This is a genomic window from Streptomyces sp. NPDC054765, assembly GCF_053612065.1.
Map to the genome: position 1 here is coordinate 1 of NZ_JBSHBP010000062.1, position 46,911 is coordinate 46,911.

Sequence of the window (46,911 nt, forward strand, 5' to 3'; positions counted from 1 at the left end):
CCCGACGATCACGCCACCTGCCAGAGTGAGGACCTCACCGACGCATCACACCAGCCCCACTGAACTGCGGAAACGAGCTTGGCGGAGCCTCACTGTTCGTCCCACTCGCCATGCGGTTTGCTCGTTGAGGGCTCCGGCCGGCCGCCTCCCCGGACGCCCGGCCGGGGCCGCCGCCGTCACCCCGCCGACCGATTCCGAGAGGCTGCAGCCGTGAATCCGAACCAACCCACCACCCCGCCCTACCTCACCGGACACATGGCCCCGGTTCCCGACGAGACGGAGGCCCGGGATCTGCCCGTGACCGGCACACTGCCACCCGAACTGACCGGGCGCTATATCCGCAACGGACCCAACCCACGGCCCGGCGAGGACCCCGGTCACTGGTTCGGTGGGCACGGCATGCTGCACGGCATCCGGCTAAGCGGCGGCCGTGCCGAGTGGTACCGCAACAGATGGGTGCGCACCAGCCTGCTCGCGGGCACGCCGCCGCTCGGGGGCGGGAGCGGCCGGCCCGATCGTCGCGCGGTCACCGCCAACACGCATGTGATGGAGCACCACGGCAAGCTTCTCGCGCTGGTGGAGAACGGCTTTCCCCATGAGGTCACCCGGGACTTGTCCACCGTCGGGCCGTGCGACTTCGGAGGCCGGCTCACGACGGCGATGACCGCTCACCCCAAGTCCGACCCGGCCACCGGCGAACTCCACTTCTTCGGCTACGGACTCCGGCCCCCCTACCTCACCTATCACCGCCTCTCGGCGGACGGGCGGCTCGTCATCAGCGCGGAGATCGCGGTGCGAGCGCCGACGATGATGCACGACTTCGCGCTGACCGAGCACCACGCCGTCTTCCTCGACCTGCCCATGGTCCACCGGCCGGGCGCACGGCTGCCGTTCGCCTGGGACGAGAGCCACGGCGCCAAGCTCGGTGTCATGTCCTTGCGCGATCCCTGCGAGGTGCGGTGGTTCGCGATCGACCCCTGCTACGTGTTCCACGTGGGCAACGCCCACGAGGACGCCCAGGGCCGCATCGTCATCGACGTCTGCCGGTACGGGGCGGAGCACGCGGACGCCATGTGGGGCCGCATCGGCCCACGCGGCGCGAAGCCGGGAGCCGACACGGAAGCCGCCTTCGCGCGCCTGCACCGGTGGACCGTCGACCCGGCCGTGGGACGAGTCACCGAGAGCCCCCTGATGGACCGGGGCGCGGAGTTCCCGACGATCGACGACGACAGGACAGGACGCCCCAACCGCCACCTGTACGCGGTGGCTTCACCGGTGACGTCCGGCGCACGCGCGGGCATCCTGCGCTACGACACCCGTACCGGCGCCACGGCCGTCCATGAACTGCCGGCCGGCGTACATCCGGGCGAGGCCGTCTTCGTGCCGAGCGCCGCGCCGGGCCGCGACGAGGCCGACGGCTGGCTGCTGACCATCACGACCACACACGACGGGAAGGCGTCGCAACTCCTCGTGCTGGACGCGACGGACGTGGCCGGCGCGCCCGTCGCCGCCGTCACGCTGCCGCGCGGTGTGCCCGCCGGGTTCCACGGCTCGTGGTTCCCCGATCAGCCGGAAGCGGCCTGAACTGCCCTGCTCGGCAGCGGCAATGCGCGCGCACCGCATCCGTGACGCTCCGCGCGGACACACCGCGCCCTCGCCCCTGTGCCCCCGCGACACCACGAGATCCCGGACCTGTCGCCGCGGAACAGCGCACGGCCAACAGGCCGCCCTTAGTGTGAAACACACCGTCGGCCCGCGCACACCGCCGGGCCCCACCACCCCGCCCCGAAGGAGACCCATGCAGTCTCGACGTCTGCTCGCCGGAGCCGCTGTCGCCCTCGCCCTCGTCGGAACCGGGGTCGCCACGGCCACCACGGCCCAGGCGAGCCCCCAGCAGTCCCAGAGCGTCTGTGACGACCTCCGGGCGAGGTACGAGCAGGCACACGACGCGGCCATGGCGGCCCAGCAGCAGGGCGCGCCCGCGGACCAGGTCCGTGCCCTCATGGAGCAGGCCGAGGCGGCCGACGCCGCCTACAAGAACGCAGGCTGCGCCTGAGCGCACCCGTTCTCCGAGGCCGAGGTCCGGCTGCCCGGCCCGTGGGGGCGCCGGGTGGCCGGACCTCTGTGTCAGGGCCGTGCACGGGGACGTGACGCCGTGCACGGGGACGTGACGCCGTGCACGGCCGCGGTCCGCGCGGTCCCTGCGGACCGGAACCTCAGTCCGCCGGCGAAGCCGGGCCCGGACACACCATGCGAAGGAAGACACCGAGGACATGAGCAGTGACCCGGCCAACTACACCACCGCGGTACTGGAGCGACTGCGGGCGAAGGGCGACCGCGACTCGATCGTGTTCGGAGCCCGGCGGCTCAGTGGCGACGAAGCCTCCGAGAAGGTCCTGGAGTTCGCCGCGGCACTGCGCGCCGCGGGACTGGAACCGGGAGACGGGGTGGCACTGTTCACGCACAACTCCCCGGAAGCGGTGCTGCTCGAACTCGCCGTGCACTTCGTGGGCTGCCGACTGGTCTTCGTGCCGCTCGCACTCGGCGGGAGCGAACTCGAAGGCCTGATCAGGCGCGCCGACGTCAAGGCGTTGCTGTTCGATCCCGCTCTCGCCGACCGGGCCCTGCCGGTCACCACGCGAGTGGGTGTTCCCCACGTCTTCAGCATCGGAACGTGCCCCGGGGCATCCGACTTCCCGGCCGCGGCGTCCGGCCGGGAAGGCCTCACACCGGGCGAGGCCGCCGGCGCCGGCCACGTGGCCACCCTCTTCTACACGGGTGGCACCACGGGCGAGCCCAAACTGGTCGTGCACCGCCACGCCTATTACGAGGAGCTGGCGCGCGACGCGTACGGCTACCTGCCCGCCGCGACGGAGCCCGTCCTGCTCACCTCCACACCGGTGACGCACGCCAGCGGCCACCGGACCCTCCTCGTGGGCATGCTGACCGGGCAGACCGTCGTGCTGACGAGGTCGTTCGACGCGGGCACCGTGCTGTCCCTGATGGAGAGCGAACGCGTCACCGGGGTGATGCTGGTAACGCCGTGGCTGTACGAACTGCTCGACCACCCCAGCTGCCTCCCACACCGCTTCCCCGCCCTGCGGAGGATCTACTACAGCGGCTCAGCCGCCTCTCCCGAGCGCCTGTGCCAGGCGGTCGAACGCTTCGGGCCCGTGATGCACCAGATCTACGGCGCGTCGGAGACCGGCAGCATCGCCGAACTCGCCCCGCGGGAGCACGACCTGAGCAGGCCGAGGACCCTCAGCGGTTGCGGACGACCGTCCAGGGGAGTGGAGGTCGAGGTGCGCGACGAGGACGGCAAGCGGGTCCCGGCGGGTGACCTCGGCGAGCTGTACCTGCGTGCCCGCAGCGTCATGGAGGGCTACTGGAAGGACCCGGAGCGCACCGCGGAAGTGCTGGACGACGACGGCTGGTTCCGCAGCGGCGACATCGCGCACCAGGACGAGGACGGCCACCTGTACCTGGTCGACAGGGCCCGGGACGTCATCGTGTCGGGCCGCACGGCGGGCAACGTCTACTCCCGCCTCCTCGACGACTTCCTCGCTACGTACCCCGGCATCCGCGAGGGCGCCGCCGTCGGCCTGGCGGACCGCGAACGCAAGGAGACGGTGCACGCGGTACTGGTGCTCCAGGACCCGGACGCCACACCGGATCTGCCGGCCCTGACGGACGCGATCACCGAGGCGCTCGGCGAGTTGTACGCCCCCTCCTCCTACTCCTTCGCCGACGTCTTGCCGCGTACGGCCGTCGGCAAGACCGACAAGAAGGCCCTGCGCGCAGCCCTGACACCGGCCCGGTTGTGACCCGTTCGGGCCGTGACGCCGCCTCCGGCCGTGCTTCGGGGCGCTGGATCACCGGCTCACAGGCCGCGTGCACCGCCGACGGCCCGGCGCGGTGCGCGACAGGGTGTGTGTGACCCACAGGACGGGGGGAGTGGCCTGTCCCGGCTGGACAGAGGGAGGGCGCTGCCGCGCTCCTACGCTCACAACGGCACGTCGTTTTTTTCGGGAGAGGCAGTAACAGCAACCACTTCCCACGGCGGCCCGTCTAGCGCGGCACGCGTCATCACACACCGCACGGAGGAGTGGCGAGAATGAACACATCGCCGGGTCGGCGCGCACACGCCGTTGTTGTCGGAGGCTCGATCGGGGGCATACTGATGGCCCGTGTGCTCAGCGAGTTCCACGACCGTGTCACCGTGATCGAGCGGGACCGGTTTCCTGAGTATCCGTCGACACGCCGGGGCACCCCCCAGAGCCGCCAGGTCCACGCGCTCCTCGCGCGAGGCAGGGTGGTGCTGGAGGATCTCTTCCCAGGCCTGACCGATGAGTTGGTGGCTGCCGGCGCGCCGCTCGCAGACATGCAGTCGGACATGCACTGGTACCAGGACGGCATGCTGATGAAACCGGCCCCGTCCGGCTTGCGCGGTCTGGGAGTGAGCCGTCCACTCCTCGAGCACGCCATTCGGTCCCGTGTGCGGGACATCTCCGGTGTGACGTTCATGGACCGGTGCGTCGTACAGGGCCTGACCGGGTCTCGGGACGGCAGCCGGGTCACGGGGGTCCGGCTCCGCGCCGACGGCGCAGCCGCCGATTCGGGACTGGTGGCCGACCTGGTCGTCGACATGTCGGGACGGGGGTCGCGTTCTCCGGCGTGGCTTGAAGACCTCGGATACGGTCGCCCCTACGAGGAGACCGTGCGTGTACGGACGACGTATGTGGCACGGGTCTATCAGCGGGAGTCCCATCATCTGGGCGGGCGGTGCCTGACCGCGTGCTCCGCCTTCCCGGGCACACCGCGAAGCGCCATCGCGATCGCCCAGGAAGGCGGCCTGCTCACCCTCTCACTCGGGGGCTGGCTGGGCGTGACGCCGCCGACCGACGACGCCGGCGCCCTCGCTCACGCGGAGAGCCTTGCCACGCCCGACTTCGCCGAGATCATCCGCACGGGGAAGCCTGTGACCGAACCGGCGCTGATGCGCTTTCCCGCCGGCATCCGGAAGCGTTATGAGGATCTTCCGAGCCTCCCCGGTGGATACCTCGTGGCCGGGGACGCACTGTGCAGCTTCAACCCCTTCTACGGGCAAGGGATGACCGTGGCTGCGCTCCAGGCTGTGCTTCTGAGGGACCTCCTGGACGACGACCACAACGATCCAGGCCCGGCATTCCTCCGAGCCGCCGCCCGGGTGCTCGACACCCCTTGGAACATCGCGGTCGCCGGAGACCTCAGATATCCCGAGGTGGACGGAGTGCGCACCGCGCAGATGCGGCAGTTCGCCGACTACCTCACGCGCTTCCGCAGGGCCGCTCAGGACGACGCACACCTGGGTGCCCTGCTCCTTCGCGTGACGAACATGATGGACGACCCCGCTGTCCTGGCCGCGCCGGACGCGGCGGAGCGGGTCGAGGCCGCGCTCGCCGGACGCCGTTCCGTGCTGTGAGGCGATCCGGGCCTCCGGCTGGGGTTCTGCCGGCGGCGCCTGCGTCGCTTCACAGGTGTGACCGCCTGTGGCGGAGCGCCGGTCCAGCGGGGCGGTGACGGGGCTCCGCGCGATGTCCGCTTCCCAGTGCAGCGTGCTGAGGCTGATCTCGCTCCGCTCGTTTCAGCGCGCGCTCCGACTACTTCAGGCGTACGGGAAGTGCGGCCAGGCCGTTCATGATCATGGATGGTGTCCTGAACAGGTCTTCCGTGGGTACGGCCAGGCGAAGATCGGGGAAGCGGTCCAGAAGCGTACGGAGTACGGTCCGTGCTTCGATCCGGGCGAGGGGTGCGCCGAGGCAGTGGTGGATTCCGTGGCCGAAAGCGACGTGGGCGGGGCCTTCGCGGGTGATGTCCAGTCCGGTGCCGGAAGGGAACCGCCTGTCGTCCCGATTGGCCGCCAGCAGTGCGAAGTAGACTACCGCTCCCTCGGGGAGTGTTACCCCGCCCACTTCGACGGGCTGCGCCGTTCGGTAGGGCGTGGTGGTCTGCACGGGGCTGTCGTACCGCAACAGCTCCTCGATCGCCCCGTCAAGGAGCTCCGGTCGTTCCCGAAGCAGGTCGAGCTGGCCGGGATGGTCCAGCAGGGCGTGTACACCGTTGCCGATCAGATTGACGGTCGTCTCGTGTCCTGCGATCAGCAAAAGGAAGATCATCGAGGTCAGTTCGTCCTCGGTGAGACCTTCCCCCTCGTCGCGCGCGCTGATCAACGTGGAGAGCAGGTCGTCCTGCGGTGTGTGCCGTCTCTTGACGATCAGCCAGCGGCTGTAGTCGAGCAGCGAGGTGACGGACCGCAGGTAATCCTGAGGGCTGTAGATTCCGGGTGACACCACAGCAGCCGTCCAGGAGCGGAATTCAGTGCGGTCCTCCTCAGGGACGCCGATGAGCTCACAGATGACGTTGAGGGGCAGCGGATAGGCCAGTGCGGTGATCAGGTCCACGTACTCCGGTCCCTGAGCCGCGTCCAGCAGCTCGTCCGTCATCTGCTGTATACGCGGCGCCAGTTCCTCGACTCTGCGTCGGGTGAAGGCCGAGGTCACCAGTTTGCGCAGCCGGGTGTGGACGGACGGGTCGCTGTTGAGCATGTGTGAATGCACTGCGCGCGCCGTCTCTTCCGGCAGCGTGCTTATGTACGCTGCCGCTCCCCACCCGCCCTTGACGATGCGCGGGTCGGCCAGCAGTGCTCGCGTCTCCTCGGAGCCGGTCACGAGCCAGCCCACAGTCCCGGACGGCGCTGTGATCGGGTGAACGGGCCCCTGAGCGGCGAGAGCTGTGTACAGCTCGTGCCGTCTGTTTCCGGCGACGGCGGCGAAGGGGCTCGGTTCGGCTTGTGCGTTCACGTTGTTGCTCTCTCTTCTCTTTCTTCCCGGTGCTGGGTGTGCGGCGTGTGGGACAAAGGCACACGGTGGTGTGGACGTGGAGTTCTTTGGGGAATCGCCCTCAGCTGCCGTGTTGCCCGGCTGAACACCTCATGCGGCGGGGGGCCGATGTGGCCGGAGCGGCACTGCCGAAGAAAGCGCCGACGCCCTGAGCCAGTCCCGCCTTCGGCTGGTCGACCCGCGGTCAGCCGAGGCGGACGGCGGGTCTTCTGTGCCATCCGGCGTCAGAAGGCCTGCGTGTTTCCCCCGAGAGACAGCGAGTGTGTCTCCCTCGCCGTGAGTGTCCGCCAGGAGGAATGCCCCCGCTTCATCGGAGGGTTCCCACTCGTCAAAGCCTAGGCCTTATGCCGGGCCCGTCGGTGGTGTCTTCTCGTCGGTGCACAGTTTCCTGACCGAAAGGGCGTGAAATGGGCGGCCAGGCGCACCGGGCCAGGACTTCGGTGGGCAAGGGAGGAGAAACCGCGTTGGATGCCACCGTAACGAAACCGGGGTGGAGCAGCCGGGCTGTGTGTGACCACGGGAGGTGTGCATGTGGTCAGTTCGGTGCGGTGCCAGGTGTGTCCCGCGGGAGGTGACCCCTTGGGCGCGATGAGTCCCGGTCGGGTCGCGTCCGTCCGATCCGTCCTGTCGCTTTCCCACAACTGTGCTTCTTTTCGCGGTACTTCACACACACGAGTGGCCGGTGCGTATTCCCTAGAGTAATGGTGGCTCGAGAGGCTGTTCCGGATCGGCCGGCCAACCCGTTGGTCCGTGACCGGATTACGTGGATCTGTTGTACCGGTGGGCGGGTTTCCTGAACCCGGCTCCGGTGGGCCGACGGCCGTGATCGGTCATGTCCGCATTCCGGGGTTTTTCGAGTCCGCTCAAGAATCTGCAGAATTTCCCGATCAGAAAGAGATGTGCCCAGATGGTACGAATCAGTCGGACGCGGAAGAAGATCGTCGCGGCGGCCGTGACGGCAATGGCAGCGGCCACGCTCGGCATGGCTTCCAGTGGGCAGGCGTCCGCGGCCGAGCCGTGCGGGGGACCGGGCTCGGGCCTCATGTGTGTCTACACCGACAATGATTACCAGGGGGCGGCTTCACAGACCGCCACCAGCAGCTTCTCCGATCTCTCCGGAACGGGGATGAACGACGCGATCTCCTCGATAGCGAATTTCACGTCCCGGGACATGTGTTTCTACGCGGACCCGAACTACCAGGGGGACACCCTTGTCATTCCGGCCGGCTTCGAGGCGTCCAATGTGACGAACCTGCCTCATTTCTCGATGAATGACAGGATCTCCTCCTACAGGCCATGCCCCTGGGCATCGCAGTCCCACACGTCGTAAGGGCATGTGATCTGTCGCGGGGGCGCCGCTGTGTCCTGGCCGTCTGGGTGAGGCCGACGTAGGGGCGCCCGGCACGCCGCGGCCCGCGCCGGCCCCGGCCGTACCATCCGGCCGGGGCTCCCGCACCCCTTCGTCCATGCGGCGCCCGGTTCCGGCGTCGTGAGCCGCCGCCAGGTGTGCGTCTGTACGGACAAGGGCGGTCGGACCGTGGGCCCAGCGCCGCGGTGCGGGATCGCGACGGGCACTCTCCTGCGGCGAGGGCTGTGGCTCAGCGCCAGTCCGTGGCGTTGGCCGCCGCCGACCCGCGCGCGTCGGGGCTCCCGCGGTCCTGGCCGAGCGTCAGCCGATACGTCACGTCATGGAGGCAGGGCAGTGGAATTGCAGTGGGAACGTCTTGTCGGTGTGTGGACTCTTATCAGTGTCACCGACCTCGACGGCGAGGGGCACGTACGCTCCAGGCCCTACGGCGAGGCGCCACAAGGGCAGCTGATCTATACGCGGGACGCACGCATGGCCGTCGTCATCGTCGGCCGGGGTCCGGCCCCCGCGGTGGCGTACGTGGGACGAGTGATCGCCGAAGGTGAACTGGTACGGCACGTGGTGGACGTCGGCCTGCCGCCCTTCACCGAGGACCAGGAACGCTACGCCCGTTTCGATGAGCGGCCCGGCCAGTTGGTCCTGGCGACCGACCGCCCCGGCCGGCCCCGTATCGAACTGGTCTGGACGCGGAGGGTGAACGGGACGGAACCAGTGGGGCGTTGAGCCCTCTTCTCGGTGTACGGAGGTCACTGTCCCGTCGCGGGGCGGCGCGCTGCTCCGCGACGCGCGTTTCAGGCTTCGGTCCCATCCGCACCGAACGCCGGGCCCAGGAGGGCCGACCACGCCGACGCGTTCAGGGCCGCAGGGGTGTCGTCGATGCCGAGCACCCCGAAGCCGCCACTGAGATGCAGCACGGTCTGACCGTGCGCCGTCGCCCACAGGAAGCGGGCGATGTGGGCGGCGGGTGCGGCGGAGGGAAGTGCACCGGCCCGCTGTGCCTGTTGCACGAAATCGATCATCGGCTCGAACGATGCCCGCTGCGCTTCCTCGGTCTGGCCCCGATAACGATCGGTGAACATGATCTCGAAGAGTTCCGGATAATCGATCGCGAACCGCATGTAGGACACACCGAAAAGGCGGAGCTGGGCTATCGGCCCTGCGGCGTCGCTCAAGGATTCCCCCAGCATTCGCAGCAGTTTCTCGTACCCCCGAGCGGCTACCGCGCCGAGCAGGGCGTCCCGGTTCTCGAAATGGCGGTACGGCGCCGCCACGCTCACACCCACACGGCGCGCGAGTTCATGCAGGCTGAACCCGGCGGTGCCCTTCTCGGCGAGGAGTTTCTGCGCGCCTTCGACGAGGGTCTCTTTGAGTGCCCCGTGATGGTAACGGCCTCGCCCCCTGCTGGTCTGCTCCATGCTGGTGACGCTAACACTCCTCATTCGCTCCACGGGATGTGCACACTGTGCCGTCGCTGGTGCGGGACCTTTGCGAGGTGAACGGAACGATCGACTCGCGTCGTGGCACGTGTGGTCCGTGGAGTGCCGCGATGTCGTACTGCGCTTTCCGGTGTGGAGGCAGGGGCATACGGTTGGGTGTTCCGCGTTTCTCCCGCCTATCGGGTGCGAGCCGGCGCTGCCTCGCCTCTTTACGGTCCCGTGTTCGGGCTCAGGCCCGCTGATTCCCCGAACGCTCCCGGGGACGCCGGAGTCGTGATCGGCACGGGCACCGGACCGGGAGATCTCCGTGATAAGTGGGAGAACCACAGTCACGGCGATGCTGCCTGTGGGCCGGAGCCATCCAGTGTGCGCCGCGCGCCGCCTACGCTGGCCGTACGCGTGATCGTGGCCCGTTCCGATCATGCCGGGCGGGACGCACGGAAGAGCCCACCGCCCGCCTCGTACGGGGCGGAGCGGCCCACCACGTCCGCGGCGCCTGGGTGGGTGGCGAGCCCGCGGTCCGTCACGGCGAAGCGGAACCACTGGTCACGGGTGGCGCTCGCGGCAGCGACGATGGCACTCGTGTCGGCCTGAGGGCGCCCCGGGCCGGCCACCGGCGGTCGCACCGTCCGATACCCCGTCCCAGGACCTCCCGCGCGCCGATGGCGCGGGCCGCGACGAAGACCGGCGCGAGAACGTGAAAACCGATCAGGAGACTGAACTGTGAGACAGCTGCACGGGATCGACGTCGAGCGGATGCGAGCCTTCGCGGATGCCGTCTTCGCCATTGCCATCACTCTCCTCGCGCTGGAGATGACCGTTCCCGAGGGGCTGCCCTCGCGGGAACTGGGCCACGCTTTGGAGAAGGCCCTTCCCACGGTCGCCGGCTACGCCCTCAGCTTCATCGTGGTCGGTGCGTTGTGGTTGTCCCACCACCGGCTCTTCGGCATGGTAAAGGTACTGGACGGATCGCTCCTCTACCTCGACATGGCATTCCTCGGGATCGTCGCGGCCCTGCCGTTCCCGACGAAACTGATCAGCGGCTATCACGGCAGCGCGATCGCCACGTCGGTCTACGCCATGACGATCTGCATTGCCGCGTGCCTGATCACAGCCATGTCCCTGCTGCTGCGCGGGCGCCCGGAGCTGCGCAAGAACGACATCTCGCGTGAGCTCGTCACCGGTTCGATGATGTCGTCTGCCACGGTCGCAGCCGTCTTCGCCACCTCGGTGCCGCTGGCGCTGGTCTCACCAAGCCTGACGGAGTACTGGTGGATCCTGGTCGTCCCCATACGGCGCTGGCTCAGCCGTCGGCCCCAGCCGGTCACCGAACCCGCCCCGTGATCGAGCGGCACCTGGTGAACGCGGTGCTGACGACCGGGAGAGACGTCGGCGTTCTTACTGCTTCTCCGGCACGGCCACCCGGCCGGGCCCACTCTGACGTACCGCTGGAGGAGCCGTTAGGGGCAACCCTGCTCAGGACTTCTCCCTCACCGTAGTGACCGACGCCCGGGTGACGGGGCTGGTCTTCGCGGGCACCCGCTGCACAGGCGTGCGCTACGTGCGCGGGGGCGAGGAGCATTCCGTCGCCGCGAAGACGGAGGTCGTCCTCGCGGCCGGCGCCATAGGCACACCGCACCTGCTGCTGCTCTCAGGGGTGGGTCCGGCCGACCAACTGCGCGCTCACGGCATCGACGTGGTGACGGACCTGCCCGGTGTGGGCGCACAGCTGAGCGACCACCCACTGGCGCTCACCTTCCACGTCGCGGGGCGTGCGATGCCCCCGCAGACGAACAACCACATCGAGGTCGCGGGCGCGCTGCGCACCGACGCCTCGCTCGCTGTCCCCGACGTGCAGGTGTTCTTCATGGACGTGGCGCTGGCGCTGCCCGGACGGCCCGGCTACGCCTTCGGGTTCAGCGCGATTGCACCGCACAGTCGCGGTTCGGTGTCGCTGCTGTCCGGCGATCCCGGCATCGCCCCGGCGATCGACCCCGGGCTCCTGCGCGACGAGCGCGACCTGACGACCATGGTCGCAGCGGCCCGCACCGTCCGGGCGATCGCCGCCGCCCCCGCGCTGGATGCCTGGCGCGGGCACGAGGCACTGCCGGGCCCGTCCGTCACGACGGAGGACCAACTCCGCTCCTGGCTGCGCCGAAAGACATCGACATACTTCCACCCGGTCGGCACGTGCCGCATGGGCAGCGTCACAGACACCCGTCTGCGCGTGCACGGCCTTCACGGCGTACGTGTGGTGGACGCCTCCGTCATGCCGTCCATCCCCGCCGCCAACCCTCATCCCACCGTCCTCGCGGTGGCAGAACGAGCCGCGGAACTCATCATCGCCGACTGCTCCTGAACCTCCGACGGCAGGTGTGGGCCTGCGCCCGGCTGCCCGCCGCTGTGGCGCTGACCTTCGTCACAGAGACGGCGGGAGGCTTCGGGAGCAGCCTCTTCGCCACTGCGGCTGAGCCGTCTCCGCCCATCTGTGCGGCACGAGTTCGGCGGCACGGTGCAACTGCCACCCCGGCCTGTGCTTCGAGGGCTTCCCGGACGGCCGCGCAATCGGTGGCAGCTCCACACCGACCACGTCCTCGCGTGTGGAGATCTCACAGCGTGTGCCGTGCGGGGTCTGCATAGGGTGATCCGTGTCAGCCCATTCCCGTGCGCGCAACCGGGTGCCCCTGACGTCCTCATGCTCTCCGCCTCACGGTCCCGTGCGGCCGGGCTACTTGGGCCAGGCCGAGGACATGCCCCACACCCGCGCGCTGGACGATCAGGAGAAGCACCATGAGCGTCATCACGTACGACTACGTCGTCGTCGGAGCCGGCACCGCGGGGTGCGTGCTGGCTGCAAGGCTCTCGGAGGCTCCGGACACGCGCGTGCTGCTCCTGGAGGCCGGCGAACGGGGCGGGCCCGAGGCGATGGCGTATCCGGACCCGCTGGCCTCTTTCAGCCTGTGGGGGTCGTCCGTGGACTGGGCGTACTCGACCACGGCACAGTCCGGAACCGAGGATGCTGTGCACGCGTGGCCGCGCGGCCGGGTGCTGGGCGGGTCGAGCGCCATCAACGGCATGGTGCACCACCGCGGCCACCCCGCGGGCTACGACGCCTGGGAGGCGCAGGGAGCGAGGGGCTGGAACCACAGCGCGCTGTTGCCGTTCTTCCGGCGCAGCGAATCCGCCGTAGGGCGTGACCCGGGTGTGCGCGGTACGGACGGACCCATGCGCATCGAGCCCGTCCCGGCTCCCGGCCCGCTCGCGGACGCGGCCTTCCGCGCCGCGGTCGAGGCGGGGCACAAGCCGCTGGAGGACGGCAACGGACGGGAGTCCGAAGGGGTCTCGTGGCGTGAGACGAACGTGGTGTCGGGGCGCCGGCAGAGCGCGGCCGACGCCTACCTTTTCCCGGTCCTCGACCGTCCCAACCTCACTGTCCTGACCGGCGCCCTCGTTCGCCGGCTCCTGGTCGAGGACGCACGTTGCCGCGGTGTGGAGTACGCCGTGGACGGGCAAGTGCGTACCGTTGTGGCCGAGCGCGAGACGGTACTGGCGGCAGGGGCGATCGGCTCGCCGCACCTCCTCATGCTGTCCGGGATCGGGCCCGCCGATCATCTCCGGAGCATCGGCCTGTCCGTGGCTGCCGACCTGCCGGGGGTCGGCGGCAACCTTCACGACCATGTGACCAGTTACGTGGTGCATGCCTCGCAGGAAACGCCGGGACCCGGTGGGTCTTCGGCCGAGGCGCAGGTGCTCTGCCGCAGTTCCGCGGATGTCGCACCCGACCTGCTGCTCCTCTTCGTGGGGGCCGCCGTTCGGCCCCGCTGGACCGGCGCGGACCCGGGCGGCTACTCGATCCTGTTCTCCCTCATGGACCCGGCGAGCCGGGGCACGCTCCGGCTACGCGACGGTGATCCGGCCACCTCTCCGTTGCTCGATCCGGCCTACCTCAGCGATGACCGTGACCTCGACCGCCTCATGGCCGGTCTGCGACTCGCGCGAGAGCTCGGCCGGACGGACGCGCTGGCGCCCTTCGGCTCGACCGAGCTCTTCCCGGGAGCCGGAGTCCGGGACGACGAGGCGTGCCGCGCCTACCTGCGCAGCACGGCGAGCACGTACTTCCACCCGGTGGGGACCTGCCGGATGGGCACGGACCCACTGGCCGTGGTCGACCCCGAGCTGCGCGTGCGTTCCACGGCGGGCCTGCGGGTCGCCGACGCCTCCGTGATGCCTTCCCTCGTGTCCGCCCCGACCAACGCGACGGTGCTGGCCATCGCCGAGCGCGCGGCGGAGCTGATCAGGACGGGCGCCGAGGCGTGAGCGGGCGGCCCGTCAGGCCGGAGGACGAGGCACTTCGCGTCGGCCGACACCGGCCACCGGCCTCCGGTCCCGGCCCCGCCCCCGGCCGCCGAGTCGCCGCGCCCACCCCGAACGACCCGCGCCGGCAAGGAGTGCCGGACGGTGACCCCTCGCCGTAAGGGAAGTTCGCGATGACCTCCGGCCCCGTTCCCGGCGCACGGCCCCCGGGACCCCGCCCGCCGTTCGACCCCGACCTCGTTCCGTTCCTGGAGCCCCTGACGGCGATGCTTCCTCCGCTGCTGCCGGACGGCATCGGCTCGGCGCGGCGGAACGCGAAGGAAATGAGCGTCCCGAGCTCGGAGTTGAGCCGATCAGGGGCGTTCGATGTCGAAGAGCACGCAGCCGGGACACATGGGGAGGGGCCCGGTGTCCGGCTGCTGATCTGCCGGCCCTCGGGGTCCACCGGCGCACTGCCGGCGCTCTACCACATCCACGGCGGCGGAATGGTCCTGGGCGACGCCACCTCCGGTCTGAGCGCCGTCCTGGACCTGGCCGGGGAACTGCGGCTCGCGGTCGTGTCGGTGGAGTACCGGCTCGCCCCGGAACACCCGTATCCCGCGGCGGTGGAGGACTGCTACGCGGGACTGCTGTGGCTGGTGCGCCACGCGGCTCAGACAGGCATCGATCCCACCAGGATCGTGATTGAGGGGGCGAGCTCCGGTGGCGGCCTCGCCGCGGCCGTAGCACTGATGGCGAGGGACCGCGGGGGCCCCGCGCTGCTGGGCCAGATGCTGTCGTGCCCGATGCTGGACGACCGCAACGACACCCCGTCCGGTCACCAGATGGACGGCGCGGGACTGTGGGACCGCACGTCCAATGCGACGGGGTGGAACGCGCTGCTCGCCGGACGGGCGGGCGGACTGGATGTACCACCGTACGCGGCTCCGGCGCGGGCCGCCGACCTCGGAGGACTGCCGCCCGCCTTCATCGATGTGGGCTCGGCGGAGACGTTCAGGGACGAGAGCGTCACGTACGCCTCCCGCCTGTGGCAGGCCGGCGGCCAGGCGGAACTGCACGTGTGGCCCGGAGGCTTCCACGGGTTCGCGGTCATGATCCCGCAGGCGCCGCTCTCGCGTGACGCGAAAGCGGCGCAGACCCGGTGGCTGCGGCGGCTGCTCGACCAGCACGGGTCGTGACGTGAACGCCTTTCCTCCCGCGCGTTCCGCGACCGCGCCCCGGGCCGACCCTGGGCGCGGTCGCGCGCCGACTCCGGCCCCGGGCCGGCCGGGGCGGTGGGGTCAATGGGTTCGGCGTGGCCGGCATGCCTGGTCAGAATGTCTGATTCGGGGAAGTGCACCAGGACGGGGCGGTTGGACTTTCGATGCACTCCCGATCATGGAGGATGCATCGAAGACCAGTGAGATCGTGTCCGAGGCCGTTGAGCCTCCGAAGGCTGCGTCGGTAGAGGCCATGGACGACCAGTTGACCGGTGGGCCGGGCCAAGGCGAAGGTCTGTGGCTGACCGGCGAGGGTGGGATGACCGACCATCCCGGCTGTGACAAGCACGATGGGGTTTCGGTCATCAGCCACGCCGAGGGCGCGATCAGCTACCTTGACGGTTGTCTTAACGGATGTTGGTGGATACGAACATCGACAATCCGAACCGAAAGGTGAGGCTGAGCTTCCTGGGGTGACCTTGGGCAGGTCATTCCCTGCAGGGCCTGGTCAGGGTGGCGGCTCTCGTGCGCTCTCGGGAGCCACGGCTGGGGGCCGGTCGTTCGCCGTGCCGTTTTGCTTGGTGGGGCCGACGCCGACGGTGTCCTACCTGCCCACGTGCAGGTCTTTGTCGGCGCCAGGAGCACGCGCTCAAATGGGGCGCTCTGGTTCGTGTGCCATAGGCTGGATGCGCAGGGTGTGAAAGGAAGACTTCGCTGAAGTACCGTGGAGTGACGCGGCTTTGGGGGAGTGCGGGTGGATACCGACGGCGTGGTCAACCCTGTGTCGGGGCAGCCGGGACTAGCGGCCGTCCCCGCGGAGTCCGATCCCATGACGCCCTCACGAGCCAGCAGGCTCGACGACCAAGTTCCATTCCTGGCCCGGTTGGAGCACCAGGAGCGGGTCGCACTGCTGGAGCTGGGCCGGCCCATGAAGTACAGCCCGCGGTCCGTCCTGGTGCATCAGGACGAACCGTCCACCCACGTGATGGTCATCCTCGCCGGCTGGACCAAGGTCATCCACTCCGCAGCCAACGGCTACGAAGCCCTGCTTGCCCTGCGGGGGCCGGGCGACATCGTCGGTGAGGCCTCCGCAGTCAGCGGCCGCTCGCGCTCAGCGACGGTCGCCGCACTCGGAAAGGTCGAGGCCGTCACGATCGAGCGTGGCAGATTCCTGGACCATCTCGCGGAGTTCCCGGCTACTTCCCTCCAACTGCTCAGCCTCATTGGGGACCGGACACAGGCCAGCGACCGGCGACGCGTGGAGCAAGGAGCGCTCGGGGTTCGTGAGCGGTTGTCGCTCCTGATCCTGGAGCTGTCGCGCACACACGGGGTGCAGGATGCGGAGGGGGTGCGCCTGACCACCGGTCTCAGCCAGCACGAGCTGGCAGGCGCGGTCGGAGCCTCCCGTGAGGCGGTGGCCAGGCTTCTGAAAGAGCTGCGGGAACGCGACATCGTCCGCACCAGCCGCAGAGGACTGGTCATCGTCCGCCCGGACCTGCTGCGCCGGATCGGGGGCGGCGAATAGCCGACGGCTCCGCAGCCGGGGTGAGTTGTGTGCCATCGGCTACAGACGCTGTGTGCAGCTGTTCCTTCTCCACTGTCAGACCCCTACGAGATAGTGCTCCGGACCGAGCCCGACCGTCCGAGAGGCACCTATGACTCTGGCCCTGACAGAACCCGTCAACCGCACCATTCTGCTGCTGGACATCGAGGACTTCAGCCGACGGGGCGATGTGGTGCAGGCCTGCCTGCGCCGGGAACTGCACAACGTGGTGGAGGACACCCTGGCCGAGGCGGGTGTCGAGAGGAACATGCAGTACCGCGAGGACCGCGGGGACGGCCTGATCGTGCTGGTCAGCGCCGACATCCCGAAAACTATGCTTCTCCGGGCCCTGTTGACGACCACCCCGGATGCGTTGTGCCAGTACAACCGGCTGGCATCGAGCAGTGCCCAGATGCGGCTGCGGATGGTACTGGCCGCAGGGGAGGTCGCCTTCGACCCGAAGCAGGGCACGGTTGGCGGGCTCGTCGGCCACGACCTCAACCAGTCCTGCCGGCTGCTCGATGCCGACGCCCTGCGCGAAGGGCTCGCGCAGCGGGACGCGGACTGTGTGTTGGGAGTGTCGTCCCCCGTCTACGAAGGAGTGGTCCGCCACGGACACCGCGGACTGCGCCCGGAGGAGTTCCACCATGCCGCGGTGTCCGTGAAGAAGGACCGGCTCGACCTGTGGCTGCACGGTCCGATCCCGCGCGTCACCACCGTCCCTGCCCCGGGACCCGCGCCCGCCGGGCGCGGCGGCGGGGGTGCGCCCAAGGACGCCGGCGGGCAGGCTCCCGTGGCGCCTGGCTCAGTGCCTGCGAGCACCGGGGCAGCATTCGCGTTCAACGGCGGGACCGTGTCGGTCGGCGGCAGCCAGGTCAACGGCGATCAGACCGGGGTCAGCGGCGGCCACGTCACCGGGGACGTCGTCATGGGCTCTGTCCGGCACGAGGGCCGGAGCGAGCAGGCATGAGCGAGCAGCCTGGTGACAAGCAGGCGGATCGCTCCCAGGACGACACCGGCCCGGCGGCCGACCAACAGGAGCAGACCAACGACGAGCACACTGAGGCGGAGGACGACCGCCCGCAGGATCCCTGGGCAGCGCGGCGTGAGCTGTACGAGCACGTACCGGCCGCGGTCAGCGGCAGCCTGGTCGGCGGCGACCAGACCGGGGTCAGCGGGGGCAACGTCGGAGGCGACGTCGTTCTCGGCACGAAGGTGGAGCACCACTACCGTTTCGGCGCCGCCACCCACACCTCCGGAGACATCCCCTCGTCCGAACTCGACGAACTCGCCATGGAGTTCGCCGGGTACGAGGAGTTCGTGCACCCCCTGCGCGACCGGCTGCGCGAGAAGCGGGTACTCGTGCTGTACGGCGCGCCCTTCACCGGCCGCCGCAGCGCTGCCCTGATGCTGCTGCGCTCCCTGGACGCCGTGCCCGTACGCGCCGTCGACCCCAACACCCCGCCGACCGCGCTGAAGGACGAGGTGAACAGCGATTCGCACGGCTACCTCGTGAGCGACCTGGTGACGGGCAGGGAGAACCCACTGCGCGACATCGACCTGTGGGCCCTGCGGGACGCCCTCCGGGAGAAGGACGCCTATCTGGTTATCACCGTCGACCTGTTCGCGACCCTGCGGGGCGTCGACCCCGTCCCATGGGTGCCGCCGTCGCCCCAGGCTGTGCTCCGGTCACACCTGCACGCCCTGGTGGACGAGCCACGGAGGGAGCGCGAGCTGCTGGCTTTGGAACTCTCCCAGGAGTTCCTCGACCGGGACGACCACCAGCTGCGGGAAGCGGCGGCGTTCGCGAAGGCACTGGCCGGACACGCGGACGGGACGACTACTCGGGAGGAGCTGGCGATCGTCGGCCCGAGACTGGTCCGGGAGCAGGTCCGGGAATGGTTCGGGGGCGACGAAACCCAGCTCCGGGACAAGGCGTTCCTCATCTCCCTGGCAGCGTTCGACGAGGCCGCCTACGCCCTGACCGCGGAGCTCAGCGACACCCTGTACGCGGAGTTCCAGAGAACGGAGGACGCAGGGAGAGAGCCCAGGGTCGGCATCTTCGGGACGTCCATCACCAAACGCCTGCGCCTGGCCCGAGCTGTCGACTACTGGAAAGAGGAGCACACCGAGTGGGGCCCCGTGCGCCAGCGCGTGGCCCGCTTCCAGGAGCCCAGAGCCTCGGTCGAGGTCCTCCGCGAGGTCTGGACGAGCCACCCCTCCGCGCGGCCTGCTCTGCTCGCGTGGCTCCGGAAGCTCGCACAGGACGGCCGGCCGCTGGTGCGTACCCGCGCGGCAGTGACCGCCGCGGTGCTCGCCCAGACCGACTTGCCGTCGGCGATGGCCCTGCTCATCGAGGACTGGGCGAAGTCGAAGCTCTACCGCGACTGCCTCGTCGCCGCCAACGCCCTCGCGACGGCGCACGCCGTCGGTGCCCCGAACATCCCGCCGATCCTGCGTTCCTGGTGCGAGGAGGAGGCCGGACCACGGCTTCGCTGGACAGCCATCCGGGCCTACGCCCTGGTGGGCCCAAGGATGCCCGACGAAGCGCTGCAGGCGTTGGCGAAAGCCGCTCGCACCGGGGATGACGAGCAGGAGGCGCAGCACATCGCCGAGTCCGCCGCGCTGCTGCTGAGCGACGAATCGGCATCGGTGCGCAGCCGGGTGCTGCGGGGCCTGGTCGAACTCCTCCGGGACGGGCCTGCCGGCCGTTGCCTGACGCTGCACGCGTTTGTCCTGGCCTGCGCGCGCGCCGACAGCCGGTTGTTGCTGCGGTGGCACGCGGAGGCCGCCGCAAGCGGCCTTACCGAGAAGGCACGGTGGCTGTCCCTGCTCTGGCAGACAGCCCTTGGTGACCTGAGGTACACAGCCGATGCGTTGAAGGCCCTGGCCGGATGGGTCCTTGAGGCGGACGGCGATCCGCAGGCCGAGCGGGAACTGGCGATGCTGCTTCCGACGCTTGTCGGCTCCGATGAGGACCGAAAGCGCCTCGATCACATGCTCGGGACACTGCCCGACCGGCGAGGGGGCGGCCCGCCCGCGGTAGCCCATCGTCTGATGGCCGTGCTGTAAGGCGCCGCCTCTCGTCTGCGGCCACGGGCCGCGAAATTCCGGATCACCACTGAGTGAGGAGAGAAGAACCATGGTGGACATCCGCCGCGAGCCCGACTGGGACCAGGGAGCGAACCGGCACAGTGAGCTGGTCGACCCGGTGTTGACCGTGCGCCAGTTGTCCCGGTTCGACCACCGCAAGGGGTACAGCCGAATCGACAATGCGCTGGTCTTCACCACGGACAAAGGGGAGTTCGATGTTTACCTGCCACCTCATCGGCCGACGCGCCCTCTGTTCGCCACCAGGCGGTACACCGCGGTCTACGAAGTCGACATGGGGGTGCACACCTGCACCGTGTCGCTGTTGCTGCCCAGCGGCAACGACGCCTTTGACTTCACCGCCGAGGTAGAGCTGACCTGGCAAGTCTTCCGGCCGCAAAAGTTCGTGGCCAGCGGAGAGCGGAACGTGCCCGCTCTCCTGAAGCGCCGGCTGGAGCAGCTGATGTACCCGGTCAGCCGTGGCTTTCCGATCGACCGGAGTGCGGATGCCGAACGCGCCGTGTGCCAGGTGCTCGCCAGGGTGGGCGAGTTGGGAGACGAAGCCGGGCTGCGCACGTCGTGTGCCGTACGGCTCAGGCCGGACGACGCGGCCATTGCCCACCAGCGGGAGCTACGCCGAATCCGGTACACCGACGAACAGCTGGACATGTCACACGACTTGGCAATGCGGGAGGATCGGCTCAGGGCGGAGCGGGATGTGGAGCGGGCCCAGCACGATCACGAACTGGTCATGCTGCAGGGTCGCCAGGATGAGGAAGCACGGCAGTTGGAAGCAGAGAAGGTCCGCTACTACGAGTACTACCTCCAGCACGGCGGCGTGGCGATGTGGGCCCTGCACCTGGCGCAGCATCCGGAGGATTCCCGGCTGGTGATGGAAAACCTGCAGAGGGACCAACTGGCCCTGATCCGAAGTCAGTCCGAGGTCGCCCTTCAGGTGTTGAAGGAAGGGAATCCGGAGGACTACCAGCGTGCGGGACTGAACAAACAGGCCGTGGAGATCCTGGAGGGGCTCCTCGCCCGCAACCTGCCCGGTATCGCTTCTGCTCCTCCCGCACCGGACTCCCTGCCCTGGGCAGGGCCCACCGGCACCCCGGTGCACTTCCACAAGCAGAGGGACGAGGCGTCCGCCAACAGCGCCGAGGAGGAGCGATGAGCAGCAGCGGGACGGAGATCCCGTCCGTGGGGGCCCGTCTGCTTGCGGAGCTGCGCTCCGAGACGGCCCGTGCGGACAGTAAGGCGTCTCTGCTTCTTGGGGTCATGAGCATGACCGTGAGTCTGCTCGGTGGCCTGGTCGCGGCCCACGGTTGGTCTTTATCGGGGCTCTCCGTCCCCGGGAGCATGCTGTTGTGGGTAGCCATGGCCGCTCTGGCCGGGGCACTGGGGTGCTTGCTCCTCGCCGTCCTGCCCCGGTACGGCACCAGCCGGTGGTCTCCGGAGCGGCCGTTGACGTACTTCGACGACATCCGCCGGGCCGCGGAGGGCGGTCGGCTCGCAGAGGCCCTCGCCGTCACCGAGGCAAACCAGGCCGATGGGGTACTCGAGGCGCTGGCCCAGAACAGCCGCATCGTCGGTGCCAAGCACTGGTGGATCCGGACAGGCCTGGCCGCTTATTGCACGGGAGTGGTGCTTCTGGCCATCGCACAACTCATCGGCTGAACGCACGTCACCGGCATGCCACTTACTGCGTCGTCACGAACCGGGCCGTACGCCTAGACAGGTAGCTACCATGACCGCTCCTCCCGATCCCGCCCATCCTGGCCGCACTTTCCTGCCCGATCATCCGGCCTACCCGGCTGCTGTAGCCCTTCCGTCCCCGCACTGTCCGAACGAGACGATCCCGCCTCCGCCGCCGTACCCGGGCAGCACGACGCAGTACGATGCCGCCCGCCATGGCGGCGGGCCGGAGGGCCAATCCGGCCCAGACCCCGGGAAGCGTGAGCCGCACGAGGACTTCGGCCACCGTGGGCGTGTGCATCTCGCCAAACGGCAGCGGAGTATCGATGCTACGGCCATAGTCCAACTGCTTCTGCAGTTGCCCTTGTTCCTCGCAAGCCTGGTGATCGTTGCAGTGCTCTCTCAGCTCCTGCTCCCTGACATGGGCTGGCTGGGGGGCTTGCTCTGGCTCGCTTCGGGGGCCATGGCGTTTCACCGCCCCACGGAGAGAGGCCTCGCCCGCCATCTGCTGAACCTTCGTCACCCCACCCCACGGGAACTGAGCCGGCTGGAACCACTGTGGCGGGCAGTGACCGCACGGACGGGTGTCGAGGGCCGCGCATACGAGCTGTGGATCGAGGACAGCGATCATTTGAACGCGCTGGCCGCGGCAGGCCACATCGTAGGCGTTACCCGGTTTTCGCTGGAGCGTCTGTCCGATGGCCAGCTGGCCGCGGTACTCGCTCATGAACTGGGGCACCACGTCCGCGGCCATGCATGGGCCTCTCTCCTGGGACAGTGGTATGCGGTTCCGGGACGTCTTGCGTGGGCTGTTGTGCGGAGGCTGATCCGGCTTGTCACCGACATCGGGCATGGGCGCATGGGCTTCTGGGCGGCAGCGCTGCTTCTGGCGGCGGGTGCTGCCGTCCTGCTGGTGGCGCTGGAGTACTGGTACGTCATTCTGACGCTGGCCGCTGCCCCGTATCTGCTCGCCGTCGTGACCCGCAGGGCCGAAGTACGGGCGGATCACCATGCAGCAGCGGCCGGCTTCGGGCCGATGCTCGCCGAGGTGTTGCACATGATGCAGGCGGCGGATCGGGAGAGTGGATCCGTGACGGCTTCCGCCCTGTCCGGGTGCGGTAAAACGGCTGCGATGGGCACCAGAACCCCAGTTCGCGGCCGCGGACAGGGCGTCTTGGGACAGCTCCTGTCCTCGCACCCCGACTACCACACGCGCCTGCACCACCTCGCGCCGTATCTAACGCAACGATGAGCCTGCCGCAAGTCGCATCCCGGGCGCGGGCCGCCGCCACTCAACCCGGCGTTGCTCAGCATACGTGTGTGAGGTACATGTAGTGGTTGTTTTAACGGAGTTTGGCGGACACCAACATCTCCCATGTCAACCGTCAGGTTCGACTGAGCTTCCTGGGCTGAACAAGATCGTCCTGGGGGTGGCCGCGAATTCTCCGTACCCTGCGTGCCCGAAACGGAGAGACCTTGCGCGGTACGGACCTGGAAATGATCGAACGCCCCTGTGACGGATGCGGAAAGTGCCTGCTCGGCGTGCGGCGGCTGTCCCGTATGAAGCTGGCCACGTCGTCCCCGGAGCGTCAACGGGAGGACGTGCTGACAGCCGCGGCATCTGTCGGCGGGCCCGTCATCGGCTGGGCCGACGACCGGGAGGTACCGGGAGCCACAGCCCCGGTCACCCGGCCCAAGCTCGGCCCGTGGCTTCGTGACGAGCGGGGGTCGTATGACGGCCTCGTCGCCGCAGCGGTGGACCGGCTCGGCCGCGTCCCCGCCCAACGCGATCGCAACGGCGAGATCCAGCAGGATCTTGCCCGGATCGTGCACCGCACGGGGCCGCCGCCACGGCGCGAGTGCCGCCGATATCGCCTGATCCAGACCGGACTTGTGGGCTGTCTCCAAGAGCAGCGCGGCCCCCGCCTGCGAGACGACTCCGCGACCGCCGCCCTCGACACGCACGCGCGGATAGGACCCGATACGTTTCTTCACCTGAGAAGTGCTCCTTGAACTACGACGATCAGGACCCTCGACAAGTCCTCGTTGCAGGTCAGGAGCGTTTCTCGCGTTCGCGATCAAGCCTCGGACAGCACACCTCGTGAAAGCGCGAGGTGAAAGCATCGATCTTCGCCGGACGCAGTCTGCGGCCGCTGAGGTAGCTGTGCGCATCCAGCAACAGCGCTGCGAAGGACGGCCCCAACGCGAGTCGGATGGTTCTCCGGGCTGCTGCCGACGGGGGTCGCTCGAAGCTGTATCGACGCGGACAGCCCCTCAGCGATCGCGCGACCATCTCCCGCGTAACAGGGAGGGAAGGCCCCTATCGACTGCCGCGGAGGAATCGGGTTCGCGCAGATGTTCGTGTCGCCCACGTTGCGCGGCAACACAGAGCCAACGGCATGGAGCCTCGGGGCTGTGAGCTGCATGAAGGACGGGTGGCAGGCGTGGGTGACCGTGGGCAGCGCGCAACTTCGATGCTCTGCCCCGGAGTTCCCGGCATGCAACGGTGCTGTCGCCCTCCATGCTGTGTGCCAACCGTTCGGCATTCGGCCGCCCGGGTGAGAAACGCCCGCCCTGCGCGGGGCGGATGGATGGAGATGCCGTGGATCGGCCCCTGCTGTCGCTCAGAACGACGTTGGTGTTCTTGCTGGCTGTGCTCGGTGGGGCGGTCGCGGCGTTGCTGTCCTGGATGGCCGGTGAAGGCGTCCCGCAGAGCGTGCTCGTCGGGCTCGCTGCAGTAGGCGCGGCGGTGTCGTTCTTCAACCGGCTTATCGTCGCCGAGTCCGAACGAGGCAAGGCTGAGGCGGGCCGGCGCGGGGAGGGGGCGGACCGTGGGTGAACTGCGGCCGCTGGGGAGTGATCTTCCGGAGGAATCGCGGGCTCTTGCCCAGGCGCTCCGGGAGCTGTTCGAGGGCCTGGAGGTGTCGGTACGTCGCTACGCTGCCCGGCGCCGCCGTGACCCCGGTACGCTCTCGCGCTACCTCAACGGCACACGGTTACCTCCGTGGAGAGTCGTCACCGATCTGCTGGCCGACCTCGCCGAGCATCGAGGCACTGCGGTGACGAGTGATGCTGTGGAACTCGTGCGCGAGCTCTACAGGTCTGCGGTCGATGCTTGTTCGATGCCGAAGCACGCGGTGGAGGTCTTGGAGGAGCAGCTTGCCGATGCGGACCGGGTCTCTCGGCGCTCCAGGGTGCGTGGAGACGTTGTGGGTGATGCTCTGCTGGACCGGACTCACCGCATCGCCGATTTGGAGGTGCGGTTAGGGCAGCTGGAGGCGGATTGGAAGGCCGAGCGCGCACGCGCTGACCAGCTTGCGGCGGCCCACCCCGACCTTTCTCAGCTGTTGGAAGAGCGCGACGCTCTGCAACAGCAGGTGTTCCAGCTGGGGGAGGAGCTCCAGACTGTGAGGGAGCAGCGCGCGGCCGCCGAAGCCCGGTGCGAGCTGCTGGAGCGGCAGCTTGAAGCTGTCGAGTTGCCGACCGTCGCGCTTCCGACTGCGACGGACACGAGGATGCCCAAGATTCTCGTGGTGGACGATCAGTCCGACAACCTCCTTGCGATGACCGCGGTGCTGGAAACGCTCGACCAGGAACTCGTTACGGTGAGATCTGGCCGGGATGCACTCAAAGCCCTGCTGGATCACGACGACTTCGCGGTCATCATCTTGGACGTGCAGATGCCTGAGATGGACGGCTACGAGACCGCCGCCCAGATCAAGCGCCGTGCCCGCAACCGCGACGTCCCCATCATTTTCCTCACCGCCATGGGCACCGACCCTGAGCACACCGCACGAGGCTACGCCGCCGGCGCAGTCGACTACATCAGCAAACCCTTCGACCCTTGGGCCCTGCGAGCCAAGGTCGCGGTCTTCACGGCGATCTACCTCGAACGCCGCCTACGCGTGCCATCACCGTGACCACGTGCCTCTGCGCCCCAATGCGGTGACTCCGTGCGTTGGTGGACGCCTGTGTCCTGGTCTGCGCGGACGGAGGACGCGACCACCGCAGTCGGCCAGCAATCGCAGCAGCCCCTGGGAAACCCACCAGACCTCAGCCGGCCGAGTGATGGGCCCGGCTCGCCGCCACCTGCGTAGCAAGGCGTCGGGCCGGCGGGTTCGGCTTGGAGAGCCCGCAGGCGGACGGCGGGGACGACGTGACGGGCGACAGAGCCGAGCGTCATGCCCTCGCAGCCTGATGGTGGTCACTGCGGAGCACAGGAAGATGAGGGCGGCCCCTGGCCTGAGCCAGGGACCGCCCTTATGGGAGGACCCTCGCGGTGGACGCGGGGCCGGCGTTCAGTCGCCGCTCGTCCTGAGGCTGCGCTCCGTATCGAGGGCAGTGCCCGCTCACAGCCCGGTGGCCAGCCAGATGGTCACCGCCGCGGTGGCGATGAGCCCGACGTTGAGTGTGATCGAGTGGTCTTCGCCGGTCAGATGGACGGCGACCGCACCGGTCTGCAGGAGTACGAACCCGATGGCCGCGGCCGACGCCGACCAGGGAGCGATGCCGGTCAGCGGCGGCAGGATCAGCCCGGACGCACCGAGTATTTCGACCGCCCCCAGCGTCCTGATGGCAGCCAGGGGCATGCGGTCGACCCAGGCCATCATCGACCGGAGTTGGTCACGGCTGCGGATCACCTTCATCGCGCCCGCGTAGAGGTAGAAGAGGGCGAGCAGTCCCGCGACGATCCAATAGGCGATGTTCATGATTCCCGTTCATGGGTCACCCGGTTCTCGGGGACCCGTCGGTTGCGTCGGTTGCCGGAAAAGCCCCGGGCGAAGGCCCGGTCCGTGACCGGAGGGGCCCGGCCGCCGAAAGACGGGAGCGCCCCCGGCCTGCCGGTCGGGAGGAGCGTGGCCGGGACTTCCCGCCGGCCTCAGGCGGAGTCGGCGGCGGGCTTGGTCGCGTAGCGGCTCATCGCCTCGATGCCGGCCTGTGGCGTCAGCGGCCGGCCGGCGGCGAGCATGTCCTGGAGGTCTCGGAAGTACTGCACGTACAGATCGGGGGTGAAGGTGCTGAGCATGACGGCGGGTTGGTCGGTCGGGTTGGCGAAAGTGTGCGGGGTGCCGGGCGGAACCATCACGAGCGTGCCCACGGAAGCGTCGTGGTCCTCGTCCCCGACGGTGAACCGCACGGTGCCGGAGAGGATGTAGAAGCCCTCGTCGTGTCCGGCATGGCGGTGCTGCGGCGGTCCCTGGGTGTGCGGGGCGAGGACGGACTCGGCGATCGCGAGGCGGTGCCCGGTGCGGCTGCCGTCCTCAAGGATGCGCATGCGCGTGGGGCCCAGGAGGATGGTCTCGCCGTCGCCGGGACCGACCACCGATACGGCGGGACCGGCCTGCGGCTCGATGGTCTTTGCTTCTTCGGTCATGCCCACAAGTGCACGGCCAAGGCCCCACGGCTGTCCAAGACCCATTCCGCAACGCCGATATCTCGTGGGTATCGTTGCAGCGTGGAGCTACGGACCTTGCGCTACTTCGTGGCCGTCGCCGAGGAACTCCACTTCGGCCGGGCCGCCACCCGACTGCATATCAGCCAGCCGCCATTGAGCCGGGCGATCAAACAGTTGGAGGCCACCGTCGGGGCCCTGCTGTTCGCCCGCTCGGCCGCCGGCGTCACGCTCACCCCGGTCGGTACGGTGCTGCTCGACGAGGCGCGGGCACTGCTCGACCATGCCGACCGCGTCCGCCTACGCGTGAGCGCGGCGGCCGGCGTCGCCACCATCACCGTTGGCATCCTGGGTGACGGCACCGACCCGGCAGCGGCAAGGCTGGCGGCCGCATACCGCCGACGCCACCCCGGCATCGACATCCGCATCCGCGACACCGACCTGACCGACCCGACCTGCGGGCTGCGCACCGGGCTGGTCGATGTCGCCCTGACCCGGGCGCCGTTCGACGAGACTGCCCTGACAGTGCGTGAGCTGCGGGCAGATCCGGTCGGCGTGGTCCTGCGCGCCGACGATCCGCTGGCCCACCACGACCGACTACGGCTGGCCGACCTGAACGACCGCCGCTGGTTCCAGTTCCCGCAGGGGACCGACCCCGTCTGGCAGTCGTACTGGAACGGCGGCAGTTCGCGCGAGGGCCCAGTGGTGCGCGCCGTCCAGGAATGCCTGCAGGCCGTGCTGTGGAACGGCACGGTCGGCCTGGCCCCGCTCGGACACGACCTGCATGCGGAGCTGGCCGCGGTGCCGCTGACCGACATGGCGCCGAGCCGAGTGGTGGCGGTGTGGAACAAAGGTGACACCAACCCGTTGATCCGATCCTTCATCGAGACCGCGACCGCCGCGTACCGAGACTGAGCGCCGGCAATCAGTGCTGCCACAGCTCGTGAACAATTCGAACGCCGCGACCCTCGGAACTGCCTCCTGAAGGGTGAACATCTGCTGTCCCTTCTCGGGCTCTGGCTCAACTTCTGTGACGCGGCCACTCCGAGTGACTGCCGGGCTCCTCTGAGCCGCGCGTGAAGTCGCCCGAAAACGGCCCATGGGCACGGTTGTTGGGCTGACAGTTCGGGCCCGTGGAGGAGGTCGTACTCCAACTGAAGGAGTTGCTGTTCCCGTCGATCGCGGACGTTGTGTTGCTGTCGGTGGACGTGAACGTCGAGAAGTACGCGTTGACGCCCAATGCACCGCGGACGGCGCTGTCTGCCCAGCCTGCGGAATCTGGTCGAACCACGTTCATGGCTCCTACCTGCACTTTCCCACTGATGTTCCGAGCGGTGGACGAAGCGTTGTTCTCCGGCTGAGAGTCCGTCGGTTCGCCTGCGGGAACTCGGGCTGCGCACGCCGTACCTTCGTCGAGCAGCTACCTGGCCTGACACGCCGGCACGGTCAAAGAACCGAGCGGCTGCGCTCGACCCTGGCCGCGGTCGGTTTGGCCCTCGCGGGCCAGGCCGGGGCCCGCATCGCTCGCGTTCTCGGGGTGTCAGTCAGCCGCAGCCGCGATCTCGACGCCGTCATCGCCGGACTCACCTTGCCCTGGAGCTCAGGCGCGGTCGAACGCCATGTCAACCGGATCAAGATGCTCAAGCGCCAGATGTTCGGCCGCGCCGGGTTTCAACTGCAAGCGGGTTCTCCTCGCTCCATAATCCGGTCAGTACCAGGCCCGGCACGGACATACGATCGGGGCGTGACGATCAAGTACGAATGGCGGAGCGACTTCAACAACGCCTCCCTCAACGCTCTACATGCCGACGGCTTCGGTCACCCGGTCGCTCAGACCGACTGGCGAGAATGACTTGAGCGCCACAGCCTCGGCTGGATCTGTGCATGGGAAGACGGCTCTCTGATCGGCTTCGTCAACGTTGGCTGGGACGGCGGAGCTCATGCCTTCATCCTGGACACGGTGGTCGCGCAGCACCGACGGTCGAGGGGAGTCGGAGCCGCGCTCGTCGCAACTGCGGCTAAAGAAGCCCGTGCCGCGAAGTGCGAGTGGCTTCACGTCGACTTCGAGGAGCACCTGCGTCCCTTCTATTTCAATTCCTGTGGCTTCAAGGAGACGGCAGCCGGACTGATCGCCCTATAGCGCGGTGAGCCAAGTCCCTGGCCTGCTACACGGAATCTCAGTCATCACGCACAGTGGTGCCACCACACAAGTTGAGCCAGAGCCCCTTCTCGTGTACGGAGCCAAGGCACGGATGACCGCTGCCATCCTTTCGAGGTGTTTGACAGCGAACCCAGCCGGACCGCTTCGTGCGCCGCGCGGACGGCTCGGCGAAGGTCGTCGATTGGTGCGGGACCGTGGAGAACCAGTTCAACGATCGGTGAGCAGCCCGGCGTCGTGGGCGAGGACGGCGGCCTGTACGCGGTTGGCGCAGCCGGTGCGGGTGAGAATCCGGCTGATGTGTGCCTTGACCGTGCCGGCACTCAGATACAGCTGACCGGCGATCTCCGCGTTGGACAGGCCGGTGCCCAGCAGCCGCAGGACATCCTGTTCGGCCGGGGTCAGCTCTCCGGTCCGGCGTAGCGCGGCCTCGGTGTCCCGGCCGGACTTCACGTGCCGTTCCAGCAGCTGCCGGGTGATCCGGGGTGCGAGTACCGGTTCACCTCTGGCGGCGAGTTGCACGGCGCGGATCAGTTCGGCGGGACCGGTGTCCTTGAGGAGGAATCCGCTCGCACCGGCCCGCAGGGCGCGCGTCACACCCGCTTCCTCGCTGAACGCCGTCAGCATCATGACACAGGTGCGGGGCGAGAGGCGGGCGATGTCCTCGGCAGCGGTGATTCCGTCGCTGTCCGGCATGTTGATGTCGAGCAGGGCGACATCGATGTCCTGGACGCGGCATGCTGCGGCGGCCTCCCGACCGTCGCCCGCCTCGGCGACCACCTCGATGTCTTCGGCGTTCTCCAGAATCAGCCGGATTCCCACGCGCATCAGCGCCTCGTCGTCGGCGACCAGGACTCGGATCATCAGCTCATCTTAGGGCCGCGTGGACCAGCAGGATGATGAGGAAGGCGGCCGTGGGCAGGGTCACGAGCAGCGCCACGCAGCCCGATCCCAGGAGTCGCGGCCAGGTCAGGATCTCGTCCCGCAGCGGGGCTCGGGCCCCTCTTTGTCCGATGCCGTCGGATGGAAGGCGGGCCGGGTCTGGAAGGGGTTCGGCAAAGGCCCCCTGTAGCGCGGCGAATCCCAGGGGCTCGTTCCCGGGCGTGGGCAGCCAAGCCACCATGCGGAATCCACCATTCGGCAAGGTGCCTGCCTGGAACGTGCCGCCGAGCAACGAGAGGCGCTCCTGGCAGCCGGCCAGCCCGCTGTGACTTCCCCCGTGGGAGTGGCCGGATGCGGGGGGCTCCTCGTTGGTGACGGACACTTCGACACCTCTGTCCGTGCTTCTCACCACCACCCTGGTGGGCGCGCCGGACGCGTGTTTCAGCACGTTCGTCAGCCCTTCGCGGACCACCCGGTGGATCGCCTGACGCGTACGCAGACCCAGCGCGGCCGTGTCGGGAACGGACCATTCCAACTCGACGGTGCTGCCTGTCTGTTGGGATGCCCTCACGAGAGCGGTGATGTCCGCACGCGTTCCCCTCTCGTCTCCGGTCCGGTCCGTCGGGTCGGTCATGTTCTCGTGCCGCAGGACACCGAGGATCTCGCGTAGTTCCTCCATGGCCGTACCGGTTGTCGTGCGGAGCAACTCGGCCTGTGCGGCGAAGGCGGGTGCCTGCCGCGCGGCGCCGAGTTCAAGCGCCCCGGCGTGCATCGAGATCAGGCTCAGCCGGTGGCCCAGGAGATCGTGCATCTCTCCGGCGATCCGGGTCCGTTCCTCCAGCCGGGCCGCCGCGGCGGTCAGCACACGGGCCTGCTCCAGATAGGCGTTGCGTTCCCGCAGCAAGCTGACCAGGGGCCGCCGTCGCCCCAGCAGGGTGCCGGCCAGAGCCGGAAGCAGAAGAAGCAGCACCGCCGAGACCGCGTTCTCGGCCAGTTCCGACAGCAGAGCCTCCGGCCGAACCAGGGCACGAGCGACGGTCAGGACACCGACAGCGGCGCAGGCCACCCCGATGAGCTGCCACACACGCCGCGGCGGTGCGATACGACGGGTGGCGGACAGCACGACCAGCGGCGCCACCGCCAGGGTCCACACGTTGTCACCCACGACCAGCGCAGAGGAACCCAGGACCGCGGCGACCGGCCGGCCGCGCCGGGCGGGGACGAGCACCGTCGCCCACAACGCCCCCCATACGGCCGACGCCAGCCGATGCGGGGGCGCCGGCAGCAGCGGCATCAGACCGACGGCTGCCACCAGGGCACAGAGGAGCGTCTCGGTAACGACCGTACGGCGTTCAGCGGCACGCACCGCGGACCAGCTCTCCACCGCCTCACGGTGCAACCACCGCGGCACACCGGCCAGCGTGTGCTTCAGCCCTACGGACCGGCGCGACAGCTGCGTGTATTCGGGCGCCTGACTCATGATCTCCCTTGCCCCGCCGCTGGGTCTCCCGGGAGGAACGGTAGCCGCGGCGGTCGCCGCCCGGCGGGCCCGGGTGTCATGCGCCCAGCCGGAGGCTCAGCTCTGCCCGCAACGCGGTCACCTCCACCTGGTCGGCAGCCAGCAGCGCGACGACCATGCCCCCGGCCCCGGCCCCGGCCCCGGCCCCGGCATCCGCATCCGTCGCCGACTCGTCGAGCAGCGCGGACAGCAGGTGGACCGTACCGACCGTGGGCGACCCGTGCTCGGCGGCGGACAGCCGCGCCATCGCCATGACCCGCTCGGCGGCGGCGGACCGCCGCACACCGTCGCTGTCGGGGACGGCGGCGGACAAGCTTGCCGAAGCCGAGGAGACCAGGGAGACCTGCCGTACGCCGTGTCGGCGCATCAGGGCAGGAGCGGAGTTGGCGTCCTCCATGCTCCCGGGAAGCGAGCGCCCGGCGACGAACAGTGCCCGGTCCAGCGCCAGCGTCCCCAGCAGAAGATCTACCGGCTCCACCGCGGCGTGCCCGCGCCGTACGGCTTGCCGCACGGCCTCGATGGACACCGCGAACAGAACCGGTGAGCCGTTCACGGTGCTCCCAGCGGTCCATGAAGTCAGCGCGCGGGTCAAGCGGTTACCGCTCTTGCCCAGCGTTCCGGCCCGGCGAAGAAGGGTGACGCCGCGGGATTCCGGTCCCTCGGTCTCCGTCGGGGCGCTCGCGTCCAGTCGATCGAGCGCGCTCAACGCGGCAGCCACGTCCAGCCGCTGCAACAGCAGGGCTTCCCGTGCCCGGGTGTCCGGCAGCTCCAGCAGGGCACGGGCCACATGCCTGCAGCGCACGGAGATCGTCCCCTCGGCGCGGGCCGACCTGAGCGCGAGCAACAGGCACGCGCGGATCGCCCCGCTCATCCCGGGCAGCACCCGGCCGCTGTCCACGGCCGATCCGCGCGCACCGAAGCCGACGCGCCACCGTGCCTCACGCCAGGCGGCATCCACCTCTTTCCCGTCGGCATCCTGATCAGCTTCCTCACCGGTGCCGGCCCCGACCGGCGCACTGGGTGCCTCGTCGTCGCTCACCCAACCGCGGCCCGCCCTGCCGGTGATCAACCCGCTGAGCGAACCGGCCTTCCGCATGCCCGGGGCAATCGCCGCACCGGCGTCCGCGTCCCCCGACACAAGCTCCCCCAGCAGTGTGTCCGTCCCGACGGCCGGCAACTCGCGCCTGACCGCACGGCGCAGTGTCTCCACGAACAGGTCCATGACGTCCGGCTCGAACTCCGTGGTCGCCCCGATCACGGCCGTGCCGTCGGCTGCAACGGTCGTCCCTCGCTGCCCCATCAACGTTCCTTTCAAAGAGTGGTGGCCTGGTCCGAACGACGCTAAGCGCACCCACCGCGCCATCGCGTCGGCCGATCGGCCACGCTCCCCGTCCGATCGGCAAACCGGCCACAGAACATCGCGCTCGGCGCGACACCGGCAGACCGGCCTCCCGTTGGCATCCAAGCCGGTCGGGCCAGGTCAGCTCACTGCGCACGACCAACGTCACTGTCAAAGGAGAAGGGAACCCGGCTTTCGAGGAGCCATACCGACTGGACGAGACGGGTCGCACGCCCATCCCGCAGCTGCCCACCGCGGCATACGACCCTGACCGGGCGTGCGCTCAGCTCGACCAGTGGGCCTTCCTCCAGCGCACCGGCATCAACGCCCGGCAGGCCGTCGGCATGCCGCGACGGGCGCCGGCGGACGTGCTGCCCTTCGTCCGTACCTTCCTTGCCTCGTGGCCGTCCTGCCGGCCTTTCGAACCCGGGCGCCGGGCGAAGAGTCGCTGTGTATGTGGCCGCGCGCCGGGCGGCAACCCTGGCAGTCGGCCTCAGCATCCCTCCGTCGTGGCTGACCGGTCGCTTCGTGGGTGACGACGGGACGAAGCCGCCCGAGCCCGGCTCCCCGGGCCTTGACGAGATGCCCCTGTCCTGCTGATCCTCACAGCCCCACGCTCAGGATGTCCAGGCTCAGGAGGAAGGACGCGTCGGTCAGCAGAACCTGTTGACAGCCCTCAGCGACATGCCTAGCATCCCGGCCAAAGGTTTGAAGAGAGACCTTTGTTCTTGCTCCAACCGGTGCGCGTCAGGCGATTCTTTCGACCGCCAACCACCAACCAGACCATTCACTCTGGACCAGGCCATGCCCTTGATCATGGGCTGGTCGACGCCTCAGGAGGAGCCCATCATGGATACGCCCTTTGCCGACCACCGACGCCCCGGCCCCATTCCGGTGGCGCGATACGCCGAGGAGCCCGCCTGGGCCGGGATTCAGACGTTCAAGAAGTCGCCCTACGCGACCACACCGGAGGACCTGCGAGCAGGCGGAGTCGACGTTGCCATTGGCGGAATCCCTTGGGACGGCACCGCCTTCGGAAAAACCGGCACTCATATGGGCCCTCAAGCAATCCGTTCCGCCGACAGCCTGTACACCTCGGCAGGAGGAGGCGGACATCTGCATGTCGACGTGGACCCCTTTGAGCACTTGTCGATCTGCGATTACGGCGACGCGGACATCATTGTCGGCGATACGGAACGGACCTTCGCCAATGTGAAGCGGTTCGTCGGAGAAATCATTGCCGGAGGTGCCAAGCCGATTCTCCTGGGCGGAGACCACGGCATCACATGGCCGAATGCGACCGCGATCGCCGAGGCCTACGGATACGGCAACGTCGGCATCGTCCACTTCGACGCGCATGCCGACGCCGCGCCGGATCAGCAAGGCAACCTCGCAGGCCATGGAACGCCCATGCGGCGACTCATCGACAGCGGCGCGGTGCTCGGACGGAATTTCGTCCAGGTGGGACTGCGGGGCTTCTGGCCGGGTCCGGATGTGCTGGCCTGGATGGCGGAGCAACGCATGAAGACGCACTTCATGGCCGAGATCGAGCGGCATGGATTCGACAGTGTGCTTGAGCGTGCCATCGATGAGGCGCTGGACGGCCCTGAGCACCTCTTCTTGTCCATCGACATCGACGTTGCCGACCCGGCGCACGCCCCGGGGACGGGGACACCGGAGCCCGGTGGCATCACCAGCCGAGACCTCCTCAAAGCGATTCGGCGGATCTGCGCTGAAGTCGGCATTGTCGGTATGGACATGGTAGAGGTGTCGCCGCCGTACGACGTCGGGAACAACATCACCGCCCTCCTCGCGCATCGGTGTGTGATGGAGGCCTTGACCGGGACGGCCATGCGGAAGCTGGGCCTTACGGAACGTGACTACCTCCATCCTCGTCGGGCCGACGGCCCGCCTGATACTGCTGCCCTGCAGCACGACCCTGCTGCGCGCGGGGCCGAGGAATGAGCAGGCGCCCGACGGAAACGAAGACCGCCGACGAAGTATCCGCCGAGGCGCCTCAACACATCGAGGACAAGACGATCCAGCCGATCCCGCCGTCCGAGCGGCACGGGAAGGCGCGCGATCTGTTCACCATCTGGTTCGGTTCGAACATCATGGTGCTCGCGGTCGCGACGGGCGCGCTGGCCACCACCCTGTACGGCCAGCCTTTCTGGCTGGCCGTGGCGGGCATCCTCATCGGCAATCTGCTGGGCGCGGTGTTGATGGCGCTGCACTCGGCACAGGGCCCGCGGCTCGGAGTGCCGCAGATGGTGCAAACCCGCGGCCAGTTCGGCTCGTACGGTGCTCTGCTGGTGATCGTACTGGTCATCGTCATGTACATCGGGTTCTTCGCCGCGAACCTGGTGCTGGCCGGACAATCGCTGGCCACCGTCGGCGTGCACATCAGCGAGAACGCCGGCATCGTGCTCGTTGGCGTGATCGCGGTGGCCGCCACGTGCTTCGGCTACGACCTCATCCATGCCTACAACCGTGTCATGACCTATCTGTCCGGCGGGGCCCTGCTGCTCGCCTTCGGCTGGATCATCTTCGCGCATGGGCTGCCGCACGGCTTCTTGTCCCACGGAAGCGCAAGCATGGCCGGATTCTTCGGCACGGTCAGCGCATCAGCGCTCTGGCAATTGGCCTACGCACCCTATGTGTCGGACTATTCGCGCTACATGCCGGCCGACACCGGGGCCCGGCCCGCCTTCTGGTCGAGCTATGCAGGAAGTTCGCTGGGATCGATCCTGCCAATGATCCTCGGTGCGATGGTCGGGGCGGCGGCGGGCGAGAACGTGGTCGAGGGACTGACCACGCTCACCGGAGAAGTCAGCCCGCTGGTGATCGTGGTCTTCTCGGTCGGCATCGCCGCGACCAACGCGATGAACCTGTACTGCGGCGTGCTGTCCGTCATCACCGTCGGGCAGACCTTCTTCCCGCGCTGGTCCCCGGGCGGGGTCACCCGTGCGGTGACCGCCACCACGATATTCCTGGCGTCGACGGCGACCGCACTCGCCGGCAAGGAAGACTTCCTCGTCAAATACCAGAACTTCATCCTGTTGCTGATGTACGTACTGGTGCCGTGGACCGCGATCAACCTGGTCGACTACTACCTGCTCCAGCACGGCTCATACGACGTCGACTCCTTCTTCCGTGCCGACGGCGGGATCTACGGCCGCGTCAACTGGACTGCCGTGGGCTGTTACCTGCTGGGTGCTCTCGTCCAACTGCCGTTCGTCGTCAGCACCCTCTACACCGGACCGGCCGCCAAGGCCATGGGGGGAGTGGACATCTCCTGGGTCGCGGGCCTCGTCGTCATCAGCCCGGTGTACTACGTCCTGGCAAAACGATCCAAGCACCGCCACCGGGCCTCCGCCCCAGCCGGGACGGCCGGCTTCGGCAGAGATGGCGTGAGCGGAGAAGGCGTCCTTCAGCCCACAAGAGATTGACCCCTTCCCCACCGGTCCGCAAGGCGTGCACTCAGCACTCGATGTCCGAGGAACGCGGAGCGGGCTGCCACGTCCCGGAGCTGTTCGGTCATGGTGGACTTCCCGGAGCCGGTCTTGGCGGAAGGGCTGCCACGGTACGTTGCGATGACAACGGGCCGGGGCCCTCGACGACCGGGGACGTGCCCATGGCCGGACCGCGCCGCCGGCCGACGTCGGCGCAGGGCCGCGGCACATGAGGGGGAACAGCCGCTCCGGGGTCAGGGGGTTATCCCTACTGTGCAGGGGCCCGCTGTCCGGATGGTTGAGCAGATCTTGAACGCGCAGGCTGAGCGGGTCAGGATTTCCGAGGCACCCGGCAGGGTGCACCTGGAGGGTTTCCCCATGCTCGATCGTTCTCCTCAGGTTCCGCGTGTTCGCACCTCGTCCGGGCGGCGGCGGGTGATCGTGATGGCGGCGGTGATGGCTTCCGCCCTGGCCGTGGGCGGCACTTTGCCCTCGTCCGCGGCGCAGGCTCACGGCTCTGGTGATGTCGTACGGCAGGGTCTGGACCGTCTGGTGCACCAGGACCGCTACCCCGCCGCCCTGGCCTCCGTCGTCGGCCGTGACGGGCGCACCCACCACTACACGGCCGGGGTGGCGGACTTGAGGACCGGGGCGAAGGTGCCGGTCGACGGGCAGGTGCGGGTGGGGAGCAACACCAAGGCGTTCACCGCCACGGTTGTCCTGCAACTCGTCGGTGAGGGCAAGGTCGCTCTCGATGCCCCGATCGAGCGGTACCTGCCGCATCTGGTGCGGGGCAAGGGCATCGACGGCCGCCGCATCACGGTACGTCAGCTGCTCCAGCACACCAGCGGACTGCCCGAGTACAGCGACGCCCTCGGCGACTTCACCGGCAAGAAGGAGCGCCACACCTACCTCCAGCCCCGCACGCTGCTCGACGCGGCGCTGGCACGCAAGGCGCTGTTCGTTCCCGGGACCAGCTGGTCGTACAGCAACACCAACTACGTCGTGGCCGGCCTGCTCGTCGAGAAGGTCACCGGCCGCCCACTGTCCGAGCAGATCACGAAGCGGGTCATCGACCGCATCGGGCTGCGCCATACCTACTTCCCCGGCGTCGGCGACGAGCGCATCCGCGAAGCCCACCCCCAGGGCTACTTCGCGACAAAGCCCGGCGCGCGGTTGGAGAACATCACCGAGTTCGACCCCTCACCGGGTTGGGCCGCCGGGCAGCTGATCTCCACCCCCAGCGACCTGAACCGCTTCTTCTCCGCCCTGATGGGCGGCAAGCTGCTGGGGCCCGCGCAGCTCGCCCAGATGCGCACCACCGTCAAGGTCAACACTCCTGTGTGGCCGGCTGGTACCCGATACGGGCTGGGCGTGACCAGCACCCCGCTGAGCTGTGGCGGTCTGATATGGGGGCACGGCGGTGACATCCCCGGCTACCATACGCTTGCCGGTGTCACCGACGACGGCCGCGCCGTCACCCTCGCGGTCACCGCCGACCAACCGCCCACCAAGCAGGGCCCCGCCGATGTCCAGGCCCTCCTCGGCACCGCCCTCTGCCGGTAACTCCCGGCGCTCCTCGTGACCGTGCGGCATCGGCCGCTGCGCCGGCATGGAACCCGAGCGGGACCGGGGTGGGCCCCCTGCAATACCGGGAGCGGCAGCAGCACGAGTACCGGCCGCGGGTATGCCGGCAGTCGGGGAAGGAGCCCCGGAGTCAGCCCGCTGTGGTGCTTTCCGCGCGGGACAGGGCCACTTCGAGTACGACCAGCAGTGCATCCCGGACCGAGCCCGTCCTGCGTGCGTCGAAGACGATCAGCGGTACATGGTCGGAGACGTCCAGTGCCCACCGCACCTCGTCGAGGTCGTGGTGGACCTCACCGTCGAACGCGTTGACGGCGACGGCGAACGGCACGTCCCTGTGCTCGAAGTAGTCCACTGCGGCGTAACAGTCGTCCAGGCGGCGGGTGTCCACGATCACCAGACCGCCGAGAGCGCCCTCGACCACGTCGTCCCACATGAACCCGAACCGGTCCTGGCCCGGCGTGCCGAACACGTAGAGCTTCAGCGTCGGGTCGATGGTGAGGCAGCCGAAGTCCATGGCGACGGTGGTGGTGGTCTTGCCGGGGGTGTGAGAGAGGTCGTCCACGCCTGCCGCGACCTCCGTGATGGCGGCCTCCGTGGTCAGTGGCCGGATCTCGGAGATCGAACCCACGGCCGTGGTCTTGCCGACGCCGAAGCCGCCGGCGATGACCAACTTGACCGGTACCGGCGGCTGTTCAACCGCTGTCACGGAGTGTGTCCCGTGAGTCGGGGACGGTGCGCAGACCATCAATAACCCTTCGCAGTACGGAGATGTCCTGGGCTGTCGTGGCGTTCGGGACGTGGACCGCCAGATGTCCGGCGGTGCACAGGTCCTCCGCCAGCACCCGGACCACGTTGAGGTGGAGGCGCAGCCGGGCGGCCAGTTCCGCCACCGACTGCGGCCGTCGGGAGGCGGCGACGATGTCGTGTTGTTCGAAGGCGAGCGAGCCCAGGACACCGAGCCCGGACGACGTCGCCACGACCTGGCTCTCGACCGGGAGCGGCGGGCCGGCCCCGCCCCCCGCCACCCGGCCGGCGGTCAGCAGGAAAGGCCGGATCGCGGGAGCGCGGCCGGCCGGCTCCGACGGGCCCCGGGCGCTGCCCTCCTCCAAGCTCTCGGCTCCTCCGCCACTCTCGGCTTCGCCCGAGCGGGGGGACCCCCAAGAGCAGGGGGGACCCCCACCCTCGTCCGGTCCTGGTTCACCGGCGGCCATCATGCTCCTCTTCTTCGCGCCTGCCCCCCTGTCTCCGCGGTGGGGGACGGGTCAGCGGGCCGGTGCGGCGCCGGCGCTCTTCTTCAGCTCCAGCACCAGTTGGGGGGTGAGCGCGCTCCCGGCCCGGTTGGCGAAGAGGGTCATCTCGTAGGCGATGTTGCCGAGTTTCGCCTCCCTTGAGGTCACCACGCCGAGGACGGCACCGCAGCCGATGGCCGACACCAGCACATGGCCGCCCGCCAAGTCGATGATGACCTTGTTGAGGGCGCCGAGGCCGTAGTTGCCGGACGCACCGGCGGCCAGACTCGTGATGCCCGACACGATCGCTGCGAGCCGCTCGGAGTCGGCCTGCTCGCGCAGTTGGGAGACGGCGATCAGCAGGCCGTCGGAGGACACCGCGATGGCGTCGACGACGCCGGCGGTCTCGGTGGCGAACCGGTCGAGCAGCCAGGTGAAGTCGGCCGCGGCGGCTGTCAGATCGGTGACTTTCTCCCGCTCGGAACTGCTCTTACCTGTCGGCGTGGTCACTGCCCGACTCCTTCCGGGGTTGCTGGTGTGGCGAGGGCGCTGGATCCCTGGGGGCAGCGGCACTCTCTTGCTCCGCCCTGCGTACGGCGGCCTCGAATGCGTCGAGTTCCGATCGGACCGCGTCGGCGTCGACAGGCCGGCGCACGGCCTGGGCCGTACGGTCAGCCGTTGGGGTGGTCATGTTGAGCGTCGCACCCCGTACCCGCCGTCGCAGCGGCCGACCGGACTGTTCCGGGTGCGGCTCGACCGCGGGGGTGGTCTGCTCCGCCTCCGGGCGGAGCGGGAGGCGCCGGGGGAGCTCGCTTCGGGGTGAGGGGGCGGCCGGCCGCCGTTCGGGCGTGGCGGCGGGGGTCCGCACCGGCAGGGGCGTGGCGGAGGCCGGTGCGGGCCCGGGTGCGGGCGCGGTGGACTCCCGCTTGGGCGTTGCCGGGTGCTCTGACGCGGCCTCGGCCACGTCAGAGGCGGCCTTGCCCTCGGCCTTGTCCGCCCCACCGTCCCCGTCCCCGGCCACGTCCGCGGCCGGGGACGGTGAGGCGGCGGGGTTCACGGCCAGCAGCAGCGCGGAGGGGAGCCAGACGGTGCCGGTGACCCCGCCGCCCGGAGTACGGCTCAGGGCGACCCGTATGCCCGAGCGCCGGGCGAGGTTTCCGACCACGAACAGGCCGAGGACCTTGGTCGGTACGAGGTCGAGCCGTTCCCGGCGGACCAGCCGGGAGTTCTCCTCGCCGAGCCGTTCCGCGCTCATCCCGAGACCGTGGTCGATGACCTCGATCAGGGCACCACCGTCCGAGGTGACGTCGGTGCCGGGCCGGACGACGACCTCGACCGGTGTGTCGGACGGGGAGAACGAGACCGCGTTCTCCAGCAGTTCGGCGAGCATCAGCGTCAGATCGTCGACGACGTCGGGCGCGACGGTGACCTCCGTCTCGGACCGCAGGGACACCCGCTGGTATCCCTCGATCCGGCCGAGCCCGGCCCGTATGACGTTGGCCAGGGTGCTGGGCCGGGCCTCCACCTCGGGGTCCCGGACTCCGGCGAGCAGCAACAGGCTGTCGGCGTTGCGCTGGAGGCGTACGGCGAGGTGGTCGATGCGATACATCCGCTCCAGGACGTCGGGGTCGGTCTCCTCGCGCTCCACGGCGTCGATCAGCATGAGCTGGCGTGAGGTCAGGTTGCTGACACGGCGTCCCACGTTGCCGAACATCTCGGCGACGTTGCGGCGGCTGAGCACCTGCCGTTCCAGCAGTGCCGCGGCGGTGAGCTGCACCTGGTTGAATGCCTCGGCCAGGTGGCCGATCTCGTCGTGGACCGGGACGGGGATCGGTTGCGGCTGCAGCGGGGTGCGCTGTGCCGACTCGTCGTCCTCGACCCTGGCGAGCTCCTCGCCGGCCACGTCGACCACCTGCTGGGCGGCGCCGGTCAGGGCCGCCAGGGGCTGCACGACCGAGCGCCGGACCAGGACGGAGAAGGCCAGCCAGGAGGCGAAGCCGAGCAGGGCGAGGCCGAGCATCGCCAGCGCGTTGTCCAGGGCGCTGCGGGAGAGGCTGTCGGCCTGGACGGCGATCTGGTCGGTCAGCGACCGGGTGATGTTGAGGCGGGCCTCGGCCTGCCGGGTCCCGGCGGTGATTGCCTTGCGCAGCTGATGCGGGCTCTGGCCCTGCAGGGAGCCCGGATCGATCTGGAGCTCCGCGAACTGGGCCTCGATGCCGTTCTCCTCGGCATCTCGCTCGATCCCGCCCAGGCGCAGGACCTGGTCCGGGTCGGCGAGCCTGCCAAAACGTTCCGACTGTTCCTCGTAGAGCTTGTGGGCGCCGACCGCACGGGTGTACTCGGTGAGCGCGTTGGCATCCCGGGTCTGGGCGGAGAACACCCCGCTCTCGAAGGCCGCGTGGGCGGCGTCGGCACGCAGCACCGTGTCGAGGAGATGGGTGACCGAGGACGACGAGGTACCGGCGAAACGGTCGAGGCCGATGCCGTCGATCAGGTAGCCGACCGCGGCAGCGTACGCGGGATCGATGTCGGCGGCCGGAACCGGTCCCCGTTCGACCTTGTCGCGCAGTACGGCCAGGTCTCGGATGTAGTCAAGGGCCTGCGACTCCTTCTTCGGCAGGCCCGCCCCGAACGCCGAATGCACGGCGGTGACCTGCGCATTGGTGTCGCGCTGCGTCTGATGGTAGGCGGCGGTTGACGGCAGGGCGGCGCCGGGCCGGATCGCCTCCTGCTCCACGGACAGCAGGATCGCCTGCCGGTTTTCGGCCTGTACGTCGTTGATCAGCCTCGCGACCTGCTCGCTGTGGCGCACCAGCTCCGCGGTCCGGCCGGCGTCCAGGGCCTTCTCCACCTGAGTGTTGACGCCGATGGCCAAAAGCACGCCGACGACGGCGACGGGCGTGATCACCAGAACGTTGAGTTTCCGCCGGAACGGCCATCGGGCCAGGAGGGCGCCCGCCTGCTGACGGAACCGTGGCCGCAACAGTGAACGCCTGGACGGGTCCAGTTCGTGTGGCGGGTCCACTGTGTCCACAGACACCCAGGCCTCCTTACGACGTGCTCCTGAGCGGTGACCGAGGTGGTGTTGTTGCGGACCGCCGACGACGGGGGGACTGTGGCGTTTGCGAAGTTTGCTCCTACATGCGAGCGAAAAGATTGCGCCACATGACCAACCGGTCGCGAACATTACCGCTTGTGCACACGCATGCAAGAGGTGACCCATCAATGGCCCAACGGTATTCAACTCTTTGTCACATTTGGTTCGTTACCCTCTTGCGGTGTGCCAGGCCGGCCGACGGTCCGGTGTCCGTGGGGGAGCGGCGCGCGGGCGGCTCCCCCACGGGGGAGCGGCGCGCGGGCGGCTCGTTCCTCATCGGGGCGCGGCGCCGGCGGCGTAGGCGTCCCTCCCGAAGGTGGCTGCCCCTCGGAGCATCGCCACCCGTAACCTGTCTCCCCCACCCCAACCCGTATCCTCATCCTGCCGTGCGAGGAGACCCGTGCACCCCACCCGCAAGGCGGTTGTGACAGCCACCGCACTCCTGGTCATGGCCGTCGCCGGCTGCGAATCCGGCGGCGGCACCACCGCATCCCACAAGAGCTCTTCGAAGCCCGGATGTCCCACCGTCCTCTCCGGAGCCAAACAGGCCGTCAAGAAGGCCGAGGAGGCCAACGCCCCCTGGAGGGGCCCCACCACCGGACCCGGGGCCGTCCACGGCAAGACCATCGTCTACGTCGCCGAGACCCTGACGAATCCCGGCGTCGCCGGCGTCGCCCAAGGTGTCCAGGAAGCCGCCAAGATCGTCGGATGGCACGCCCGCACCATCAACGGCCAGGACACGCCCGGCGGCCTCCGGGCCGCCTTCAAGCAGGCCGTCAGCCTCAAGCCGGATGGCATCGTCATCAGCGGTTTCGATCCCGGGACGGCCGCGGAGGACGTCAAAAAGGCCCATGCGGCGGGAATTTCGCTGATCGGCTGGCACGCCACCGCAGCTCCCGGCCCCAGTAAAGATCCGCAGCTCTTCAGCAACATCACCTCCCGGGTCGAAGACGTCGCGAAGATCAGCGCCGACTGGATCATCGCCCGGTCCAACGGCCATGCGGGCGTGGTCCTGTTCACCGACGCCTCGGTACCCTTCGCGAAGCACAAGTCCGATCTGATCAAGAAGGAACTCGCCACCTGCGCCGGCACCAGGCTGCTGAGCTACACCAACATCCCCATTCCCCAGGTCAATCGCCGCTCCATCGGGGAAGTCCGCTCCCTGCTGTCCCGTTTCGGCGGCAAGTGGACCTATTCCGCCGCCATCAACGACCTGTACTTCCAGCATGCGGCCCCCGCCCTGCGTGCCGCGGGCAAGGACGGCGCCGGCGCCCCCTTCAACATCGGCGCCGGTGACGGCGACCCGTCGGCCTTCGAGCGCGTCAACGGCAAGGAGTTCCAGGCCGCCACCGTGCCCGAGCCCCTCTCCGAACAGGGCTGGCAGATCATCGACGAGTTCAACCGCGCCTTCACCGGCGCCCGGGACAGCGGGTACGTCGCCCCCGTTCACATCGCCACCGCCGCCAACAGCGGCGGCGCGCTGTCCTGGGACTCCGACGGCTTCCGCCAGGCCTACCGCAAGATCTGGGGCGAATGACGTGCTCTCCCGGTGGAGGCCGTGGGCGGGTGCGCTGTTCCGGGGCGGCGGAGTGCGTGGCACCGGCGGGCATGGCCGTACAACATTCAACGGCATGGGGTGGTCTTCGCCACGCCGTCACGGATTCTTGGGGGAGTGCTCATGTCGTACTCGCAGCAGCCCGCGCCGCCCGGTCCGCGGCCCCGCCCGCGCGCACCGCTCCCGCCCGCCCGGCCGGGTCCCAAAGGTGCCGGGAGCGGAGCGGCCGCCCCGCTGGACGGCCACCGGTTCCCCCCATCGAATCCGATCGGAACCCATTCCTCCGCTTTTGCCCGGGGTGGGGTCCTGTCGAGTGGGGGCCGGTCACGAGATATCTTGATGTCGAGCAATGTTGCAGACGTGGAGCGGAGCACCCGGTGACTGACTCGACCATCATCTACACCCACACTGACGAGGCCCCGGCCCTGGCGACGTATTCGTTCTTGCCTGTGATCCAGGCATACGCGTCGAAGGCCGGCGTCAGCGTGGAGACCCGTGACATCTCCCTGGCCGGGCGCATCATCGCAAGCTTCCCCGAGCGCCTGGAGGAGGGGCAGCGCATCGAGGACGCCCTCGCCGAGCTCGGCCGGCTGGCCAAGACTCCCGGCGCGAACATCATCAAGCTGCCGAACATCTCGGCCTCGATCCCGCAGCTCAAGGCCGCGGTCGCCGAGCTGCAGGAGCAGGGCTACGCGCTGCCCGACTACCCGGACGACCCGAAGACCGACGAGGAGCGGGACATCCGCGCCCGTTACGACAAGGTCAAGGGCAGCGCCGTCAACCCGGTCCTGCGCGAGGGCAACTCCGACCGCCGCGCACCGGCGTCGGTGAAGAACTACGCCAAGGCGCACCCGCACCGCATGGGCGCCTGGACGGGCGACTCGAAGACGAACGTCGCCACCATGGGCGTCGACGACTTCCGCTCCACCGAGAAGTCCGCGGTCATCGGCTGGGACGGCTCGCTGCGCATCGAGCTGTCGGGCGACGACGGCTCCACCACCGTCCTGCGCGAGTCGGTACCGGTCCTCGCCGGCGAGGTCGTCGACGCCTCCGTGATGCGGGTGGCCGCGCTGCGGGAGTTCCTCACCGCGCAGGTCGCCCGTGCCAAGGCCGAGGGCGTGCTGTTCTCGGTGCACCTGAAGGCCACGATGATGAAGGTCTCCGACCCGATCATCTTCGGCCATGTGGTCCGCGCCTTCTTCCCGAAGACCTTCGCCCAGTACGGCGAGTCGCTCGCCGCCGCCGGCCTGACCCCGAACGACGGCCTCGGCGGCATCTACAAGGGCCTGGAGTCGCTGGCCGACGGCGCCGAGATCAAGGCGTCCTTCGACGCCGAGCTGGCCGAGGGCCCGGCGCTCGCCATGGTCGACTCCGACCGCGGCATCAGCAACCTGCACGTGCCGAGCGATGTCATCGTCGACGCCTCCATGCCGGCCATGATCCGCACCTCCGGTCACATGTGGGGCCCGGACGGCGCGGAGGCCGACACCCTCGCGGTCCTCCCCGACAGCAGCTACGCCGGCATCTACCAGGCCGTCCTCGACGACTGCCGCGCCAACGGCGCCTACGACCCGTCGACCATGGGTTCGGTGCCGAACGTCGGCCTGATGGCGCAGAAGGCCGAGGAGTACGGCAGCCACGACAAGACCTTCGAGATCCCGGTCACGGGCACCGTGCGGGTCCTCGACGAGAGCGGCAACGCCGTGCTCGAGCAGGTCGTCGGCGCCGGTGACATCTTCCGGATGTGCCAGACCAAGGACGCGCCGATCCGCGACTGGGTCAAGCTCGCCGTCACCCGCGCCCGCGCGACCGGCGACCCGGCCGTGTTCTGGCTCGACGAGGGCCGTGCGCACGACGCGCAGCTGATCGAGAAGGTCAAGGCCTACCTCCCCGAGCACGACACCGAGGGCCTGCAGATCGAGATCCTGGCGCCGGTCGACGCGATCACGTTCTCCCTCGACCGCATCCGCCGCGGTGAGGACACGATCTCCGTCACCGGCAACGTGCTGCGTGACTACCTCACCGACCTCTTCCCGATCCTCGAACTCGGCACGAGCGCGAAGATGCTCTCGGTCGTCCCGCTCATGAACGGCGGCGGGCTGTTCGAGACCGGTGCCGGCGGCTCCGCGCCCAAGCACGTCCAGCAGCTGGTCAAGGAGAACTACCTGCGCTGGGACAGCCTGGGCGAGTTCCTCGCGCTCGCGGTCAGCTTCGAGCACCTTGCCCAGACGACGGACAACGCGCGCGCCCAGGTGCTCGCGGACACCCTCGACCGTGCCACCGGCACCTTCCTCAACGAGAACAAGTCGCCCAGCCGCAAGCTCGGCGGCATCGACAACCGCGGCAGCCACTTCTACCTCGCGCTCTACTGGGCCCAGGAGCTGGCGAAGCAGACCGACGACGCACAGCTCGCGGGGGCGTTCGCGGCACTCGCCAAGACGCTGGCCGAGCAGGAGCGCACCATCGTCGACGAGCTGACCGCGGTGCAGGGCTCGCCGGCCGACATCGGCGGCTACTTCCAGCCGTCCGTGGCGAAGGCCTCGGCGGTCATGCGCCCGTCGACGACCCTCAACCAGGCCCTCGCGACCCTCAGCTGACGCGACAGCCACGGAAGATCCTTCCGCCCCGGCCGGCACCCCGCCGTCCGGGGCGGTTCCGTTTCCGCGGGAAGCGTGAGGCCGCCCCGCCCCGTTGCCCCCACGGTGCCGGTGCCGAGGCGGGCCATGGCGATTCTTCCGCGCTTTGCGCCGGCCGGAAGCAGTTGCTCCGAAGCCCCGCGCGACATCATGACGCCGTGGACCCCTCCTCGCCCCCTCCTCCCCCTCTCCTCGCCCCTCCTACCGGCGGTGGGCAGCATGGGTTCTTGTCGAGTGCGCCAAGTGGGTCGAGGCCAGAGCCGTGGTCGCCGCAGTGATGGCTCAGGCCGGCGAACACCCATCCCGCACGCTCGCTGAACAGGACGACGAACGCGAAGCGACGCGGCGCGAACGCGCCCTCGACGAGCGACCCAAGGCCGCCCGCTCGAACCTGCGCTTCCAGGACCGGCGCGGCGCCGACCTCGAAGCCCGCAGCGCCGAACCGGACATTCCCAAGGTGGGCCGGGTCCGCTTCCGGTGGACCAAAGACCTTCCGGTCGGCAAGCGTGCCAATGCGAACGACCGGATCACCGGGGCACGA

37 protein-coding genes and 5 pseudogenes are annotated in these 46,911 nt (G+C 69.1%); 29 read left to right on the forward strand and 13 right to left on the reverse strand.

Going from position 1 to position 46,911, the window contains the following annotated elements:
• Positions 1-210: 210 nt before the first annotated feature.
• From ACWGJY_RS29675 to ACWGJY_RS29690, 4 genes are all read left to right on the forward strand, one after another.
• Positions 211-1,584 carry a carotenoid oxygenase family protein gene (locus tag ACWGJY_RS29675; RefSeq protein WP_453263945.1) on the forward strand — a complete coding sequence of 458 codons (1,374 nt, stop codon included), beginning with the start codon at positions 211-213 and terminating at the stop codon, positions 1,582-1,584.
• Between the two features lie 214 nt (positions 1,585-1,798).
• Positions 1,799-2,056 carry a hypothetical protein gene (locus ACWGJY_RS29680; protein ID WP_453263946.1) on the forward strand — a complete coding sequence of 86 codons (258 nt, stop codon included), beginning with the start codon at positions 1,799-1,801 and terminating at the stop codon, positions 2,054-2,056.
• Positions 2,057-2,273: 217 nt separating this feature from the next.
• Entirely contained in the window at positions 2,274-3,824 is a 1,551-nt protein-coding gene (locus ACWGJY_RS29685) for an AMP-binding protein (protein ID WP_453263947.1), read from the forward strand.
• Positions 3,825-4,114: 290 nt separating this feature from the next.
• Positions 4,115-5,461: an FAD-dependent oxidoreductase gene (locus tag ACWGJY_RS29690; protein WP_453263948.1), complete on the forward strand. Its 1,347-nt coding sequence runs from the start codon at positions 4,115-4,117 to the stop codon at positions 5,459-5,461.
• 178 nt (positions 5,462-5,639) lie between these two features.
• On the opposite strand, the gene ACWGJY_RS29695 is transcribed toward ACWGJY_RS29690, so the two are convergent.
• Positions 5,640-6,839 (reverse strand): cytochrome P450 family protein, encoded by a 1,200-nt coding sequence (locus ACWGJY_RS29695; RefSeq protein WP_453263949.1) that lies wholly within the window; start codon positions 6,837-6,839, stop codon positions 5,640-5,642.
• Between the two features lie 946 nt (positions 6,840-7,785).
• Here ACWGJY_RS29695 and ACWGJY_RS29700 point away from each other — a divergent pair.
• Both ACWGJY_RS29700 and ACWGJY_RS29705 read left to right on the forward strand, forming a co-directional pair.
• Positions 7,786-8,208 (forward strand): peptidase inhibitor family I36 protein, encoded by a 423-nt coding sequence (locus ACWGJY_RS29700; RefSeq protein ID WP_453263950.1) that lies wholly within the window; start codon positions 7,786-7,788, stop codon positions 8,206-8,208.
• Between the two features lie 372 nt (positions 8,209-8,580).
• Positions 8,581-8,970 (forward strand): lipocalin-like domain-containing protein, encoded by a 390-nt coding sequence (locus ACWGJY_RS29705; RefSeq protein ID WP_453263951.1) that lies wholly within the window; start codon positions 8,581-8,583, stop codon positions 8,968-8,970.
• 68 nt (positions 8,971-9,038) lie between these two features.
• On the opposite strand, the gene ACWGJY_RS29710 is transcribed toward ACWGJY_RS29705, so the two are convergent.
• Complete coding sequence (locus ACWGJY_RS29710; protein WP_453263952.1) at positions 9,039-9,662, reverse strand: TetR/AcrR family transcriptional regulator; 624 nt, start codon at positions 9,660-9,662, stop codon at positions 9,039-9,041.
• Positions 9,663-10,102: 440 nt separating this feature from the next.
• Complete coding sequence (locus tag ACWGJY_RS29715) at positions 10,103-10,297, reverse strand: hypothetical protein (RefSeq protein WP_453263953.1); 195 nt, start codon at positions 10,295-10,297, stop codon at positions 10,103-10,105.
• A 109-nt stretch (positions 10,298-10,406) separates the two neighbouring features.
• Between ACWGJY_RS29715 and ACWGJY_RS29720 the strand changes: the two genes are divergently transcribed.
• The 12 genes and pseudogenes from ACWGJY_RS29720 (at position 10,407) to ACWGJY_RS29775 (ending at position 22,776) form a co-directional block, all read left to right on the forward strand.
• Complete coding sequence (locus ACWGJY_RS29720) at positions 10,407-11,027, forward strand: TMEM175 family protein (RefSeq protein WP_453263954.1); 621 nt, start codon at positions 10,407-10,409, stop codon at positions 11,025-11,027.
• Between the two features lie 148 nt (positions 11,028-11,175).
• Positions 11,176-11,415: pseudogene (locus tag ACWGJY_RS29725) on the forward strand (GMC family oxidoreductase N-terminal domain-containing protein); the annotation flags it as partial.
• Positions 11,401-12,042, forward strand: coding sequence for a GMC oxidoreductase (locus ACWGJY_RS29730; RefSeq protein ID WP_453263981.1), 642 nt, complete (start codon positions 11,401-11,403; stop codon positions 12,040-12,042). The pseudogene ACWGJY_RS29725 and the gene ACWGJY_RS29730, both read left to right, overlap by 15 nt.
• Before the next feature lie 431 nt (positions 12,043-12,473).
• Entirely contained in the window at positions 12,474-14,000 is a 1,527-nt protein-coding gene (locus ACWGJY_RS29735) for a GMC family oxidoreductase (RefSeq protein ID WP_453263955.1), read from the forward strand.
• A gap of 170 nt (positions 14,001-14,170) precedes the next feature.
• Entirely contained in the window at positions 14,171-15,175 is a 1,005-nt protein-coding gene (locus ACWGJY_RS29740) for an alpha/beta hydrolase (RefSeq protein ID WP_453263956.1), read from the forward strand.
• 199 nt (positions 15,176-15,374) lie between these two features.
• Positions 15,375-15,653 (forward strand): hypothetical protein, encoded by a 279-nt coding sequence (locus tag ACWGJY_RS29745; protein ID WP_453263957.1) that lies wholly within the window; start codon positions 15,375-15,377, stop codon positions 15,651-15,653.
• Between the two features lie 372 nt (positions 15,654-16,025).
• Entirely contained in the window at positions 16,026-16,721 is a 696-nt protein-coding gene (locus ACWGJY_RS29750; protein WP_453263958.1) for a Crp/Fnr family transcriptional regulator, read from the forward strand.
• Positions 16,722-16,851: 130 nt separating this feature from the next.
• Complete coding sequence (locus ACWGJY_RS29755; RefSeq protein WP_453263959.1) at positions 16,852-17,709, forward strand: hypothetical protein; 858 nt, start codon at positions 16,852-16,854, stop codon at positions 17,707-17,709.
• Positions 17,706-19,811 (forward strand): hypothetical protein, encoded by a 2,106-nt coding sequence (locus tag ACWGJY_RS29760; protein WP_453263960.1) that lies wholly within the window; start codon positions 17,706-17,708, stop codon positions 19,809-19,811. The genes ACWGJY_RS29755 and ACWGJY_RS29760 overlap by 4 nt, the downstream gene beginning before the upstream one ends.
• A gap of 70 nt (positions 19,812-19,881) precedes the next feature.
• Positions 19,882-21,003 (forward strand): PE-PGRS family protein, encoded by a 1,122-nt coding sequence (locus ACWGJY_RS29765; protein ID WP_453263961.1) that lies wholly within the window; start codon positions 19,882-19,884, stop codon positions 21,001-21,003.
• A gap of 185 nt (positions 21,004-21,188) precedes the next feature.
• Positions 21,189-21,506, forward strand: a complete 318-nt coding sequence (locus ACWGJY_RS29770; RefSeq protein WP_453263962.1) for a Pycsar system effector family protein — start codon at positions 21,189-21,191, stop codon at positions 21,504-21,506.
• 313 nt (positions 21,507-21,819) lie between these two features.
• Complete coding sequence (locus ACWGJY_RS29775; protein ID WP_453263963.1) at positions 21,820-22,776, forward strand: M48 family metalloprotease; 957 nt, start codon at positions 21,820-21,822, stop codon at positions 22,774-22,776.
• A 521-nt stretch (positions 22,777-23,297) separates the two neighbouring features.
• Here the strand turns inward: ACWGJY_RS29775 and ACWGJY_RS29780 are convergent.
• A pseudogene (locus ACWGJY_RS29780) lies at positions 23,298-23,519 on the reverse strand (transposase); the annotation flags it as partial.
• 607 nt (positions 23,520-24,126) lie between these two features.
• On the opposite strand from ACWGJY_RS29780, the gene ACWGJY_RS29785 reads away from it, so the two are divergent.
• Both ACWGJY_RS29785 and ACWGJY_RS29790 read left to right on the forward strand, forming a co-directional pair.
• Entirely contained in the window at positions 24,127-24,363 is a 237-nt protein-coding gene (locus tag ACWGJY_RS29785; RefSeq protein ID WP_453263964.1) for a hypothetical protein, read from the forward strand.
• Positions 24,356-25,444 (forward strand): response regulator, encoded by a 1,089-nt coding sequence (locus ACWGJY_RS29790; protein WP_453263965.1) that lies wholly within the window; start codon positions 24,356-24,358, stop codon positions 25,442-25,444. Before ACWGJY_RS29785 ends, ACWGJY_RS29790 begins: the two co-directional genes overlap by 8 nt.
• 429 nt (positions 25,445-25,873) lie before the next feature.
• Here ACWGJY_RS29790 and ACWGJY_RS29795 read toward each other — a convergent pair whose 3' ends face one another.
• On the reverse strand, positions 25,874-26,233 hold the full coding sequence (locus tag ACWGJY_RS29795) for a DoxX family protein (protein WP_453263966.1): 360 nt from the start codon (positions 26,231-26,233) through the stop codon (positions 25,874-25,876).
• Positions 26,234-26,403: 170 nt separating this feature from the next.
• Positions 26,404-26,898 carry a cupin domain-containing protein gene (locus ACWGJY_RS29800; protein WP_453263967.1) on the reverse strand — a complete coding sequence of 165 codons (495 nt, stop codon included), beginning with the start codon at positions 26,896-26,898 and terminating at the stop codon, positions 26,404-26,406.
• Between the two features lie 81 nt (positions 26,899-26,979).
• Here ACWGJY_RS29800 and ACWGJY_RS29805 point away from each other — a divergent pair, with 81 nt between their 5' ends.
• From ACWGJY_RS29805 to ACWGJY_RS29815, 3 genes and pseudogenes are all read left to right on the forward strand, one after another.
• A complete protein-coding gene (locus ACWGJY_RS29805; RefSeq protein WP_453263968.1) occupies positions 26,980-27,831 on the forward strand; it encodes a LysR family transcriptional regulator in 852 nt (283 codons plus the stop codon).
• Between the two features lie 184 nt (positions 27,832-28,015).
• Positions 28,016-28,237 (forward strand): annotated as a pseudogene (locus tag ACWGJY_RS29810) (hypothetical protein); the annotation flags it as partial.
• Positions 28,238-28,660: 423 nt separating this feature from the next.
• A pseudogene (locus tag ACWGJY_RS29815) lies at positions 28,661-29,056 on the forward strand (GNAT family N-acetyltransferase).
• A gap of 228 nt (positions 29,057-29,284) precedes the next feature.
• On the opposite strand, the gene ACWGJY_RS29820 reads toward ACWGJY_RS29815, so the two are convergent.
• The 3 genes from ACWGJY_RS29820 to ACWGJY_RS29830 all read right to left on the reverse strand — a co-directional run bounded on the left by ACWGJY_RS29820 (position 29,285) and on the right by ACWGJY_RS29830 (position 32,775).
• Positions 29,285-29,938 (reverse strand): response regulator, encoded by a 654-nt coding sequence (locus ACWGJY_RS29820; RefSeq protein ID WP_453263969.1) that lies wholly within the window; start codon positions 29,936-29,938, stop codon positions 29,285-29,287.
• A 4-nt stretch (positions 29,939-29,942) separates the two neighbouring features.
• Positions 29,943-31,436 carry a sensor histidine kinase gene (locus ACWGJY_RS29825; protein WP_453263970.1) on the reverse strand — a complete coding sequence of 498 codons (1,494 nt, stop codon included), beginning with the start codon at positions 31,434-31,436 and terminating at the stop codon, positions 29,943-29,945.
• A 76-nt stretch (positions 31,437-31,512) separates the two neighbouring features.
• A complete protein-coding gene (locus ACWGJY_RS29830) occupies positions 31,513-32,775 on the reverse strand; it encodes a Clp protease N-terminal domain-containing protein (protein ID WP_453263971.1) in 1,263 nt (420 codons plus the stop codon).
• Between the two features lie 888 nt (positions 32,776-33,663).
• On the opposite strand from ACWGJY_RS29830, the gene speB reads away from it, so the two are divergent.
• The 3 genes from speB to ACWGJY_RS29845 all read left to right on the forward strand — a co-directional run bounded on the left by speB (position 33,664) and on the right by ACWGJY_RS29845 (position 37,832).
• Positions 33,664-34,779, forward strand: a complete 1,116-nt coding sequence (gene speB / locus ACWGJY_RS29835; RefSeq protein WP_453263972.1) for an agmatinase — start codon at positions 33,664-33,666, stop codon at positions 34,777-34,779.
• A complete protein-coding gene (locus ACWGJY_RS29840) occupies positions 34,776-36,263 on the forward strand; it encodes a purine-cytosine permease family protein (RefSeq protein WP_453263973.1) in 1,488 nt (495 codons plus the stop codon). Before speB ends, ACWGJY_RS29840 begins: the two co-directional genes overlap by 4 nt.
• Before the next feature lie 381 nt (positions 36,264-36,644).
• Positions 36,645-37,832, forward strand: a complete 1,188-nt coding sequence (locus ACWGJY_RS29845) for a serine hydrolase domain-containing protein (RefSeq protein ID WP_453263974.1) — start codon at positions 36,645-36,647, stop codon at positions 37,830-37,832.
• 151 nt (positions 37,833-37,983) lie between these two features.
• Here ACWGJY_RS29845 and ACWGJY_RS29850 read toward each other — a convergent pair whose 3' ends face one another.
• The 4 genes from ACWGJY_RS29850 to ACWGJY_RS29865 all read right to left on the reverse strand — a co-directional run bounded on the left by ACWGJY_RS29850 (position 37,984) and on the right by ACWGJY_RS29865 (position 42,122).
• Positions 37,984-38,598, reverse strand: coding sequence for a GTP-binding protein (locus ACWGJY_RS29850; RefSeq protein ID WP_453263975.1), 615 nt, complete (start codon positions 38,596-38,598; stop codon positions 37,984-37,986).
• Complete coding sequence (locus ACWGJY_RS29855) at positions 38,546-38,962, reverse strand: DUF742 domain-containing protein (RefSeq protein ID WP_453263976.1); 417 nt, start codon at positions 38,960-38,962, stop codon at positions 38,546-38,548. Before ACWGJY_RS29855 ends, ACWGJY_RS29850 begins: the two co-directional genes overlap by 53 nt.
• Positions 38,963-39,115: 153 nt before the next feature.
• Positions 39,116-39,592: a roadblock/LC7 domain-containing protein gene (locus ACWGJY_RS29860; protein WP_453263977.1), complete on the reverse strand. Its 477-nt coding sequence runs from the start codon at positions 39,590-39,592 to the stop codon at positions 39,116-39,118.
• Positions 39,573-42,122 carry an ATP-binding protein gene (locus ACWGJY_RS29865; protein ID WP_453263978.1) on the reverse strand — a complete coding sequence of 850 codons (2,550 nt, stop codon included), beginning with the start codon at positions 42,120-42,122 and terminating at the stop codon, positions 39,573-39,575. Before ACWGJY_RS29865 ends, ACWGJY_RS29860 begins: the two co-directional genes overlap by 20 nt.
• A 457-nt stretch (positions 42,123-42,579) precedes the next feature.
• On the opposite strand from ACWGJY_RS29865, the gene ACWGJY_RS29870 reads away from it, so the two are divergent.
• The 3 genes and pseudogenes from ACWGJY_RS29870 to ACWGJY_RS29880 all read left to right on the forward strand — a co-directional run.
• Positions 42,580-43,716: a substrate-binding domain-containing protein gene (locus tag ACWGJY_RS29870; protein WP_453263979.1), complete on the forward strand. Its 1,137-nt coding sequence runs from the start codon at positions 42,580-42,582 to the stop codon at positions 43,714-43,716.
• 395 nt (positions 43,717-44,111) lie between these two features.
• On the forward strand, positions 44,112-46,331 hold the full coding sequence (locus tag ACWGJY_RS29875; protein ID WP_453263980.1) for an NADP-dependent isocitrate dehydrogenase: 2,220 nt from the start codon (positions 44,112-44,114) through the stop codon (positions 46,329-46,331).
• Between the two features lie 301 nt (positions 46,332-46,632).
• Positions 46,633-46,911 (forward strand): annotated as a pseudogene (locus ACWGJY_RS29880) (hypothetical protein); the annotation flags it as partial.

Coding starts and splice junctions, on each gene's coding strand:
- ACWGJY_RS29680 (WP_453263946.1), top strand. CDS start 1,799: ATGCAGTCTCGACGTCTGCTCGCCGGAGCCGCTGTCGCCCTCGCCCTC.
- ACWGJY_RS29685 (WP_453263947.1), top strand. CDS start 2,274: ATGAGCAGTGACCCGGCCAACTACACCACCGCGGTACTGGAGCGACTG.
- ACWGJY_RS29690 (WP_453263948.1), top strand. CDS start 4,115: ATGAACACATCGCCGGGTCGGCGCGCACACGCCGTTGTTGTCGGAGGC.
- ACWGJY_RS29700 (WP_453263950.1), top strand. CDS start 7,786: ATGGTACGAATCAGTCGGACGCGGAAGAAGATCGTCGCGGCGGCCGTG.
- ACWGJY_RS29710 (WP_453263952.1), bottom strand. CDS start 9,662: ATGGAGCAGACCAGCAGGGGGCGAGGCCGTTACCATCACGGGGCACTC.
- ACWGJY_RS29735 (WP_453263955.1), top strand. CDS start 12,474: ATGAGCGTCATCACGTACGACTACGTCGTCGTCGGAGCCGGCACCGCG.
- ACWGJY_RS29740 (WP_453263956.1), top strand. CDS start 14,171: ATGACCTCCGGCCCCGTTCCCGGCGCACGGCCCCCGGGACCCCGCCCG.
- ACWGJY_RS29745 (WP_453263957.1), top strand. CDS start 15,375: ATGGAGGATGCATCGAAGACCAGTGAGATCGTGTCCGAGGCCGTTGAG.
- ACWGJY_RS29750 (WP_453263958.1), top strand. CDS start 16,026: ATGACGCCCTCACGAGCCAGCAGGCTCGACGACCAAGTTCCATTCCTG.
- ACWGJY_RS29755 (WP_453263959.1), top strand. CDS start 16,852: ATGACTCTGGCCCTGACAGAACCCGTCAACCGCACCATTCTGCTGCTG.
- ACWGJY_RS29760 (WP_453263960.1), top strand. CDS start 17,706: ATGAGCGAGCAGCCTGGTGACAAGCAGGCGGATCGCTCCCAGGACGAC.
- ACWGJY_RS29765 (WP_453263961.1), top strand. CDS start 19,882: ATGGTGGACATCCGCCGCGAGCCCGACTGGGACCAGGGAGCGAACCGG.
- ACWGJY_RS29770 (WP_453263962.1), top strand. CDS start 21,189: ATGCTGTTGTGGGTAGCCATGGCCGCTCTGGCCGGGGCACTGGGGTGC.
- ACWGJY_RS29795 (WP_453263966.1), bottom strand. CDS start 26,233: ATGAACATCGCCTATTGGATCGTCGCGGGACTGCTCGCCCTCTTCTAC.
- ACWGJY_RS29800 (WP_453263967.1), bottom strand. CDS start 26,898: ATGACCGAAGAAGCAAAGACCATCGAGCCGCAGGCCGGTCCCGCCGTA.
- ACWGJY_RS29820 (WP_453263969.1), bottom strand. CDS start 29,938: ATGATCCGAGTCCTGGTCGCCGACGACGAGGCGCTGATGCGCGTGGGA.
- ACWGJY_RS29825 (WP_453263970.1), bottom strand. CDS start 31,436: ATGAGTCAGGCGCCCGAATACACGCAGCTGTCGCGCCGGTCCGTAGGG.
- ACWGJY_RS29830 (WP_453263971.1), bottom strand. CDS start 32,775: ATGGGGCAGCGAGGGACGACCGTTGCAGCCGACGGCACGGCCGTGATC.
- speB (WP_453263972.1), top strand. CDS start 33,664: ATGGATACGCCCTTTGCCGACCACCGACGCCCCGGCCCCATTCCGGTG.
- ACWGJY_RS29840 (WP_453263973.1), top strand. CDS start 34,776: ATGAGCAGGCGCCCGACGGAAACGAAGACCGCCGACGAAGTATCCGCC.
- ACWGJY_RS29845 (WP_453263974.1), top strand. CDS start 36,645: ATGCTCGATCGTTCTCCTCAGGTTCCGCGTGTTCGCACCTCGTCCGGG.
- ACWGJY_RS29850 (WP_453263975.1), bottom strand. CDS start 38,598: ATGGTCTGCGCACCGTCCCCGACTCACGGGACACACTCCGTGACAGCG.